This window comes from Streptomyces sp. C10-9-1 (assembly GCF_024497955.1).
In the GTDB taxonomy this organism is placed as follows: domain Bacteria; phylum Actinomycetota; class Actinomycetes; order Streptomycetales; family Streptomycetaceae; genus Streptomyces; species Streptomyces sanyensis.
Map to the genome: position 1 here is coordinate 57,672 of NZ_JANHKP010000011.1, position 57,671 is coordinate 115,342.

At 74.9% G+C, this 57,671-nt stretch carries 44 protein-coding genes and 3 pseudogenes (2 of these 47 cut by a window edge); 27 read left to right on the forward strand and 20 right to left on the reverse strand.

Annotation, left to right across the window (positions count from 1 at the left end; translation table 11 throughout):
• Positions 1–1,182, forward strand: the 3' portion of a protein-coding gene (locus tag NPS70_RS17235) for a class I adenylate-forming enzyme family protein (protein WP_256525168.1). The gene continues 510 nt to the left of window position 1, outside the view; the window shows 1,182 of its 1,692 coding nt (coding positions 511–1,692); the start codon falls outside the window, past its left edge; the stop codon is at positions 1,180–1,182.
• 767 nt (positions 1,183–1,949) lie between these two features.
• On the opposite strand, the gene NPS70_RS17240 is transcribed toward NPS70_RS17235, so the two are convergent.
• The 7 genes and pseudogenes from NPS70_RS17240 to NPS70_RS17270 form a co-directional block, all read right to left on the reverse strand.
• Positions 1,950–2,792 carry a metal ABC transporter substrate-binding protein gene (locus NPS70_RS17240; protein ID WP_256525169.1) on the reverse strand — a complete coding sequence of 281 codons (843 nt, stop codon included), beginning with the start codon at positions 2,790–2,792 and terminating at the stop codon, positions 1,950–1,952.
• Complete coding sequence (locus tag NPS70_RS17245; protein ID WP_256525170.1) at positions 2,750–3,619, reverse strand: metal ABC transporter permease; 870 nt, start codon at positions 3,617–3,619, stop codon at positions 2,750–2,752. Before NPS70_RS17245 ends, NPS70_RS17240 begins: the two co-directional genes overlap by 43 nt.
• Positions 3,616–4,251 carry a metal ABC transporter ATP-binding protein gene (locus NPS70_RS17250; protein WP_256525171.1) on the reverse strand — a complete coding sequence of 212 codons (636 nt, stop codon included), beginning with the start codon at positions 4,249–4,251 and terminating at the stop codon, positions 3,616–3,618. Before NPS70_RS17250 ends, NPS70_RS17245 begins: the two co-directional genes overlap by 4 nt.
• Before the next feature lie 203 nt (positions 4,252–4,454).
• Complete coding sequence (locus NPS70_RS17255; protein ID WP_256525172.1) at positions 4,455–4,901, reverse strand: PRC-barrel domain-containing protein; 447 nt, start codon at positions 4,899–4,901, stop codon at positions 4,455–4,457.
• 351 nt (positions 4,902–5,252) lie between these two features.
• Positions 5,253–5,483 (reverse strand): annotated as a pseudogene (locus tag NPS70_RS28905) (PRC-barrel domain-containing protein); the annotation flags it as partial.
• Entirely contained in the window at positions 5,480–5,623 is a 144-nt protein-coding gene (locus NPS70_RS17265; protein ID WP_256525174.1) for a hypothetical protein, read from the reverse strand. The pseudogene NPS70_RS28905 and the gene NPS70_RS17265, both read right to left, overlap by 4 nt.
• A 157-nt stretch (positions 5,624–5,780) precedes the next feature.
• Entirely contained in the window at positions 5,781–6,662 is an 882-nt protein-coding gene (locus NPS70_RS17270; RefSeq protein WP_256525175.1) for a universal stress protein, read from the reverse strand.
• Positions 6,663–6,856: 194 nt separating this feature from the next.
• Between NPS70_RS17270 and NPS70_RS17275 the strand changes: the two genes are divergently transcribed.
• Positions 6,857–8,179, forward strand: coding sequence for a PP2C family protein-serine/threonine phosphatase (locus NPS70_RS17275; RefSeq protein ID WP_256525176.1), 1,323 nt, complete (start codon positions 6,857–6,859; stop codon positions 8,177–8,179).
• 34 nt (positions 8,180–8,213) lie between these two features.
• Here NPS70_RS17275 and NPS70_RS17280 read toward each other — a convergent pair whose 3' ends face one another.
• Positions 8,214–9,785, reverse strand: a complete 1,572-nt coding sequence (locus NPS70_RS17280; protein ID WP_256525177.1) for an alkaline phosphatase — start codon at positions 9,783–9,785, stop codon at positions 8,214–8,216.
• The gene (locus NPS70_RS17285; protein ID WP_256525178.1) at positions 9,782–10,354 is read right to left on the reverse strand and encodes a phosphoesterase; all 573 of its coding nucleotides are present in this window, start codon (positions 10,352–10,354) and stop codon (positions 9,782–9,784) included. Before NPS70_RS17285 ends, NPS70_RS17280 begins: the two co-directional genes overlap by 4 nt.
• Positions 10,355–10,580: 226 nt before the next feature.
• On the opposite strand from NPS70_RS17285, the gene NPS70_RS17290 reads away from it, so the two are divergent.
• Positions 10,581–11,441 (forward strand): helix-turn-helix transcriptional regulator, encoded by an 861-nt coding sequence (locus NPS70_RS17290; RefSeq protein ID WP_256525179.1) that lies wholly within the window; start codon positions 10,581–10,583, stop codon positions 11,439–11,441.
• Positions 11,442–11,455: 14 nt separating this feature from the next.
• Here NPS70_RS17290 and NPS70_RS17295 read toward each other — a convergent pair whose 3' ends face one another.
• Positions 11,456–11,989: a peptidoglycan-binding protein gene (locus NPS70_RS17295; protein ID WP_256525180.1), complete on the reverse strand. Its 534-nt coding sequence runs from the start codon at positions 11,987–11,989 to the stop codon at positions 11,456–11,458.
• A 154-nt stretch (positions 11,990–12,143) separates the two neighbouring features.
• Between NPS70_RS17295 and NPS70_RS17300 the strand changes: the two genes are divergently transcribed.
• Positions 12,144–13,052, forward strand: coding sequence for an XRE family transcriptional regulator (locus NPS70_RS17300; protein ID WP_256525181.1), 909 nt, complete (start codon positions 12,144–12,146; stop codon positions 13,050–13,052).
• A 112-nt stretch (positions 13,053–13,164) separates the two neighbouring features.
• Here the strand turns inward: NPS70_RS17300 and NPS70_RS17305 are convergent, their stop codons facing one another.
• The 4 genes from NPS70_RS17305 to NPS70_RS17320 form a co-directional block, all read right to left on the reverse strand.
• On the reverse strand, positions 13,165–14,400 hold the full coding sequence (locus NPS70_RS17305) for a peptidoglycan-binding protein (RefSeq protein ID WP_256525182.1): 1,236 nt from the start codon (positions 14,398–14,400) through the stop codon (positions 13,165–13,167).
• Positions 14,401–14,831: 431 nt separating this feature from the next.
• Positions 14,832–15,782 (reverse strand): hypothetical protein, encoded by a 951-nt coding sequence (locus NPS70_RS17310; RefSeq protein ID WP_256525183.1) that lies wholly within the window; start codon positions 15,780–15,782, stop codon positions 14,832–14,834.
• Positions 15,770–16,141, reverse strand: a complete 372-nt coding sequence (locus tag NPS70_RS17315; protein WP_256525339.1) for a peptidase inhibitor family I36 protein — start codon at positions 16,139–16,141, stop codon at positions 15,770–15,772. The genes NPS70_RS17310 and NPS70_RS17315 overlap by 13 nt, the downstream gene beginning before the upstream one ends.
• A gap of 503 nt (positions 16,142–16,644) precedes the next feature.
• Positions 16,645–17,061 carry an arsenate reductase ArsC gene (locus NPS70_RS17320; protein ID WP_256525184.1) on the reverse strand — a complete coding sequence of 139 codons (417 nt, stop codon included), beginning with the start codon at positions 17,059–17,061 and terminating at the stop codon, positions 16,645–16,647.
• A gap of 91 nt (positions 17,062–17,152) precedes the next feature.
• On the opposite strand from NPS70_RS17320, the gene NPS70_RS17325 reads away from it, so the two are divergent.
• The 3 genes from NPS70_RS17325 to NPS70_RS17335 all read left to right on the forward strand — a co-directional run bounded on the left by NPS70_RS17325 (position 17,153) and on the right by NPS70_RS17335 (position 19,750).
• Positions 17,153–17,461, forward strand: a complete 309-nt coding sequence (locus NPS70_RS17325) for a helix-turn-helix transcriptional regulator (protein ID WP_256525185.1) — start codon at positions 17,153–17,155, stop codon at positions 17,459–17,461.
• Entirely contained in the window at positions 17,458–18,561 is a 1,104-nt protein-coding gene (arsB, locus tag NPS70_RS17330) for an ACR3 family arsenite efflux transporter (protein ID WP_308315022.1), read from the forward strand. Before NPS70_RS17325 ends, arsB begins: the two co-directional genes overlap by 4 nt.
• Positions 18,562–18,634: 73 nt before the next feature.
• Positions 18,635–19,750, forward strand: coding sequence for an ArsO family NAD(P)H-dependent flavin-containing monooxygenase (locus tag NPS70_RS17335; RefSeq protein WP_256525186.1), 1,116 nt, complete (start codon positions 18,635–18,637; stop codon positions 19,748–19,750).
• 80 nt (positions 19,751–19,830) lie between these two features.
• Here the strand turns inward: NPS70_RS17335 and NPS70_RS17340 are convergent, their stop codons facing one another.
• Complete coding sequence (locus NPS70_RS17340) at positions 19,831–20,535, reverse strand: nitroreductase family protein (RefSeq protein WP_256525187.1); 705 nt, start codon at positions 20,533–20,535, stop codon at positions 19,831–19,833.
• Between the two features lie 518 nt (positions 20,536–21,053).
• Between NPS70_RS17340 and NPS70_RS17345 the strand changes: the two genes are divergently transcribed.
• The 3 genes from NPS70_RS17345 (at position 21,054) to NPS70_RS17355 (ending at position 25,107) form a co-directional block, all read left to right on the forward strand.
• Positions 21,054–22,472: a family 2B encapsulin nanocompartment shell protein gene (locus tag NPS70_RS17345; RefSeq protein WP_256525189.1), complete on the forward strand. Its 1,419-nt coding sequence runs from the start codon at positions 21,054–21,056 to the stop codon at positions 22,470–22,472.
• A 367-nt stretch (positions 22,473–22,839) separates the two neighbouring features.
• Entirely contained in the window at positions 22,840–24,210 is a 1,371-nt protein-coding gene (locus tag NPS70_RS17350) for a family 2 encapsulin nanocompartment cargo protein terpene cyclase (protein WP_256525190.1), read from the forward strand.
• Between the two features lie 3 nt (positions 24,211–24,213).
• On the forward strand, positions 24,214–25,107 hold the full coding sequence (locus NPS70_RS17355; protein ID WP_305885999.1) for a geranyl diphosphate 2-C-methyltransferase: 894 nt from the start codon (positions 24,214–24,216) through the stop codon (positions 25,105–25,107).
• 203 nt (positions 25,108–25,310) lie between these two features.
• Here NPS70_RS17355 and NPS70_RS17360 read toward each other — a convergent pair whose 3' ends face one another.
• From NPS70_RS17360 to NPS70_RS17370, 3 genes are all read right to left on the reverse strand, one after another.
• Positions 25,311–27,044, reverse strand: a complete 1,734-nt coding sequence (locus NPS70_RS17360; protein WP_256525192.1) for a thiamine pyrophosphate-dependent enzyme — start codon at positions 27,042–27,044, stop codon at positions 25,311–25,313.
• Between the two features lie 282 nt (positions 27,045–27,326).
• Positions 27,327–29,540 carry a trypsin-like serine protease gene (locus NPS70_RS17365; RefSeq protein ID WP_256525193.1) on the reverse strand — a complete coding sequence of 738 codons (2,214 nt, stop codon included), beginning with the start codon at positions 29,538–29,540 and terminating at the stop codon, positions 27,327–27,329.
• 43 nt (positions 29,541–29,583) lie between these two features.
• Positions 29,584–30,126 carry a hypothetical protein gene (locus NPS70_RS17370; protein ID WP_256525194.1) on the reverse strand — a complete coding sequence of 181 codons (543 nt, stop codon included), beginning with the start codon at positions 30,124–30,126 and terminating at the stop codon, positions 29,584–29,586.
• Between the two features lie 646 nt (positions 30,127–30,772).
• Between NPS70_RS17370 and NPS70_RS17375 the strand changes: the two genes are divergently transcribed.
• The 6 genes from NPS70_RS17375 (at position 30,773) to NPS70_RS17400 (ending at position 43,471) form a co-directional block, all read left to right on the forward strand.
• Entirely contained in the window at positions 30,773–34,126 is a 3,354-nt protein-coding gene (locus tag NPS70_RS17375; RefSeq protein WP_256525195.1) for an ALF repeat-containing protein, read from the forward strand.
• 58 nt (positions 34,127–34,184) lie between these two features.
• On the forward strand, positions 34,185–36,170 hold the full coding sequence (locus tag NPS70_RS17380) for a DNA/RNA non-specific endonuclease (RefSeq protein ID WP_256525196.1): 1,986 nt from the start codon (positions 34,185–34,187) through the stop codon (positions 36,168–36,170).
• Positions 36,171–36,201: 31 nt separating this feature from the next.
• Complete coding sequence (locus NPS70_RS17385) at positions 36,202–37,239, forward strand: hypothetical protein (protein ID WP_256525197.1); 1,038 nt, start codon at positions 36,202–36,204, stop codon at positions 37,237–37,239.
• Positions 37,240–37,799: 560 nt separating this feature from the next.
• Positions 37,800–38,732, forward strand: coding sequence for a hypothetical protein (locus NPS70_RS17390; protein ID WP_256525198.1), 933 nt, complete (start codon positions 37,800–37,802; stop codon positions 38,730–38,732).
• A gap of 105 nt (positions 38,733–38,837) precedes the next feature.
• The gene (locus NPS70_RS17395; protein WP_256525199.1) at positions 38,838–39,290 is read left to right on the forward strand and encodes a peptidase inhibitor family I36 protein; all 453 of its coding nucleotides are present in this window, start codon (positions 38,838–38,840) and stop codon (positions 39,288–39,290) included.
• A 293-nt stretch (positions 39,291–39,583) separates the two neighbouring features.
• Positions 39,584–43,471: a helix-turn-helix domain-containing protein gene (locus tag NPS70_RS17400; RefSeq protein WP_256525200.1), complete on the forward strand. Its 3,888-nt coding sequence runs from the start codon at positions 39,584–39,586 to the stop codon at positions 43,469–43,471.
• 62 nt (positions 43,472–43,533) lie between these two features.
• Here the strand turns inward: NPS70_RS17400 and NPS70_RS17405 are convergent, their stop codons facing one another.
• Positions 43,534–43,857, reverse strand: a complete 324-nt coding sequence (locus NPS70_RS17405; RefSeq protein ID WP_256525201.1) for a hypothetical protein — start codon at positions 43,855–43,857, stop codon at positions 43,534–43,536.
• Positions 43,858–44,247: 390 nt separating this feature from the next.
• On the opposite strand from NPS70_RS17405, the gene NPS70_RS17410 reads away from it, so the two are divergent.
• The 7 genes and pseudogenes from NPS70_RS17410 (at position 44,248) to NPS70_RS17440 (ending at position 52,709) form a co-directional block, all read left to right on the forward strand.
• Positions 44,248–45,132 carry a hypothetical protein gene (locus NPS70_RS17410; protein WP_256525202.1) on the forward strand — a complete coding sequence of 295 codons (885 nt, stop codon included), beginning with the start codon at positions 44,248–44,250 and terminating at the stop codon, positions 45,130–45,132.
• Between the two features lie 25 nt (positions 45,133–45,157).
• Positions 45,158–46,978, forward strand: coding sequence for a PQQ-binding-like beta-propeller repeat protein (locus tag NPS70_RS17415; protein ID WP_256525203.1), 1,821 nt, complete (start codon positions 45,158–45,160; stop codon positions 46,976–46,978).
• A gap of 725 nt (positions 46,979–47,703) precedes the next feature.
• Positions 47,704–48,876: pseudogene (locus tag NPS70_RS17420) on the forward strand (alkaline phosphatase PhoX); the annotation flags it as partial.
• A 48-nt stretch (positions 48,877–48,924) separates the two neighbouring features.
• Positions 48,925–49,515: pseudogene (locus tag NPS70_RS28910) on the forward strand (proprotein convertase P-domain-containing protein); the annotation flags it as partial.
• A gap of 397 nt (positions 49,516–49,912) precedes the next feature.
• The gene (locus tag NPS70_RS17430; RefSeq protein ID WP_256525204.1) at positions 49,913–51,064 is read left to right on the forward strand and encodes a hypothetical protein; all 1,152 of its coding nucleotides are present in this window, start codon (positions 49,913–49,915) and stop codon (positions 51,062–51,064) included.
• A 284-nt stretch (positions 51,065–51,348) separates the two neighbouring features.
• Positions 51,349–51,519, forward strand: a complete 171-nt coding sequence (gene rpmF / locus NPS70_RS17435; protein ID WP_256525205.1) for a 50S ribosomal protein L32 — start codon at positions 51,349–51,351, stop codon at positions 51,517–51,519.
• Positions 51,516–52,709, forward strand: a complete 1,194-nt coding sequence (locus NPS70_RS17440) for a GTP-binding protein (RefSeq protein ID WP_256525206.1) — start codon at positions 51,516–51,518, stop codon at positions 52,707–52,709. The genes rpmF and NPS70_RS17440 overlap by 4 nt, the downstream gene beginning before the upstream one ends.
• 227 nt (positions 52,710–52,936) lie before the next feature.
• On the opposite strand, the gene NPS70_RS17445 is transcribed toward NPS70_RS17440, so the two are convergent.
• Positions 52,937–54,136: a hypothetical protein gene (locus NPS70_RS17445; RefSeq protein WP_256525207.1), complete on the reverse strand. Its 1,200-nt coding sequence runs from the start codon at positions 54,134–54,136 to the stop codon at positions 52,937–52,939.
• An 84-nt stretch (positions 54,137–54,220) separates the two neighbouring features.
• On the opposite strand from NPS70_RS17445, the gene NPS70_RS17450 reads away from it, so the two are divergent.
• The 4 genes from NPS70_RS17450 to NPS70_RS17465 form a co-directional block, all read left to right on the forward strand.
• Entirely contained in the window at positions 54,221–55,198 is a 978-nt protein-coding gene (locus NPS70_RS17450; protein WP_256525208.1) for an ABC transporter substrate-binding protein, read from the forward strand.
• Positions 55,199–55,290: 92 nt separating this feature from the next.
• On the forward strand, positions 55,291–56,325 hold the full coding sequence (locus NPS70_RS17455; protein ID WP_256525342.1) for an iron ABC transporter permease: 1,035 nt from the start codon (positions 55,291–55,293) through the stop codon (positions 56,323–56,325).
• Entirely contained in the window at positions 56,322–57,329 is a 1,008-nt protein-coding gene (locus NPS70_RS17460) for an iron ABC transporter permease (RefSeq protein ID WP_256525209.1), read from the forward strand. Before NPS70_RS17455 ends, NPS70_RS17460 begins: the two co-directional genes overlap by 4 nt.
• A gap of 18 nt (positions 57,330–57,347) precedes the next feature.
• Positions 57,348–57,671: the 5' portion of an ABC transporter ATP-binding protein gene (locus NPS70_RS17465; protein WP_256525210.1), read on the forward strand. The gene runs 498 nt beyond the window's last position; the window shows 324 of its 822 coding nt (coding positions 1–324); the start codon lies at positions 57,348–57,350; its stop codon lies beyond the right edge, outside the window.

Here is a 57,671-nt window from a genome sequence, read left to right on the forward strand (position 1 = left end):
GCCTGGTCCGCGCTGATGCGCGGCGACGCCCGGGACTTCGTCCCGGCCCGCCCCGACCCGGACGGCGCGGCCCGCATCCTCGTCTCCTCCGGCTCCGAGGCCGAGCCCAAGATGATCGCCTACTCGCACAACGCGCTCGCCGGCGGGCGCGGCAACTTCCTCGCCTCCCTCATACCCGACCGGACGCCGCCCCGCTGCCTCTTCCTGGTGCCGCTCGCCTCCGCCTTCGGCTCCAACGGCACCGCCGTCACCCTCGCCCGCCACGGCGGCACCCTGGTCCTGCTCGACGGCTTCACCCCCGGGGCGGCCCTCGCCGCGCTGCGGGAGCACCGGCCGACGCACGTCCTCGGCGTGCCCACCATGGTCCGCATGATGCTCGAGCACCTGGACGCCACGGGGGAGCAGGTCCCCGCGCCCACCGCCCTGGTCCTCGGCGGGGCGCCGCTCGACGAGACCACCGCCGCGGCGGCCTCGGCCGCCTTCGGCTGCCCCGTCGTCAACCTCTACGGCTCCGCCGACGGGGTCAACTGCCACACGGGCCTCGCCCACGCGGTCCCGCCGACCGACGGCACGGGAGTGGTGGCCGGCCGCCCCGACCCGCGCGTCACCGAGATCCGCATCGCAGACCCGGACACCCACCGGGCCCTCGCCGACGGCACCGTCGGCGAGATCATCTCCCGCGGCCCGATGTCCCCGCTGTGCTACGTCGGCGCCCCCGAGCTCGACGCCCGCTACCGCACCCCCGACGGCTGGGTCCGCACCGGGGACCTGGGCTACCTCGACACGGACGGGGTCCTGCACGTCGTCGGGCGGCTGAAGGACATCGTCATCCGCGGCGGCGCCAACATCAGCCCGGCCGAGGTGGAGCGCGGACTCGCCTCCCATCCGCAGGTCAGGGACGTCGTCTGCGTCGGCGTCCCCGACCCCCTGATGGGCGAGCGGCTCGCGGCCTGCGTGGTACCCCGGGGGGACCGCGCCCCCACCCTGGACGCGCTCGGCGACCACCTGGAGGCCGGCGGCATGGAGCGGCGCAAGCACCCCGAACGGCTCCTGGTCGTCGCGCGGATGCCGCTGACACCGGCCGGGAAGCCCGACCGGGCGGCGCTGCGGGAGCGCCTGACCGCGGACCCGGCCGCACAGGAAACCCCGGGGGACCGGCCTCCGCTGGCCCAGGCGGGCTGACGGACACCACCCCCGACCCTCGGACCCGGCCCGGCCCGGCACGTACGTGCCGGGCCGGGCCCCTGCCTCATGCGCCCCGAAACCGGCGCAGCAGCCCGGCGGACACGTCCCCGGCGAGGACGCGGCCGGGGCGCCCCCCCCGCACGGCCCGGCCGAGGGAGGCCACGGCCGGCACGCCCGCGCCCGGGAAGGGCTCCGGAGCCCCGCGCCCCGGGCGGGGGACCGCCCGCGCCGTGCTGCGCGGACGGGGCGCCGCGGCCGCCGGTCAGGGGGTGGAAGGCGGGGTGGAGCACGCTCTGGACGGCGCCGGGGAACAGCGCCGTCGCGGCGAAGCGGTGGCGGCGGAGCCCCCCGAGCCCCGTGCACACCGGTGCCGGCACGGCGAGGACGCCCGCCGGGCCGGCGGCGCCGGGCAGCCGACCGCCCGCGGCCGTACGGCCGACCGCTCCCGGCGGCAGGCACGCCGAGGAGCCCGGCGGACCCACCCGGGTCCGCCCCGTTCCCGGGTCCGTGCACGGCCGTAAACCGGCTCCGCCGCCCGGGGACGCCGCCCCGGGCTCCCGGGGGCGCCGGGGCGCCTCCCGGATCACGCACCGTCAGCCTGCCTGCCGCGCACGGCGTCCGGCGGGGGAGCGCGGCCCGGGGAGCGCGGCGCTACCGGCGGCCGGTGACACGGCTCACCGGGCGCGGGAACGGGCGGAGGCCGCGTACGGGACGCCGACCCGGAACGCCGCGCACGCGGCCGCCGCGTCCGCCCGGCGGGAGGGTCAGGACCCGCCCATGGCCTTCCTGATCCCGGCCGCCGCGTCGCGGTAGACCGCCAGCAGGTCGAGGTCCTCACCGGGGTAGTTGACGATCTCCACCTGCTCGGCACCGGAGTCGGGCAGCACGGTGCCGGTGGACATGTGGGCGTTGTCCAGGACCAGCGCGGGCTTCTTCGCCGACAGCTCCGCCAGCTGCGCCGGGGTCACCGGCTCCGGACCGTAGGTCCCGGCCGGGGCCACCCCGGCCAGCTTCGCCGCCCACACGGTGAAGAGCTGGCTGACCACCACCGGGCTCCCGCCGTCGGGCCACGCCGCCCGGACGTCCTTGTTGAGGGTCTCGTACTCGGTGTCGAACCTCGTCTTCCACCGCGTCGCCGCCTCCGCCGTGCCGAACAGCGCGGCCAGCTTGTCCACCTCGGCCTTGACCTTGTCCGGGTCGTTGTCGAGGTTCACCTCCACCAGCTTCGCCGAGGAGCCCGCCGCCTCCTTGATCTTCTCCGCGTACGGCTCGAACGGGGCGTAGAGCACGAAGTCGGCCTGGGCGACGGCGGTCAGGTCGGAGGGCTTGGGGTCGTAGTCGGGGGCGTGGTGCACCGACTGGGGGACGATGACCGTCACGTCCTCGGCACCCGCGGCCTTGGCGAACGCCCCCTCCCAGGTGGTCGTGACGACGACCGCGGGCTTCTCCCCGCCCTCGGACGCGGCCTCGGAGCCGGTTGCCCCCGCCGCGGGCGCCGAGGCGCCGGAGGGGGAGGTGGTGTCGCCGCCGCCGCAGCCGGTGACGAGGGCCAGGCCGACCGCGCTCAGTGCGAGGAGGGAAGGGATGCGGACGCCGGTGCGCGCCATGGGCTGGTTCTCCGTTCGGATACGAGATGCACGGCGAGGACGACCGCCCCCGCCATCAGGACCAGGACCGGGCCCGGGGGCCAGTCCAGCCACAGGGCCAGCAGGAACCCGCTCAGGTTCACCGCGACCCCGATACCGATCGCCCAGAGGGTGATCGACTTCAGTGAGCTGCCCAGGCGCCGTGCCGCCAGGGCGGGCAGCAGCGTGAGGGCGTCGACCAGCAGCGCCCCGGTCAGCTTGATCGCTCCCGCCACGGCCACCGCGACCAGCACCAGCAGGGCCGCCGTCAGCGCCCTCACCGGCACCCCGGAGCACTGGGCCAGCTCCCGGTCGTACAGCAGCAGTCCGATGTCGCGGCGCCGCCACCAGAACAGCGCCGGGACGACGGCGGCGAGGGCTCCGAGCACCACGAGGTCGGGGGAGCCCACCGACAGGATCGACCCCCACAGCAGGGCGAAGGCGCCGGAGGCGTTGACCCCGGAGACGGCCAGGAGCAGCAGCGCCGCGGCGATGGCCAGGCTCATCAGCAGCCCCATGGCGCCGGACAGGCCGTCCGGGGTGCGGGCCAGCGGCGCCACGCCCGCCCCGGCCAGGGCGCAGGCCACCAGCGCGCACAGCATGGGGTCGAGCCCGGTCAGCAGCCCGACGGCGATGCCCAGCAGGGCGACGTGCATCATCGCGAACCGGACCGGCATGATGTCCAGCCCCACGATGACCACCCCGATGACCGGCAGGCCGACCGCCGCCAGCAGCAGGGCGAGCCCGGCCCGCTGCACCGGCACCAGCTGGAGCAGCGCTCCGACATCGGCCGTCGCGAGGGCGTTCACCGGACCTCCCGCAGCCGTCCGGCGGCCATCTCCAGGACCCGGTCGCACCGTTCGGCGAGGGCCCGGTCGTGGGTGACCACGACCAGGGTCACCGGCAGGGAGGCCAGCACGTCCGCCGCCTCCGCCTGCCCCTCGAAGTCCAGGGCGGCGGTCGGCTCGTCCGCGAGCAGCACCTCGGCCCCGGCGGCCACGCAGCCGATCGCCCGGGCCAGGTACATCCGCTGGAGCTGCCCGCCGGAGAGCGTGTGCAGGGGCCGGTCGGCGAGGGTGCCGACGCCGAGGCGGGCCGCCGCCTCGGCGGCCTCGGCCGGGGCGTGGCTGCTGTCCAGCAGCTCGGCGCCGAGCAGCGGGAACCGTCCGGCGGCCGGTTTCTGCGGAATCCAGGCGCAGCTGCGGCGCCGCCAGGCCCACTCGGCGGCCGTGCGCGTGCCGCGGCCCCCGACGAGGATGGAGCCCCCCGCCTGGCGGTGCAGCCCGAGCACGGCGCGCAGCAGGGTGGTCTTGCCCGACCCGTTGGTCCCCGTCAGGGCCACGCGGTCGCCGGCGGCGACCTCCAGGTCCACCCCCGAGACGGCCTCCACCCGGCCGTGCCGGCACGTGACCCCGTGCATGCGCACGTCCAACCCGCCCATCCCACACCCTTCACCGCAGCACGACGCGGGGGCGGTTCACCCCCCGGACACCGCAGTAGTCGGGAGGAAGGGTCCCCTGGTTCCGGCGCCGGGGAACATCGCGCCCCACCGCGCGCCCCCGCCCGGCCTCGTGCGCCCGCCCGGCCTCGTGCGCCTGCCGTCCCTGCGACGGGAGGCCCGAGCCGGCCGACGCGGGCGGCTCCTCAGCGGGAGGTGTCGCCGACGACCACCGCGTAGCCGCCCACCCCGACCAGGTCGTCGCCGGAGAACTGCTCCTCCGCCGTCAGCAGCCGGCTCACCCGCCCCGTCTGCTCGTCGAACTCGACGTCGAGCACCGTGCCCCGGGCCTCGCCCGCCTCGGTGAGCACCGGCTTGCCGATCGGGTCGTGGTCGGGGTGGGTCTGCTGCCCGCTCTCGATCTCCTTCTCCCTGCGGAGGCGGGAGGCGTCCCTGACGGTCACCGCGTCCGGGCCGAACGACTCCACGTCCTTCCAGGCAAGCATGTGGCGGCCGCCCCGGCCGCGGGTCTTCAGCCGCAGCCCCGAGATGCGGGCGGGGGACGGTGCGAGGGTGCACGCCGTGACGGTCCCGAGCGTTGCCGCACTGGACAGTTCGACGACGTCCTCGCCCTGGGCCCGGGTGAACAGCATCGCTCAGTCCTCCTGCTTCTCCTGCGCGTCCTGCTCCAGGCGCCGGCGCAGCCCCTCGGCCGCGGTGCCGAAGCTCTCCAGGGTCCCGGCGCTGTGCTCGGCGGTCTCGTCGGGCACCAGCACCCGCTCACTGGAGACGGTGACGGGCCCGGCCACGGGCACCAGCACGCTGCCGTGCCCGGGGCTCTCCAACTCGTAGCCGGCGACGACGGGGGTCGCGCCCGTCTCGATGATCGCGTCCGTGATCGTCCCCAGCCGGGTGCCGCTGCGGGTCGTCATGGCGATGCCCAGCACGTTGCCGCCCCCGGGCTCCTCCACCGCGCTCTGCGCGGTGGAGTCGTCGTCCTCCAGGGCGTTCCCGGTGCGGACCATCACGGCGTCGGGGCCGAGCCGGTGGACGTTCCTCCAGAGCAGCTCCCGGTGCAGCGGGCCCGACAGCAGGCCGCGGCCGGTGAGGGTGAAGCCCCGGATCCGGCCCTTCGAGGCGTCGAAGAGGATGTCCTTGACCTGGGCCACGTCCTCGCCGCCCAGGGTGACCACCGGCTTCCTGATGATCTCGCTCGCCCGCAGGTACGTGGTCACGACCCGGACCTCCTCCCGCGGGGCCGCCGCCCCTGCGCGATCACCCCGCCGGACCGCCGCCGCGCCTGGAGGGCCACGAGCGCCGCGCCGGCCGCGGCGAGCACGGCGACCACGATGACGAGCCAGATCCACCAGTCCATCTCCGAGCCCCTTCGCCGAGGCGGCACCGCCGTACTCCTTCAAGCATCGACCCGGGACCGGCGGCTGTCGACCGCCGGGCGGCGTCCCCGGGCCGTACGGCAGAGCCGCGTCAGGCAGGTCCGACCGGGGCGGAGGCCGCCTGACGGGGCACGACGGCTAGCGCTCCGCGGGCACCACGGCGACGGTGCACTCCGCCGCGTGCAGCACCTCCCCGCTCACCGAACCGAGGAGCAGCCGCTTCAGCCCGGTCCGCCCGTGCGTCCCGACCACGAGCAGCCCGGCCCGGCGCGCGGCGTCGACCAGGATGCGGGCCGGGTGCCCGTGCACGGCGCGCACGCGCACCTCCAGGTCCGGGTACGCGGCCCGGAAGGGGGCCACCACCTCCTCCAGCGGACCCTGCTCCGCGCCGGCGGCCGTCTCGTGGTCGATGCGCAGCGGCCCGGCGGGGCCGGTGGCGAGCAGGCTCGGCGCCGTGGAGGCGTGGACCACGTCGAGCGCGGCCCCGCGGATCGCGGCCTCGTGGAGAGCGAAGTCCAGCACGGCCGGCCGGACGTCGTGCACGTCGACGCCCACCACCACGCGGTTGTCCCGTTCCGCTTCGCCGCCGGGCCTGGCCACCACCACCGGACAGGCGGCGTGCGTGGCCACCTGGAGGCTCACCGACCCCAGGGGCAGGCGTGCGAAGCCTCCGGTGCCGCGGTGCCCCAGCACGATCAGTGCGGCCTCCTCCGACCGGTCCACCAGCGCGGCCGTGGGGGACCCGGTCACCAGCTCCACCGCCACGCCCAGCTGCGGGAACTCCCGCATCACCGTGGCGGCGAACGGCGCCGTCACCCGCTCCGCCCGGTTCACGTACGTCTCGTCCGCGGCCCCCTCCCCGGAGGTGCCCGAGGGCAGCGGCCACTCGACCGCGTGCAGGATCCGCAGGCCGGTGCCCCGGCGCTCCGCCTCCTCGGCCGCGAGGCGGACGACCCTGTGCTGCCCCTCGGCGTCGACCACGCCGACCACCACCGTGCCCGCCACCCGGTCCTCCGCCACGGGGCACCTCCCTCGTCTCGTCGCCCGGACGGGGCTCACCGGTCACGCCCGGTGAGCCCCGTCCGCGTCCTCTCCTCATGACACGGGACCGGTTGCCCGTCGGCAACAGCTGACCCCCGCGACGCCCCGGCACGCACCGGCCCCGACCGGCCCGGTCCCGAGCGGGGACGGGCGAATCGTGCTAGTCAGGGGCTATGGCGACACAGGGGCCGGAATCGTTCGCACGACTCCGGGCGCGGGTGGACGGCGAGCTGGAGGAGATCTCCGTCAGGCTCCGGTCCCTCGCACGGGCCCAGGAGCACTTCCACGGCCTGCTGGGCGCCTTCCACGCGCTGACCGGCGAGCTGGAGCTGCCCGCCCTGCTACAGACGCTCCTGAGCACGGCCCGGGATCTGGTGGGGGCCCGCTACGGTGCCATCGGGGTGCTGGACGCCTCGGGGGACGCCCTGTCGGACTTCATCCCCGTCGGCCTGGACGAGGACGAGCGCCGGGCCCTCGCCCACGTCGAACTCCCCCGGGGCCGCGGACTGCTCGGCCACCTCATCCGCGACCCGGAGCCGCTGCGGGTGGACGCCATCTCCGAGCACCCCGAGTCCGTGGGGTTCCCGTCCGGCCATCCGGACATGACCCGCCTGCTGGGGGTGTCGATCCGTGGGCGCCACGGCGTCTACGGCAACCTCTACCTCGCCGACCGCACCGACGGGCTGCCCTTCGACGAGCACGACGAGGCCGTCCTGACCGCCCTCGCGAGCGCGGCGGCCGTCGCCATCGACAACGCTCGGCTCTTCCGGTCGGTGCGGGAGGGGGCCGAGCGGTTCCAGCGCCTGCTGGTGCCCCGCCTGCCGGACCTCAGCCCCTACGAGGCGCACGCCCTCTACCGCCCGGCAGGCACCCCGGGGCACCACGTGGGCGGGGACTGGTACGACGCGATGCGGCTCCCCGACGGGTCCTGCGCCATGATGATCGGCGACGTCGTGGGGCACGACCTCCACGCCGCCGCGGCCATGGCCCAGACCCGGAACATGCTGCGGGCCCTGCTGTACGAGCTGCGCGGCCCGCCCAGCTCCGCCCTGTGGCGCATGGACCGCATCCAGCAGGCGATCACCGACCTCCCGGTGGCCACCGCGTGCCTGGTGCGGATCCACCGCGCGGGCCGGGACCGCTACCGCATGCACTGGACCTCGGCCGGCCACCTGCCGCCCCTGGTGGTCGACCCGGGCGGCGCCGCCCGGGTGCTGAGCGGCGAGCCCGGTCTGCCGATCGGCGTCGACGCCGGCCACCCCCGCCCGGACCACGGCCTGGACCTCGCACCGGGCAGCACGGTCGTCCTCTACACCGACGGGCTCGTCGAGAGCAGGGGCGAGGCCCTGGACGCCGGGCTGACGGCGCTGGAGCGCGCCGCCGCCCCGCTCGCCCGTGCCCCGCTGGGCCGCTTCTGCGACGCCCTCGCGGACCTGCGCCCCGCGCCGGAGGGCGACGACACGGCCGTCCTCGCCCTCCGCGTCCCGCCCGGGTAGCCGCCGCCCCGGCGCACCGCGCCGGGGCGGCGGCTCAGTCGCGCCGGTACTGGGCCGGTGAGTTCCTCGTCGCCGGGTCCTCGTAGGAACCGGCCCGGCCCCGGTCCACGTGGAAGGTGGTCAGCGTGGTGACCGGTGAGGCGGGGTCGCGGCGGTCGGCGACGACCCGCATGTGGGCGCTGAAGCGCTCCGGGGTGACGTGGTAGACGTCGTAGCCGTACCGGTTCCCCTCGAAGTACGTCAGGTGCGGATTGGCCGCGCCCATGACGGGGCCGTTGCGTGCGTTCCAGTCGGCCGAGTAGGCACCCGAGGTCACCGAGTGGGCGGTGAACTCCGTCCCGATCACCGGCGACGAGACGTCGTCGAAGTCCGGCCGGATGTCGTCGACGAAGGCCGAGTGCCAGTCGCCGGTGACGACGACGAGGTCCTCCATGCCGGACCGGTGCACATGCCCGAGGACCTCCTTGCGCTCGGCGAGGAAGCCGTCCCACTGGTCGGTGAACATGTACGGGCCGCCGGGGCGCCCGCGCAGCTGGCTGAGCATGATGGAGTTGGCCCAGACGTGCCAGGAGTCCGGGGCCCGGTCGACGGTGCGCTTCAGCCACGCCTTCTGGGCGGCGCCGAGGATCGTCCCGTCGGGCAGGTTCTGCGCCGAGCGGTGCGAGCGCAGGTCGAGCACGGTCAGCTCCAGCAGGTCGCCCCAGCGGCGCACCCGGTGGATCTCCGGGTCCGGGAGGGCCAGGGCGGCTCCGCCGGCGTCGCGGTGCGGCATGTTCTCGTACCACGCCTGGTACGCGGCGGCCCGCCGCCGGACGAAGGGCGCGGCCCCGGCCGTTCCCGAGTAGTCGTTCACGACCTCGTGGTCGTCCCAGGTCAGGAACCACGGGTGGGCCGCGTGCGCCTCGCGCAGGGAGCGGTCGCCCTTGTAGAGCGCGTGGCGTCGCCGGTAGTCCGCGACCGTGAAGGCCGCGGGCCCCTCGTGGTCGCGTACGTGGTCGGCGGGGACGCCGCCCACCCGCCCGTGCTCGTAGACGTAGTCGCCGAGGTGGACGACGAAGTCGACGTCCTCGCGCGCGATGCCCCGGTGGGCGGCGTAGAAGCCGTCGTGGAACGCCTGGCAGTTGGCGGCCGCGAACCGGACGGAGGAGACGCGGCCGACCGGCGCGGTCCTGGTCCGGCCGACCCGGCTGCGCCTGCCCAGTGCGCGGAAGGCGTACCAGTAGCGGGTTCCCGGGTGCAGCCCGGAGACCGGGACGTGGACGCTGTGGCCGAGCGTCGCGGAGGCCGTGGTGGTGCCGTGGGCCACGGTCCGGCGCAGTTCCCGGTCGGCCGCCACCGTCCATTCGACCTCGACGACCTCGGGCAGCTCCTGCTCCGCCGCCAGCGGCTCGGGGGCGAGCCGGGTCCACAGCAGGACGCTTCCGGGCCCGGGGTCGCCGGAGGCCACCCCGAGGGTGAACGGTGCCGGGTCGTAGTCCGCCCCGAGCGCCTCGGCGGCCTCCCGGGCCCGGGCGGGCGACAGACCGGCGGCCAGGGGCCAGACCGCTCCCAGGGCACCGGCGGCACCGGCCGCCTTCAGCAGTCCGCGTCGGTCGAGCCGGGTCATGCGAGTCCTCCGGTGGCCAGGGTGAGCGAGAGGGCGTCGGCGTAGCCGTCGTTGGACGTTCCGCCCGCGCGGGTGAGGACCAGCAGCACCCGCGCGCTGCGGGCCCCCGGCGGCACGGCGGCGGTCGCCGTGCGCTCCACGAGCGCGGTCCGCGAGGAGCGTTCGGCGGCCGTCACGGGGCCGAGCACGGACAGCGCGACCGGCGTGCCGCGCGCGTCCCGGAACTCCACGGACAGGCGGGCGCCGTCCTCCTGGCCGGCGTATCCGCCGAGCCATCCGGCCAGCGTGTACCGCACCTGGCCGGCGTCGACGGCTCGCCGTCCGGTGCGGCCGCGTTCGGGCAGGGCGATGTCCTGGACCAGCACGGTGCGCAGGCTGCTGCCGCCGGAGAAGAAGCGGCTGCCGCGCGCGGCCGGGCCGGGGTCGGCGGGCCCGGGGTAGCCGCCCCCGAGCGCGTACGGGACGAGCGCGGGCGCCCCTTCCCGCACCTCCCAGCCGACCACCTCGGTGACGGGCTCGGCGGATCCTCCGGGACCGCTCTCGGCGTCGCCGTTGACCACGAGATTCACTCGGTGCTCCTCGATCGGGGGTGAGGGGGAACCATGCGCGCATCCGAGCAGCCGGGGGTGAACCCCGGGCGACGGCCACGGGAACCGGGAGCGCCGCCGCGCCCGGACGCCGGTGCCCGGTGCGCTCGCGCGGACGGCCGGGGAGACTGGGCGGAGCCCGGACGAACACCGCCGAGCGAGGGAGGAACAGGAAATCATGGCGCGTTGGCGTCCACTGCCTGCGGACATGCCGCCCGAACACCGGCGCCTGGTGCTGCGGTTGCGCGTACTGAAGGACCGGGCCGGGGCCAGCCTGACGGCGCTGGCGCACCGGACGTCCCGGAGCCCCTCCTCCTGGCAGCGCTACCTCAACGGTCTGGCGTTCCCCCAGTGGGACGCCGCCGAGGCGCTCGCCGAGCTGACCGGGGCCGACGAAGGGGACCGGGTGCGGCTCCGGGTGCTGTGGGAGGCGGCCGAGGCGGTCCGGGCGTCGCCGCCCGCGGCGGAGCGGGAGCCGGAGCCCGAGCCGGAGCCGGGGCCCGAGCCGGGGCCCGAGCCCGGGGTGCCGGAGGCCGTCGCCCCGCCTGCCGAGGACCCGCGGCCGCACCGCACGCGAGGCGGGCCCCGGGCGATTCCGCTGCGCCTGTGGGCCGGTGTGCTCGTGGCGCTGCTGCTCGCCGCGGCGCTGGCCTCCGCCTCGCCCGAGGGGGAGCGCGCGGGCGGGGCCTGGCCGGTGGACGTGCGTGCCGACACCAACTCCCCGTGCCGCGGGGACTCCTGTGCGGGGCTCGACGCCCGGCGCACCGGGTGCGTGGAGGACCGGCGCACCCTGGGACGCTACGAGTGGGAGGAGCACCGGGTGGAGCTCCTCCACAGCCCTGCGTGCGCCACCGTGTGGGGGGAGGTGGCACCGCCGGCCGGGGTCCGCGGGATCGCCCTGAGCGTGCCCGGAGCGGGGCAGCGGTGGGAGCGCGAGGGGAGCGGGCGCTCCCGGATGCTGCCCGCGCCCGAGAGGCTCGGTTCCGGCGTGCAGTTCTGCGCGGTGTTCGACGAGGTCCAGACGTGTGTGGACGCGGGAAACCGGGTGCGCTCCGGGCCTGTCGGGTAGGTCCGGGCCCGCGGTCACGACCCGGCTGTCTCCTCGCAGCTGCTGAGTGTGGGACGGTCCCTGCGGAGCGGCTTGTGCCTGCCCTCGTCCAGGACGCTGTAGCGGCCGTCCCGGTCGCGCCGGAACCGCACGGTGTGCTCCGCCCCCTCGTAGTGGATCGCACCGTCCCTGGCGAGGAGCTGCCGGCCGGCGCGGCCGAAGGTCTTCGGACCGACGATCCCGTCGGCGGCGAGCCTGCGGTTGCTCTGCCAGACACGGGTGGCCTCGACGGTCCTTCCGGCGTAGTGGCAGTCGACGTCGGAACGCCGCAGGTACCCGTCCGCCCACAGCACCGACTGCCACATCGCCGCCAGGTCGCTGCGGACCGGCAGGTTCTCCCCGAGCAGGCCCTCGTCCTCCCAGTCGTCACCGGGGTGCCCCTCCCCGGTGACGTACACCCGGCCGTCGGGGAGGTCCGCGGACGGGGGCGGCGGGGCGGAGGGGGAGCAGGCGGTGCCCAGCACCGCCACGCTCGCGACCAGGGTCAGGTGCCGTCGGGAAGCAGTCATGCATGCCGTTCTACCGGCCGTCCCGGGTACCGCGCAGGTGGCTGTTTTGCGCCAGAGCGTGGCCGCACGGCGTTCGTCCCCGGGGCGCTGCCCCGCCGCATGGGAGAGTGGGAGGCCAGGCCGAGGGACGCGACAGGCTCATGGGGGTTGGGAAATGACGGCGCGCAAGGCCATGCCCGGTGAACCGGAGCCCGACGTCCTGCGGTTCGTCGAGGAAGTGCGGCGGACGAAGGACGCGTTGGGGTGGAGCTTCGCCGCGCTCGGCCGGGCGACCGCGTACAGCAGGTCCTCCTGGGAGCGTTGCCTGAACGGCGGTCACCTGCCGCCGAGATCCGCGGTGGTGGCGCTGGCGCGGCACGCGGGGGACGGGTCCGCGCGCCTGCTGGCACTGTGGGAGCTGGCGGAGCAGGCGGCCAGCGGACGGGGCCGGACCACACCGGCCCCGGCGCCCGCCGCCCCCGCGCCCGCCGCCCCCGCGCCGGGCGCCCCCGCGCCGGTCGCGGAAGTCGGTGGGGCCGTCCCGGTACGCTCCGGAAACCGGCCCCGCCCGCTCGTGGCCGGCCTGGTGGGCGCGGTGGCGGTGGTCGCGGCCGCGCTGGTGCTGGCCCTCCGGACGCCGTGGGGGGTGGGGGACGGGCAGGGCGCGGGCGCCGCCGTCCGCGAGACCGAGGGCCCGCTCCAGGGGATGGTCGCCCACTGCCACGGCGCTGCCTGCGAGGGACTCGAAGCCGTCGAGCAGGGGTGCGGAGGGGACGCCTGGACGGCCGCGACCGGCCGGGTCGGTCAGGCCTATGTGGAGGTCCGCTACAGCAGCGTGTGCCGCGCGGCATGGGCCAGGATGACCTGGGCCGCACCCGGTGACGAGGTGACGGCCGTGTCCGGGGGACGCACCCATACGGCCACGGTGCCCGGGGACCGCACCCGCGCGGCGATCACGGCGATGCTCGGCGTGCCCACCCCCTCCGAGGTGCGGGCCTGCTGGCGGACGGCGGACGGCGAGGAGGGCTGCACCGGCGCCGGGGGCGACGAACCCCTGCCCGAACCCTCGCCCATCCCGGGGTGAGCGGCCTCCGCGGGCCCCGGAACCGGGGCCCGCGGCGCGCTCGCGGCGACCGGCCCCGCCGCCGGGACCGGTCGCCGCGGCCGGCCGGGTCACGTGCGGGGCACCCGCGCGCTCACGGCCGGACGTGCCCGTAGATCCCTGCGGTGGCGGGGTCGATGGTGCGGCGTGTCACCGCGTCCCGGACGTTGCCGCCGATCACGGTGAGCGTTCCGTCCGCGTGGACCTTCTCGACCAGGTCCACGTGGGTGCTGGTCGACACGGAGGACGGACCGCTGCCGTACAGGACGGCGTCCCCCGCGCGGACCCCGTCGTAGCCCCAGGAGGAATGGCCGTTGCCCAGGCCCCAGTTGAACCAGGCACCGGTGAACGCGTAGGTGGGGACGTCCACTCCGGCCTTCTGCCACACCCAGGTGCCGAACATGGCGCACCAGGCGTCGCACCAGCCGTAGGGGTTGCAGTTGGCGCCCCATTCGCGCACGCCGAGCTGGCTGCGTGCGGTGTCGACGATCCGCTCGCGGGTGGAGCCCGCCGCCGGGGGGAGCGGGTTGGCGCCCGAGCCCCCGTCGCCGCAGGACATGGTCCGGTCGATCCCCATGGCGCGCATGGTCGCCGGGCCCGCCGACCCGTCCGCGGCCAGCCCGTTGGCCCGCTGGTACCGCTCCACTGCGGATCTGGTGTCGGGGCCGTAGGCTCCGTCCGCCGCGGCGCCCGCCTTCTCCTGGACGCGGCGCACCTGCCGCGCCGTGTGCGAGTCGGTGACGGGCCCCGCGACGCCGTCGACGGCGATGCAGGCGTCGCGCTGGAAGGCGCGCAGGGCGTCCCGGGTCTGCGGGCCGCTGATGCCGTCCACACCGGACCAGGGCAGGTAGCCCATGCCCGCCAGGTTCCACTGGACCTGGAGCGCATGCGAGGACGGGTAGGGCAGCCCGCCACCCTCTCCTCCGCCTCCGCAGTCCCCTCGGCCGATGCCCATGGCGGCCATGGTCCTCGGCCCGGCGATCCCGTCCTCCAGCAGGCCCTGGGCGCGCTGGTAGGCAAGGACCGCCGACTGCGTCGCGCCCCCGTAGAGCCCGTCCGCCGCGGTTCCGGCGGCGCGCTGCACCGCGGTGACCTTCCCCGTCAGCGCGGATCCGGTCTGCGGCCCGGCGATGCCGTCCGCGGGCAGGCAGTTCTCCGTCTGAAAGGCCCGCACCGCCGCCGCGGTGACCGGGCCGGCGATGCCGTCCACCCCGTTCGCGGGCAGGTAGCCCAGACCGGCGAGGTTCATCTGCACGTGGCGCACCGTGGACGACGGCGCGGCCGCGGCCGGTGCCGAGGCGGTGACCAGACCGGTCAGCAGCATCAGCATGGCCAGCAGGGCCGAGCCCCCACGGGCTCGTCGCCGGGTCCGCCCCGGCGCGGCCCCCGCCGTGTGCCGTGCCGTCGTGTGCCGGGCGCCGTCCGGCGAGGAGGGGGCGGATCTGTGGGTGCCGCGCCCGGGGGCGCACCGCGCGCCCCGGGGCCGCATCGCGTTCGCTCGCACTGCGTGTGTTCCTTCCGACGAGATCCTTGGACCCGACGCAGCGTGCCACCGTCCCCCGGGCGCACGGCAGTTCCCCGGCACGGGGCGGGACGTCCCGGGACGCAGACCGGCCTGGCCTGCGGCGATCCTCCGCACCGCGGTGACGGGTGGGACGCGGGAACCTCCCCCGGACCCGGGATGGCCGACGGCACGGCCCTGCCCGTCCCGCCCCGCCGCCCCGCCCGCCGGCGCGAATTCCGCGCGCCCGGAGCGCGGCCCTACCCCGCCGTGCGGGTACCCGCGGTGGCGGCCACCGCCCGCCGCTTCATGCCCCGGAACCGCTCCAACCGGTCGGCCAGTCCCGGATCCCGCCGCAACTCTGCCTGCTCGGCCCGCCGCTGGGCCTGCTCGGCGGCGTCGTGCAGACGGACCTCCCGCTCGCACGCCCAGTCCCGGGACGCGGTCTCGATCTCGGTCCGTCCCAGCGCGGTCAGTTCCGAGGCCGTCTCCGCCCGTTCGGCACGACGTGCCAGCGCGGCCCTGGGCGCCTGCAGGTCGGGGTAGTCGTATCCCCGGCCGGCCATGCAGTCGGACCACTCGGCCACCGTCCTCCGGTAACCCGCGTCCCTCCGGACGGAGTCGACCACCCGGTTCGTGGCCGCCTCGGCATCCAGCAGGGCCTTCTCCCAGCCCCGGCCGTACACCTCGGCGCGCCCGCGTGCGGCACAGGAGTCCGGGTCGTACCGGACGGCGGGGGCGTCGGGAACGGTGATCTGCCGCATCGTCTCCGGGCGGCCGAGGAGGGCTCCGCGCCACCGGTCCGCCCGGTCCGCGCCCATCGACGCCAGCAGCCCGGCGTTGGCGTCGGGGGGCGGCCCGGCCCCGCCCGAGAGCATCTCGCCGACGATGCCGTACCCGTCGCTGCGCGCCGTGGCCCCGGTCAGCAGCCCGTAGGGGCTGGCCGAGGCCTCCCTCCGTGTGTCGGCGGCCGGCTGCGGCAGGTACTCCAACCGGCGTGTGCGCATGCACGCGACCACTGCCCGCTGGACCGCCTCGTGGAGGCGGGCCTGCTCGTCCGCCGTGAACCGAGCGGCTCCCGACCAGGGCCGGACCCCGGAGCCGTCCCGCTCGTGGTCGGCCGCGCCCGCGGCGCAGCCGACCACCAGCAGGGACAGGGCCAGGCAGGTGAGGACCGCCGGCCGGAGCCGCTCGGGCGTCAGACGCACCACTTGTTGGAGTGGATGCCGTACTTCAGCTGGCCGTAGTCGTTGAGGTCGTAGAGCCTCGCACCCCGGCTGATCGTCCAGTAGGAACCGGTGTAGTTGCGCTCGCTGAAGATGCGCACGTTGCAGCTGTTGCCGTTGTTCCACGCGGAGTCCGCGTACCGGAACTTGGCGTACTGGGTGGTGTTGGTGTTGTTGCCGGCCACCTTGCCCGGGCTTCCGCCGTTGCCGCTCGTGCCCAGGTAGGCGCACAGGTAGCCCTTCGGGCAGTCGGCCCAGGCCGCGTTCGCCGGTGCTGCCGTACCCAGCAGCACTCCGGCCGCCAGTGCGGTGCCTCCCAGGGTGGCCACTGCCTTGCCGATCATGCGGTTCACAGACACTCCTTCGCGGTTTCGCGAGCCTGCCCGACGGGCGGGCCGCGGACGGGTGCACCGGCGCGGCGCCCCGGCCGGTGACCGCACCGAGCGGTCGTCGCTCGCTGCCGGACGGCAACGCTGCCTGCCCGGTCCGCCTCCCACCAGACCCGTGGGACGTCCCGGGACGTCCCGGGGGAATGCCTCTGCCCGGGCCCGCGGTGACCGCGCCCGTGGCGGCACCTCCCGGGACGCCGGCGGTCGGCGGGGACACCGGCGGTCCGGGCGGTGGCGGCCGGCGCGGCCCGGACCGCGTCGGGCGGCTGCCCGGCGCCGGGCCCCGGCGGCCGCCACCGCCCGGCCCGGCGTCGGACACGGTGCTTCGGCCGCCTCACGGCGGTCCGGGCGGTGCCCCGTCGGCCGTGGTCAGCCCGCCCGCCGCGGGCGCGGGCGGTGCGAGGGGCGGTGGTCCCCGGCGGAGCCGGAGCCGAGGGCGGCGGCGTTCCGCGCACCGCTCAGGAGGCCGTGGCCTCCGGGGCGATCTCCTCGATCAGGTCCTCGACGAGCTTCCTGATCGCGTCGCGGATCGGGCGGACGGCCTCGACGCCCTGGCCCGCCGGGTCCTCCAGGGCCCAGTCGAGGTAGCGCTTGCCGGGGAAGACGGGGCAGGTGTCGCCGCAGCCCATGGTGATGCAGACGTCGGACGCCCTGACGGCGTCGACCGTGAGGATCTTGGGGGTCTCGGCGGTGATGTCGATGCCGACCTCGCGCATCGCCTCGACCGCGGCCGGGTTGACCTGGTCGGCCGGGGCGGAGCCGGCGGAGCGGACCTCGATGCCGTCCCCGGCCAGGTGTGACAGCCACGCGGCGGCCATCTGGGAGCGGCCTGCGTTGTGGACGCAGACGAAAAGGACGGACGGCTTCTGGGGCACGGCGGGTCTCTCTCCACTCGCGGAGGCATCAGGCGCACAGGAGGCCGGCACCTGGTGGTGTCATCCACCACTGATGTGACAGTATCAGTCCATGATGACGTCAGTCGACACTGAGTTGATGCGGGTGCTGGGCGACCCCCTGCGCCTGCGCATCGTGACCCTGCTCGCCCGCGAGACGCTGTGCACCACCCATCTGGTGGAGGAGACCGGGGCCCGGCAGACCAACCTCTCCAACCACCTGAGGGTCCTGCGCGAGGCGGGCGTGGTGGAGACCGAGCCCTGCGGGCGCTTCACGTACTACAAGCTCCGCCCGGACGTCATCGCCTCCCTTGCCGGCCAGTTCGCCGAGCTGGCCGCTTCCGCCCGTACCGCTGCCGAGAACAAGAGGGCCTGCCCGTGACCCCCACCCAAGCGCCCGCCCCGACCGGGGAGGCGTCGGTCGTCGCGAGGCTCTCGACGCTCGACCGCTTCCTCGCCGTCTGGATCCTCCTGGCCATGGGCCTGGGACTGGGTCTGGGCCGGCTCGTCCCCGGGCTGGACGGCGCGCTCGCCGAGGTCGAGGTCGGCGGCATCTCGCTGCCCATCGCCGTCGGCCTGCTCGTCATGATGTACCCGGTCCTGGCCAAGGTCCGCTACGACCGGCTCGACGCCGTGACGGGCGACCGGAAGCTCATGGTGTCGTCGCTGGTCACCAACTGGGTCCTCGGCCCGGCGGTCATGTTCGCGCTCGCCTGGGCCTTCCTTCCGGACCTGCCCGAGTACCGGACCGGCCTGATCATCGTCGGCCTGGCCCGCTGCATCGCCATGGTCATCATCTGGAACGACCTGGCCTGCGGCGACCGCGAGGCCGCCGCCGTCCTCGTCGCCCTCAACTCCGTCTTCCAGGTCATCGCCTTCGGCCTGCTGGGCTGGTTCTACCTCGACCTCCTCCCGGGCTGGCTGGGCCTGGGCGCGGGCGAGTCGCTCGACATCTCGATGTGGCAGATCGCGCTCAACGTGGTCATCTTCCTCGGCGTCCCGCTCCTGGCCGGCTTCCTGACCCGCCGTATCGGGGAGAGGAGGATGGGCCGCGAGTCGTACGAGGCGAGGTTCCTGCCGAGGATCGGGCCGTGGGCGCTGTACGGCCTGCTCTTCACGATCGTCATCCTCTTCGCCCTCCAGGGGAAGACGATCACCTCGCAGCCCCTGGACGTGGCCCGGATCGCGCTCCCGCTGCTCGTGTACTTCGCCGTGATGTGGTTCGGCACGTTCCTGCTGGGCAAGGCCATCGGCCTGGCCTACGACCGCACGGCCACGCTGGCCTTCACCGCGGCGGGCAACAACTTCGAACTCGCCATCGCGGTCGCCATCGCCACCTTCGGCGTCACCTCCGGCCAGGCGCTCTCCGGCGTCGTCGGCCCGCTGATCGAGGTCCCCGTCCTCGTGGCACTGGTGTACGTCTCGCTGGCCTGGCGGAGGAAGTTCTCCGCCTCGGCGACCACCACCCCCCAGGGGACGTAGGCCCTCGCACGGCACCGTCCGGCTGCCCCGGCCCTCCGGGCGGGGCAGCCGCAGAGGAAGGACCACCGGAGCAATGGGCAGGCACCTCGACGTGGCCGTCATCGGCGGCGGCCAGGCCGGACTCGCGGCGGGCTACCACCTGCGCCGCCTCGGTCTGGACTTCGTCGTCCTCGACGCCCAGGCCGCCCCCGGCGGGGCCTGGCAGCACACCTGGGAGTCCCTCCGCCTCTTCTCCCCGGCCGCCCACTCCTCCCTGCCGGGCCGGGCCATGCCGCCGCAGACCGGGGCGGCCTACCCCGGCGCCGCCCATGTCGTCGACTACCTGGCCGACTACGAGCAGCGCTACGGACTGCCGGTCGTCCGCCCCGTCCGGGTCGAGGCGGTCCACCGCGACGGCGACGTCCTGCGCCTGGAGACCACGGGCGGGACCTGGCGTGCCCGCACCGTCATCAGCGCCACCGGCACCTGGCGGCGCCCCTTCGTGCCCGCCGTCCCCGGACGGGCGCGGTTCCGGGGCACCCAGCTCCACACCGTCGACCACCGCCGCCCCGCGGACCTCGCCGGGCGGCGCGTGATCGTCGTCGGAGGCGGGAACTCCGGCGCCCAGATCGCCGCCGACCTCGCGTACGACACCGACCTCACCTGGGTCACCCGGCGCCCGCCCCGCTTCCTCGCCGACGAGATCGACGGCCGCGCCCTCTTCGACCACGCCACCGCCCGCCGCCGTGCCCTGGACGCGGGCCGCACCGACACGGGGGGCGTCGCCGCCCTCGGCGACATCGTCGCCGTACCGCCCGTCCGCGAGGCCCGCGACGCGGGACTCCTCACGGCCCGGCCGATGTTCGGGAGCCTCACCCCTACCGGTGTCGCATGGGCGGACGGCACCCGGGCCGAGGCGGACGCGATCGTCTGGTGCACCGGCTTCCGCCCCGCGCTCGCCCCCCTCGCCCCCCTCGGCCTGCGCGGACCCCGTGGCCGGATCCCCACCGCCGGTACGCAGGCGCTGGCCGAACCGCGGCTCCACCTCCTCGGCTACGGTGACTGGACCGGCCCCGCCTCGGCCACCCTCGTCGGCGTCGGCCGCCCCGCCCGCGAAGCCGCCCGGGCGATCGCGGAGCGGCTCGGCGTGCGCCGGCCGGCCGGGACCCGCCCGCGGCGGGCCGCCGCGGTGGTCCGGCCCGCGCGCTGAGCGGACACCGGCGCAGCGCGCGGCGGCCCGGCGGCCGTGCCCGGCCGCCCGGCGGTCGGCGCCGAGGTCGCGGCCTTCCGTCAGATCTCCACCATCACCTGGTCCAGCGCCTTCCGCCTCAGGTCCGGCACCTGGCAGTCCTCCGCCGGGTAGCCGACCGGGATCACCGCGAAGGCCTTCTCGTTCTCGGGCCGCCCCAGTGCCTGGGAGAGGAAGCGCATCGGGCTCGGCGTGTGGACCAGCGCGGCGAGGCCCGACAGGTGCAGGGCGGACAGCAGCATGCCGACCGCTATGCCCACGGACTCGTCCACGTAGTAGTGCTTCCGCTTCTCGCCGTCCTCGCCCAGCCAGTACCGCTGCTGGAAGACCACGATCAGCGCCGGGGCGTCCGTGAGGTGCGTCTTCACCGCGTCCGTCCCCAGGGGGCGCAGGGCGGCGAGCCACTCCTCGCCGAGTCTGCCGTCGTAGGAGATCCGCTCCTCGCGCTCGGCCTCCTCCCGGATGCGGCGGCGGATCCGCGGGTCACGGACCAGGGCGAAGGTCCAGGGCTGCTGGTGCGCGCCGGAGGGCGCCGTGGCCGCGCAGGCGATCGCGTCCCGCACGACCTGGTCCGGTACGGGGTCGGACGAGAACCGGCGTACGGTGCGCCGCTGCCGCATCCGGTCGCGCAGCTCCGCCGAGCGGGTCAGGGACTCCGCGGGCTCCATACGCTCCGGGCGGTAGGGGACCGGCCGGTAGGGGGCGCCGTGGACGGGCTCCCAGCGCTCTTCGATGGTGGCTGTCATGAGGGAGAGTCTGGTGTCACCGGCCCCGGGTTCCAAGGGTGCGGACGGACCGGAAGCGGCATCCGCGCCTCCGCGTGCCCGGCGGCTGCGGGAACCGGGCCCCGGGCCGCCGGCCCGGTCGGCGCCTTTCCGCGGCGCGCCCACCGCCGGGCCCGCGGACGCGCCGGTCCACCGGGGTCCGGGGCGGCGTCGGCCACCCTCCGATCCCGGCGGCCGTCCCGATACCGGGAACGGCCGTGCGCGGCCCGTGCCCTCCGCCCACCGGCGTGCCGTCCGCGCCACGGGGCACTTCCGGCGGAGCCAGAACACCTGACGGGCGACCGTGCGAACGACATCTCGAACATGATCATCATATTGGGGTAATGCCCTCGGATCCACTGGACGAGACCAGCTGACGGGTCGTTACTGTTCCCCCCGGATCCGGACGCGACGTCCGGCCGCTCCTCCCCTTCCGTCCTCCTCCTCGGCCCTCCGGCCGCCGCGCGCCGTCCGCTCACCCCGAAGGAGAGCTCGCCCCGATGACCGTCGACACCAGCCCGGAAGCCCAGCCCCACACCCAGGCGCCCCCGCAGCAGTCCCTCGGCACCGCAGCCGCCCGCAAGCTCGCCAGTACGACCAAGTCCGCGCCGCAGATGCAGGAGATCACCTCCCGCTGGCTGCTGCGCATGCTCCCCTGGGTGGAGACCAAGGGCGGCACGTACCGGGTCAACCGCAGGCTCAGCTACACCGTCGGCGACGGGCGCGTCGAGTTCGTCCAGGACGGCGCCCGGGTGCGCGTCATCCCCCGCGAGCTCGGCGAACTCGCCCTGCTGCGGGGCTTCGAGGACGATGCCGCCCTCGCCGCCCTCGCCGACCGCTGCGTACAGCGCGACTTCACCGCAGGCGAGGTGCTCGCCGAACGCGGTGCCCCCGCCGGGGAGATCCACCTGATCGCCCACGGCCGCGTCAGCCAGTCCTCCGAGGGCCCGTACGGCGACGGCATCAGGGTCGCGGTCCTCGCCGACGGCGACCGCTTCGGCGAGAACGCCCTCCTCGACGCCGACGCCACCTGGGACTACACCGCGCAGGCGGAGACCTCCGGCACCCTCCTCACCCTCTCCCGCGCGGACTTCGCCGCCGTCCGGGCCTCCTCGCCCGCCCTCCGGGCCCACGTCGAGAGCTTCAGCTCACTGCCGAACCAGCGACAGAACCGGCACGGCGAGGCCGAGATCGCCATGTCGGCCGGCCATGTCGGCGAGGCCGTGCTCCCGGGCGCCTTCGTGGACTACGAGGTCAACCCGCGCGAGTACGAGCTCTCCGTCGCACAGACCGTCCTGAGGATCCACACCCGGGTCGCCGACCTCTACAACGGTCCGATGAACCAGACGGAGGAGCAGCTCCGCCTCACCATCGAGGCGCTGCGCGAGCGCCAGGAGCACGAGCTGGTCAACAACCGCGAGTTCGGCCTGCTGCACAACGCCGACTTCAAGCAGCGGATCCAGACCCACTCCGGCCCGCCCACCCCGGACGACATGGACGAGCTGCTCTGCCGGCGCCGCGGCACCAGGCTCTTCCTCGCCCACCCCCGGACGATCGCCGCGATCGGGCGCGAGTTCAACGCCCGCGGTCTGTACCCGGACCACGTCGACCTCGGCGGCCAGCAGGTCCCGGCCTGGCGCGGTGTCCCGATCCTGCCCTGCAACAAGATCCCGATCACCAAGGAGCAGACCAGCTCCGTCATCGCCATGCGCACCGGCGAGGACAACCAGGGTGTCATCGGACTGCGCCAGACCGGCCTGCCCGAGGAGTACGAACCCGGGCTCTCCGTCCGCTTCATGGGCATCAGCGAGCAGGCGATCATGTCCTACCTGGTCACCACCTACTACTCGGCCGCCGTCCTCGTGCCCGACGCGCTCGGAGTGATGGAGAACGTGCAGATCGCCCGCAGGGGCGACTGAGGGCTGCCCCTCACTCCCGGGGCGGGGCCCACGGCGACAGCCGCGGCGCGTTCCCGCGTCGCCGCACGGCCCGTGGACACCCGGTGCCACGGCGGCCCGGCGCCCTGCGGCGCACCGCACCCGACGCCTCGACGCGCCCCTGCTCCGGGGAGGACGGGGCAGCCCCGGGACCCGGCCCTCGGGTCACGCCGTCCGCCGCCGCCCGGCGCGCGCGCCCTTCCCCCCGTCCGGCCCACCGCGGGCGGACGGCGGCACCTCGACGACTCCCCCCGGAGGCAGCGCCGGACGGTTCCGGCAGCCCGGGTCCACCGGACAGGTCGCGTTCGCCTCCGGCTCCGGCCACCCCCCACCGCACAAGGAGCCACGGATGCCCGATCCCGACCTCTCCCCTCCGCAGCCGAGCGTGCCCGCGGCGGCGGCCCGCCTCGGCTCCCGGCCCCCGGCCGGGAGCCCCGCCCCTCGTGGACGGGCGCCGGGCGCTGCCGTCCCCGCCGCGCCGCCCGCGGCCGCTCATGCCGCGCCGTTCGTCCTCCCGACAGGGGGCCAGCCGCTGGTGTCCGCGACGGCACCGGCGCCCGCGGCCGCGCCGCGGGCCGGGAGCGCCCCGGCACCGCTCGCCGCTCCGGCGGCCTCCGCGCTCGAACGGATCCTGCGCGGACCCGGCGGCCTCGGGACGGCCGCGCTCTCCCTCGCCCGGCGTGCGGGGGGACCGGGCTCCCCCGCTCCGCGTGCGGCAGACGCCGCGGAGGGGAAGACCGCCGGACGGCCGATCCCCGGCCTCTACTTCCACTCCGTCCCCGATCCCGACCCCGCCCGGGTGGCCGAGGTCAGCCGCCGGGTCAAGGACTGGGCCGTGGACGAGGTCGAGCTGTTCCCCGAGGAGTGGGAGGGCCAGTTCGACGGCTTCTCCGTCGGGCGCTACATGGTGGCCTGCCACCCCGACGCACCGACGGTCGACCACCTGATGCTCGCCACCCGGCTCATGATCGCGGAGAACGCGGTCGACGACTGCTACTGCGAGGACCACGGCGGCTCGCCCGTCGGTCTGGGCGGACGCCTGCTGCTCGCGCACACCGCCCTCGACCCTCTGCACACCACTGCCGAGTACGCCCCGGCGTGGGCGGAGTCACTGGCCTCGGACGCGCCCCGGCGGGCGTACCGCAGCGCCATGGACTACTTCGCGCGGTCCTCCACCCCCTCCCAGGCGGACCGCTACCGGCACGACATGGCCCGCCTGCACCTGGGCTACCTGGCCGAGGCGGCCTGGGCCGAGACCGGCCACACCCCGCAGGTGTGGGAGTACCTGGCGATGCGCCAGTTCAACAACTTCCGCCCCTGCCCCACCATCACCGATTCCGTCGGCGGCTACGAACTCCCGGCGGACCTGCACGCACGCCCCGACATGCAGCGGGTCATCGCGCTCGCCGGCAACGCGACCACCCTCGTCAACGACCTGTACTCCTACACCAAGGAACTCGCCGCCCCCGGTCGGCACCTCAACCTGCCGGTCGTGCTCGCCGAACAGGAGAAGCTCTCCGAGCGCGACGCCTACCTGAAGGCCGTCGAGGTCCACAACGACCTCATGCACGCCTTCGAATCCGCCGCGGCGGAGCTGGCCGCGGCCTGCCCCGTCCCCGCCGTGCTCCGCTTCCTCAAGGGCGTGGCCGCCTGGGTCGACGGCAACCACTACTGGCACCAGACCAACACCTACCGATACAGCCTGCCCGATTTCTGGTGAGAAATGGATTCCTCAGTGACTACCGAGCTGACCTCCGCCGACGCCCCTTCCGTGTTCATCCCGGGCCCGGCGACCCCCTACCAGGGAGACATCGCCCGCTACTGGAACAACGAGGCCCGGCCGGTGAACCTGCGCCTCGGCGACGTGGACGGGCTGTACCACCACCACTACGGCATCGGCGCCGTCGACCACGCCGCGCTCGGCGACCCCCAGGACGCCGGGTACGAGCAGCGGCTGATCGCCGAACTGCACCGGCTGGAGTCGGCGCAGGCCGAGGCGCTCCTCGACCACCTCGGCCCCGTCACCCCCGCCGACACCCTCGTCGACGCCGGCTGCGGCCGCGGCGGCACGAGCGTCATGGCCCACCAGCGCTTCGGCTGCCGGGTCGAGGGCGTCACCCTCTCCGCCACGCAGGCCGACTTCGGCAACCGCCGTGCGAAGGAGCTCGGCATCGGGGACCACGTCCGCGCCCGGGTCTGCAACATGCTCGACACCCCCTTCGGCAAGGGCAGCATCGCCGCGTCGTGGAACAACGAGTCCACCATGTACGTCGACCTGGACGACCTCTTCGCCGAGCACGCGCGCCTGCTCAGGCCCGGCGGACGGTACGTGACGGTGACCGGCTGCTGGAACCCGCGCTACGGCCAGCCCTCGAAGTGGGTCTCACAGATCAACGCCCACTTCGAGTGCAACATCCACTCCCGCCGGGAGTACCTGCGGGCCATGGCCGGCAACCGCCTCGTCCCGCAGGCCGTCATCGACCTGACCCCGGACACGCTGCCCTACTGGGAGCTGCGCGCCACGTCCTCGCTGGTCACGGGGATCGAGGAGGCGTTCATCGAGTCGTACCGGGACGGCTCCTTCCAGTACGTCCTGATCGCGGCCGACCGCGTCTGACCCCTCGGCCCCTGTGCCGCGTGCCCTGGGTCCGCCCGCGGCGGACCCGGGCCCCACGCCCGCGGGGGCCTTCCGCGGTGGCCGGCAGGAGGTGGGGCGTCCGCCGCCCCGCCTCGTCCGCCCACCCGCCCCCCGGCCGGGGAAGGTCCCGCCGGGGGAGCGGCGGCGCGTGGGCCGCGCCGCGCCCGGTGCCGCCGCGGGTCTCAGAGCAGACGCACGTTCCGCTCGACCGTTTCGATGATGTCGTCCAGCCTGCCCTGGAACACCTGTCTGGCGGCGCTCTGGGTGAACCCCTTGAGGACGGCCGGGGGGACGTGCGAGGGCAGGGACAGGGCGTTCGGGTCGACCACGATGTCGACGACGACCGGTCCGCCCCGGTGCGCGAGGGCGTCCCGCAGGCCCGCCTCGACCTCCCCGGGTTCCTCGATGCGGATCCCGCGGGCGCCGAAGGCTTCCGCGAAGCGGCGGAAGTCGGGAGTGGGGAAGTCGGTGCCGAACGGCAGCAACCCGGCTTCCTGCTGCTCGATGTTCACGAAGTCCAGCATGCCGTTGTTGAAGATCACGTGCACGACCTCCGCCTTGCGCCGGACCTCCGTCAGAAGGTCTCCCAGGGCCAGCATGGTGAAGCCGCCGTCGCCGCACAGGGCGATGGTCTGACGCCCCGGGAAGGCCGTCTGGGCGCCGAAGGCGTTGGGGGAGGCGTTGGCCATCGACCCCCACGCGAAGGAGCCGAAGAGTCTGCGGTCACGCCCGTAACGGATGTGCCGGGCGGCCCAGATGACGGGTGTGCCGGTGTCGGCGAAGAACAGGGCGTCGTCGGCGGCGAGTGCGTCCAGGGTGGCTGCGACGAACTCGGGGCGGATCGGCTTGATGCCCGGCCCCTTCGTGACGTAGTGCTGCATTCTGGCCAGAAAGCGCTCCGTCTCGCGGAGGCAGTGGCGCAGCAGTGCGTCGTCCGTCTTGGGCTGGACCCTGGGCAGGAGCGCCTGCAGGGTGGTCCTGACGTCCCCGACGACGCCGAGGGCCAACGGCACCCGGCGGCCCAGGACGTGGGGGTCGCGGTCCACCTGGACCACTTTCACTCCGTGCTGCGGCAGGAAGTTGCTGTACGGGCAGTCCGTGCCGAGCATCAGGAGGAGATCGGCCCGGTGGATCGCGTCGTAGCAGCCGCCGTAGCCGAGGAGCCCGGTCATGCCGACGGCGTTGGGGTTGTCGTGCTCTAGCCATTGTTTTCCCTTGAGGGAGTATCCGACCGGAGCCTTGAGGCGTTCCGCGAGCGCCCGCGTCTCCGCGTGGGCGTGTGCGCAACCGTCACCGCCGAAGACCGCGACGGACTCCGCCGCGTCGACCAGCGCCGCCATGGCCGAGAGGTCGCTCTCCGACGCCGGACCGGGGACGGTGGCGGGCAGGGCCACGCCCAGCTCCGCGTCCGGTGCGGCGGCGGCCGCGACGGAGCCGGGCACGGAGAGCACCGTGGGGCCCCGCTCGGCCACGGCCGTGGTGACGGCGGTGCTCACCACCGCGCGCAACTGCCCGGGGTCGACCAGGCGGGCCGTGTAGAGCGAGGCAGCCGCGAAGAAGGTGTACGGGTTGAGTTCCTCGTGGGCGGCCGTGTCCATCAGCGCGTTCTCGACGTCCCCCGCGACGGCGATGACCGGGGCGCGCTCCTTGCGGGCGTCCAGCAGACCGTTGATCAGATGGGTCGTGCCCGGCCCCGCCGTGCCGCACACCGCCACCGGCTGCCCCGTCAGGCAGGCCTCCGCCACCGCGGCGAACGCCCCGTACTCCTCGTGGCGCACATGGACGAACTCGATGGTCCCGTTGCGCCGCAGGGCGTCGATCATCGGGTTCAGCGCGTCACCGACGATCCCGTAGCACCGCCGTACCCCGGCCGCGGACAGCATGTCCCAGATGCCGTCCGCCACTGTCCTCGCCATCGCCGTACCCCTGTCCCGTAGCCGTCGGCCCTCCGCTCAGCATCGGGCACCCTGCCGGGACGTCCAGGGGTCCCACGCCACGGTTAGGCCGGACGGCAGCGTCGGAGTACGCCGCGGATCCCGCGACCGGTCCGCGAGGACGTGCCGGTGGACCGCCGTCCCGGACCGCGCCGCCACGGTCCGCGAACGGGCCGGCCGCGCGGCGCGGTGCGGGCGGCCCGTCGACGCGCCACCGGCCGTGGCGCACGGGGCGCCACGGCCGGTGGGGAGTACCGCGGAGGGCTACCTCGCCGCGTACCCGAAGGCGGTGCCGGAGCGCGGAAGGCCTCCCTGCCCCGGCTCGTAGGAGGTCGGGGCCTCGTTGGGCACACCGGGCGTCACGTTGGCCATCGGCAGGGCGTGGAGCGCGCCGTGCGGGCTCGGGCCGTAGGGCATGCCGACGTACAGGTGCGTGCCGGTGAAGTGGATGCTCGACCCCAGGCGCTGGTTGGCGCCCGGAGACCCGGGGATGCCGTCGCCGTCGCCGGCCTCGATCCACTTGTCGTTGGCGCCGGGGGAACCGAGCATCGAGAAGACGTGGACCGCGCCCGCCTTCGCCGTCGTCCCGAGTGCCTCGTCCGGGATGCCGACGGCGAGCTTCATGGTGGCCTCGGTGCTCACGGCCCGGGGCGCGGTGTTGACGGCCGTCAGGGTGGACCCGAAGTGGTCACCCGCCTCGGAGGTTCCGGAGACGTCGTCGTCGCTGGTGCCGGAGGAGAGGCCCTTGAGCTCCGTGTAGGCGCCGGAGGCCGTGACCCGGAAGAGGAAGACACGGCCGGTCCCGGCCTTGTCGACACCGTTCACGGACAGGCCCTCGCCCGGAGAACCGACCGCGAGGAGCGACTCCTCGGCGGCCGCCGCGCCCGCCGGGCGGTACGGGGCCAGGGCCAGGGCGGCACCGAAGCGGTCGCCGCGCTCGGCACCGCCGGAGACGGTGTCCAGGTCCTGGTCGAGGCCGAACAGCGGGGTGGGCCGCCTCTCGCTGTTCCGCTCGTGCGAGAAGACCGCGAGGTTGCCGGCCGCGTCGTCGCCGCGGATGTTCTCGTTGGGCGCGCCGATGGCCAGGTGGTTGGCGTCCGCTGCCAGCACGGCACCGAAGCCGTCCCCGGCCTCCACGGCTCCGGGTACGTCGAGCCTGTCCTGGTGGACGGAGACGTTGGTGCCCCCGCGCACGTAGAACGCCTGGCCCGCCTTGGCCGCGCTGCCCAGGCTCTCACCGGGGGTGCCGATCACGAGGAAGGGCTCGCCGGCCGCGGTGGTGCCCGCGACCACGGCCTGGCCCATCAGGTCGCCGGTCTCCGGGGTGGAGGCGCCGATGGAGCCGTTGCCGCTTGCCTGCTGGAAGTGGGTGTTCTTGGTGGGGCCGGTACCGAGGCCGCCGGGGGCACCGTGCAGGACGTCGGCCATGCCCGCGTCGACCACGCTGCCGATGTTCTCGCCGGGGATGCCGACGACCAGGTCGGTGCAGCCGTCCTCGTCGTAGTCGACCGTGTCGACGGCCCTGCCGAAGAAGTCGTTGGCCTCGGCACCGCCCGGGACCCAGTCGAGGTCCTGGTGGATCTCGGCGGTGCCCTTGCCCCCGCCGTACACGATGCGGACGAGGCCCGCCCTGGCGTCCCCGCCGACGGCGGCCTCCGGGTCGGCGATGGCGATGTCCTCCACACCGTCGCAGTCGAAGTCGGTGACCCGGTTGGCCCCCGCCTTCGACGCCACCCAGGCGGCGAGGTCGTCGACGCGGGAGACGACGCCGCCGGTGCGCGTCTCGGCGGCGTCGATGCCGAAGCAGCCGCCCTGGTAGGACCGGCTGCCGAGGGCCGCCAGCTGCATGGTTCCGTTCACCGTGCGCACCAGCGGGCCTCCGGCGTCGCCCATGCAGGCGGCCACGCCGTCCTTGCCGGTCACGGTCGCCGTCGTGGCCTCGGCGGCGTCCACCGAGAAGGCTCCGGTGTGCAGGTCCAGCGGCGCCCAGTCGCTTCGGGTGCGTCCGTAGCCGGCGAGTGTCAGCTCCTCGCCCGCGGTCGGCGCGGCCGTGGAGAGGGCGACGGGGGCCACCGCCGCGACCGGGCGGTTCAGCCGGGCCAGGACCACGTCGCGATCGGTACGCGGAACCAGTTCGACGACCTCGCGGACGGCACCGTCGGTCCCGGTGAGATCGGTGCGGCCGATGGTCGCCGTGGTCTTCAGGGCCGGCTTCCCGGCGGGTACCGCCAGGCTCTCGACCGGGTTCGCGGCGAAGCAACTGGCCGCCGTGAGCAGCCACTCGGCGTCGACCAGGACGCCCGAGCACCCGCGGTCGTGGTCGCCGACGGTGAGGTGGGCGGCGAAGGAGTAGGACGTCGTGGAGCCGGCGACGGCAGGGCCGGTGACGGCGCTTGCCGGAGCTGCGCTCCAGACGACCGGTCCGGCCAGCAGCGCGGTGGCGAGTGCGGCGAGGCGCACGGGTATGGCGGTTCGCATCAGTGCTTTCCTGTGGTTGGCGAGGAGGGGATCGGGCGGTGCCTCACTTGGTGGTCCGGATCTCCACGAGCAGGTGGTCGCGGCCTCCCTCGTCCGCGCTCTCGCCCACGGCCGTCCAGGAGTTCTTCTCGATGTCGAAGGACTTCTCCTCGTTCCCGACGGTCATGTCCACCTGGGTGGTGTAGTCGTTCCCCTTGACGATGTAGACCGCGGGGATCTCCAGGGTGAGCCAGCCGGACGAGCCGACCGTGCGGAAGCAGACGGGGTTCTCCTGACGCCGTGCCAGGACCCGGAGGAGGTCCGTGCCGGAGGCGCAGTCGGCCAGGGTGATGTGGCCGTCCCCCCGCTTGAGGACGATGCCCCGCTCGGCGAGAATCCGGTCCGCCTCCGGGTAGTCGAAGTCCTCGACGGCGTAGCCGGGTGCCTCCCCGGCCACCGTCGCCACCGGGTCCCCGTGCTCTCCGCCCTGTGTCCCGGCGGCGAGCAGGCCCCACGCCAGGGCCCCGGCGGCGGCGGCCGCGACCAGGGTGCGCGCGACGAACTTCCTGCGCCGCGGCTTGGCCGCGGCCTCGACGTGTTGCTGCATCGTGTTCCTTTGTCGATCCATCGGTGGCTGGTGCGGGTGTGCGGCGGTGCGTGGCCTCCGGGCGGCGGCGGCCCCCCGACGGCCGCCCCGGCCGACGGGCGGGGCCCGGGGGAGCCGGCTGCCCCGGGACGGGGCGCCGCCGCCGCGGAGTGCCGTGGGCCGTCCGCGCCGGTCCGGCGGGCACGCGTCGGGAAACGTTTCCGAAAAGCGCCGCCCGGTGGTCCCCGGAAATCGGCTGCCGTTGCGTGCATGGCATTTCGGCCCCTTCCGAACTCTGTCGCCGCCAGCAGACTTCCCCCTCCTGCTGACGGCGTTCGATCCATTCGGAAGATGTCGCCTTCCACGATCCTGACTTCGCCGACCCTCCTCATGTCATCGCTGCCAAGCGATCTTGTCCACCGGGCAAAAACGAGTAAAGCAGGACGTCAGGCCAAGATCCTGTGTGAGCTACGCCACCTGTCGCGGAGCTTGTGTGGCCACTTGCGAAGATTTCGTGAGGGCTGGAAGTGCTATCCGTGACCGCCTTCTGACGGGTCATCACATGCTTTTGGCCGAAATTGGTTTTCGGATCGCTGCACGATGAAATGTTTGTGTCTGATCCTGTGTCAGCCGCCCGTCACGACAAACGACGAGGACGAAACTGCCTATGCAGACGACGTACTGGAGCCGCAGACGGCTCCTCGGTGCGGTCGCCGCCGTGACCGCCGTGAGCTCCACCCCCCTGGCACTGGCCCCGCCGGCCCGCGCCGCCGCTGCCGGCACCGCCCCGCCCGACTCGCTCGACCTGCCGGACACCGACCGCGCCAAGGTGGTCAAGGCGTTCATGACGGGCGGCAGGGCCACCAGGGCCGCTGCCGCCTACGCCCTGTACGGCACGGATGCCGAGATCCGGACGTTCCTGACCGAGACGCTGCCGAAGGCCACGGTGGAGGACAACCGCGTCGCCGTCGCCAGGTCCCTGGTCCGGGCCGGCAAGGGCACCCGCAGGGAAGCCGTGGCCGCACTCGACAACGGGGACGACGCCGTCGCGGCGTTCCTGGCGCAGGGCCACCGGCCGGCCCTGGTCGAGGACCTGAGCGTGGCGACCTCCACCGTCCTCGCCGTCGGCGGCAAGGCCGTCCGCCGGGAGGCCTCCGCGGCGCTGGACGCCGGCACCCGGCAGGCACTGGAGGCGTTCCTGGCCGACGGCCAGTACGGTGCCCGCCTGGAGGACGCCAGAGTCCAGGTCTCCTCCATGCTGTTCGACTCCGGCCCCGAGGTGCGGAAGTACGCCGGACGCGCGCTGAGCGGCACGGCGGCCGACGTCGAGTGGTTCCTCGACACCGGCCAGCACATCGCACGGGCCCGGGACCAGGAGTCGGCGACCATCGCCGAACTCGTCGCGGTCGTCGAACGCGAGGGCAGGCGCGCCCAGGCCCAGACCGACCTGGCCGTCGAGGCCTCCGCGCGCGCCGAGACGGCCGCCGGGAAGGCCAGGACCGCGGCGGAGAAGGCCGTGGCCGAGGCTGCGGCCGCCGAGGGGGACGTCCGCAGGTCCGCCGCGGCGGCCCGCAAGGCCGCGAGCGCCGCGAAGGGCGCGGCGAACGCCGCCCGCAACGCCATCGCCGCCTCCAACGCCGCCGTGACCGCCTCCCGCCGTGCTTCCTGGGCCGCGGCGGCGGCCTCCCAGGCGGCCGCGACGGCCGGGAACGCGGCCTCGCGGGCCTACAACGCCGCCATCGCCGCCTCCAGGGACGCCGACAACACCGCCGCGGCCAGGGACGCGGCCATCGCCGCCCGCAACGGGGCCGCGAAGGCCCGGTCCGCGGCCAGGGCCGCCGACTACGCCGCGACCGCCACGTCCCAGGCCGCCAACGCCGGTCACGCGGCAGCGTCCGCCGCGCGCAACTCCGCCGCGGCCGCCAACGCCGCCGCGCAGGCGGCCGCGGCCTCGGGCGCCGCGGCCTCCGAAGCCGCCGAGGCCAAGCGCCAGGCCCAGGTCGCGACCACGGCCGCCAACCGCGCCACCAACGCGGCGTCCACCGCCCAGGCCCTGGCCGGCACCGCCGCCGCCGCGGCACGCACGGCACGCGACGCCGCCAACTCCGCCGCCGACCACGCGGAGAACGCGGCCGAGGCAGCCGAGGAGGCGGTGAAGCACGCGGGGAAGGCCGTCGACTACGCCAACCGGTCCACCGCGCACGCGGGCAGGGCCGTGACGGCGGCCGACAACGCCACCAAGGCCGTCGAGGACGCCGTCGCGGTGGAACAGGCCGCCAGGCAGGCGGAGCTGGCCCGCCTGGAGCAGGACAGGCTGCAGGGCATGGACGAGGCCCGGCTGCTGGCCCGCATCGAGGCCGAGGAGCAGGCCGAGTTCGAGGACAAGCGCAGGCAGCAGGAGCAGACCGGGCAGGCCGTCAAGGACCTGATCGCGGCGGCCGAGAAGGCGCTTTTCGAGACCGGCGACCTGGCGCTGGCCGGCACGCTGGGCCGCCGGGCCGCCACCGCCCTGCTGGAGGCCAAGGGCGCATGGACGCGGGAGGCCGCCCAGTTCGCGCTGGCCGGCAGCGACGACGACGTGTTCTCGTGGATCGACCTGGACCGGGCCCTCGCCCAGCACCAGGACGACCGGGAGACCGTCCTCTACGTCGCCCAGATATCCAGCCCCGCCATCGCCGAGGCGGCCCACGCCGCGCTGGCGAGCTCCTCCGCCGCCGCGGTGGGCGACTTCCTCACCTCCGGGGTGATCAGGGCCTCCCGGGACGACAACCGGGTGCAGATCGCCCGCATTCTCGGCCAGAAGCCCGGCAAGGCCGTCGTCCGCGCGGCCAACCAGGCGCTGGACGCGGACACCCCGGAGGCCCTACAGGACTTCTTCGACCGCGCCTACCCCGAGGCGATGCGGGAGGACGACGCCGTGGCCACCGCGACGGCGGTCGCCACCGGAGGCGAGTACGTCAAGGCGCACGCGGAGGTGGCCCTGGAGGGCCCCACCTGGATGCGGCGCAACTTCGTCCAGAAGACGCAGTACAAGGCGGCGCAGCTCGACCACGACTCCGCGACCCACGTCGCGGCGGTCCGGGGGGCGATCGCGGCCGCGGCCAAGATCGCGTACAAGGCCCAGGAGAACGCGGCGCGGGCCTCCGAGGCCGCCGCCGAGGCCCGCAAGGCCGCAAACGAGGCCCGGGAGTGGGCCGACAAGGCGGTCACCGCGGCGGACACGGCCGAGCGGTACGCGGGCCAGGCGAAGGAGAACGCCGCTGCCGCGGACCGCTCCGCGGCAGCCGCACGGGCTTCCGCCAACCAGGCCGCCTCGGCTTCCGCGACCGCACGGAGCGCCTCCCGTTCGGCGAACTACTCCGCGAACAAGGCCATCGACGCGGCCCGTTCGGCGCAGCAGTCCTCCTACAGCGCCCAGAACTCGGCCGCCCGCGCCCGCCGGGCCCAACTGGCGGCGGGAGCCGACGCGGCCACCGCGGCGGCGGCGGCCAGCGAGGCGCGCGGCACCGCGGCCCGCAAGCGCGAGGCCGAGGTCAGGGAGGCCGCCCGCGAGGCCGCCGAGAAGGCGCGCCGGGAGCGGGAGCAGGAGCGGAACCCGGCCGACAGCGAGCAGAACGACCAGGTGAACCCGCACGGCACCGGTGACGGGAAAGAGGACTGGTGGTCGGACGCCGGATGGTGGGCCGACGCCGCCAACGTCGTCAGCACCGCCTCGGGCCTGATCGCCGCCGGCCTCGGTCTCGCCTCCCTCGCCTTCCCCCCGCTCGCGGTGGGCGCGGCGTTCTTCGCCGGCGTCTCCGTCGTCGCGGGCGGGCTGGGCACCCTCTTCACCGGCATCGAGCACGGCTTCACCAGCGGCGAGTTCTTCGGATCCCTGGGGATGTCCGCCCTGAACCTGGCCACCCTCGGCAGGGGCAGCGTGCTGAAACCGGTGATCAGCAAGGCCAAGCCGGTGATCAGCAAGGTCGCCGAGGAAGGCAAGGAGCTCGTCTCCGACATCATCTACTCCCTCGCGGCCTGACCCACGACGGGCCGGCCGCACCGGCCGGCCCGTCACCCCTGAAAGGACACGTCCCCCGATGAGACCATCGGCTCGAATACCGCGCGTCCGGCGCGTGCTCCTCTCCCTGCTGGCCGTCACGGCGCTCGGCGCCACCACGACGGCCACGGCCCCGGCACAACAGCCCCCGGGGGCGCAGGAGCAGCCCGGGCACCAGGTGGGCCGGATCGACCCGGCCGCTCTGCCCGACCTCCCCGCCCCGACCACCACCCGGCCCGTCCGGGCGGCATCCGGGGAGCACTGCGAACCCACCCGCTCCGGCTCCCGCGAGCGCAGGGCCGGAGCGGTGGAGGCCTGCGTCAGCATCGGCCCCGCCGAGCCGCGGCCCACCGGGCGCCGGGCCCTCGCCGCCACGCCGTCGACGACGCCGGCCGCTGCCGCCGGCGACTCGGCGAGCTGCGCGGTCACGGCCCCCGGGGTGTGGAACTACAGCCGCTTCGGCTACTGCGTGCGGGGCCTGACCGTGCTGTACGTGCTCAGGGACGGCAACGGCAAGCAGCTCGGCACCGGCACGCTGGACGTCGCGACCAGCGCCATCCTGCCCGCCGACATCAAGAACCCGAAGTGGAACGAGTACGTCACGGTGACGATGACCGGCGCGACCGGTGCCGTCACGTCCCTGACCGCGAAGATGCGTTCCGCCTGCTCGGCCGGCTGCAAGGCCAGCAAGTCCGCCCCCTGGTACGGGGGTGAGCTGGTCACCGGCCAGTCCGTCAACGGCTTCGCGACCTACCAATCCTCCCCGGCCCCCGGTGCGAAGGCGGAGTTCACCACGTCGTACAAGCTGTACGTCACCTCCCCCGGCGCCCAGATCACGGACCCGAACGCCTCCTGGAGCAACCCCGAGCCGATCCGCTGCGACGACGACGTCAGGGACACGACCGGCACCACCGGCACGCCCGGCCGCGGCTGCGTCGTGCCCTCCGTGACGCCGGTCGTCAAGCTCAGCGCGGCGTCCGCCTCGGGCTCGGCGGCGGCGGGCTACCTGTGGGCCCAGGCGAACCTCGCCGACGGCTGGGGGCGCGACAAGCTGCTGACACGGGCGAAGACCGGTACCGCCGACCGCACGAGCCGCACGTGCGGAAGCGGAGGCTCGGAGCCGTTCCAGGCCCGGACGGACCTCGTCGCGAACGACAGCTGCGGCCAGTTCCCCTTCGCGTCCACGCACGAGGGCGGTACGGACGGTGCCCGGTGCGCCGAGATCGTCCCCAACTACAGCAGCGGAGGGTGGGACATCTACAAGCTGAACGGTGAGGACCTCGGCAGGCCCTGCGCACGCGTTCACGCCCCCCTCCCGCACGTCCAGGCCGCAGAGGCGCTGCTCTTCGAGGGCTTCGCGAACCAGCGCGTGGTGGAGGCCGAGCCGTTCGCGGTGCAGATCGCCGCTTCGGCCGCCCAGCCGCAGGCGGCCTGCCTGAAGAGCGCGCCGACCGGGGCGCTTCCCTCCGGCGACGGATGGATCAGCAACACCACCGAAGCCGTCGCGCACAGCAACAAGACCACCACGCCGCCCGGCCCGCCGGGCGAGCGGGCGACCACGGCCCAGGCCTGCATCGGGAAGACCCCCGGCTCCGGCAGCGATGCCGAGGGCGACATCACCGGCTGGCAGGACGCCCAGATCTTCCGCGACCACCACACGCCGAAGGTCGGGCTGGCACGGTGTCACCTGATCGCCAACATCCTCGGCGGGAAGGGCCTGGTGCGGGACGACGGGGTGAGAAACCTCGTCCCCTGCTGGCAGTCGGGCATGAACACCGGAACCCCCAGCATGCGCACCTACGAGTTCGCGGCGCAGACGGCGGTGGCGAACAAGGCGTTCGGTCCGAACGACGCCATCCTCTACCGGGTCACGCCCGACTACCGGGACGCCGCCAGCACCATTCCCCAGGGGGTCACCATGAGCGCCACGGTCCAGCGGGCCGACGGAACCTCTCAGCCGCTCTTCCCCGAGGTCTACGTCACGAACACCCAGCGCAACACCGGGAAGTACAATCTCGGAAACTGATCCCTGCCGATCCGCGCCACCGGGAGCCGGAGTGAGCCGAACCACCCCGCCGCGGCCGCTCGACGTCACCGCGCTCTTCCCCCGACTGGCCCCGCTGGCACGCGCGGCGACCCGGCTGCACCCTCGCGCCGGGTCCCCGTCGCGGTACGACAGTTCGGTCGGCGGGCCGCTGCTGTGGCCCGCCGGCGAACCCTGGCCCCACTGCGACGAACCGCACACGTGGGATCAGGTGGAAGCGGCTTTCCCCTTGGAGGAGGAGAGGGAGGAGCGGGGCATCCCGACGCGCGAGCCGGGCCGGCCGCAGCAGGCGTCCGACGCGGAGGAAGCCGGGGAGGGGGCGGCCGGCGACATGGCCGATGCCGACCTCCCCTGGCCCGGCGGCCCCATGCCCATGCTGCCGGTGGCCCAGTTGTCCGCACGCGACGTCCCGCTGCTCCGTCCCCCCGGAGGAGCCGAAGCCGATCTGCTCCAGGTGCTGTGGTGCCCTTTCGACCACCCTGACCACCCCAGGACGGCGCTGTTCTGGCGGTCCGCGTCCGAGGTCACCGACGTCCTCGACGCGCCACCCGAACCTCCGGGGATCGAGTACCCCGGCTACCTGCCTCAGCCGTGCCTGCTCGCACCCGAGGAGATCACCGAGTACCCCCACTTCCTGGAGCTGGACAAGGAAACGCGGGAGCAACTGGCCGACTGGAGCAGGTGGCGGGCGGCCGGCGCCGTGGTGGACGGCTCGTACGCCGAGGCGCCGCAGGAGTTCTACACGACCCGGCTGTCCGTTGCCCCCGGCTGGAAGGCGGGTGGCTGGTCCCGTTGGGGTCTCACCGACCCCATGCCCCGGGTCTGCTCCGTGTGCGGCACCGCGATGGACCCGCTGCTGACCATCGCCACGACCGAGTGGAACTCCGGCACCGAGAGCTGGGCACCCGAGGGGGACCAGGCCCGCGACCCGCTCCCGCCCGGCGTCCCCCCGGCGAACTACACCCGGGTCGTGCTCGCCGGCGGCTACAGCCTGCAACTCCACGTCTGCCCGGTCTCCGAGGACCACCCGCACCTCGAACTCGTCCAGTAGGGACCTCCGGCGGCCGCACGGCGGCTTCGGCGCGCCGTTCCGCGCCCCGCCGAGCGGGGCGACCACCGCGATCGGCCGGGCGACGGACGGTGGATGCGGCCCCGCAGCCCGCCGTGCGCGGCGCCCGGCGCCCCTCGGGCGGCCTCCCTTCCGGCCTCGGCCGGTGCGTCGGCCCCGTACCCGGCGCTTCCGGCCCGGCCCGCGGGGGCCGCCTCGCGCCCGGACGCACCGGCGGTGCCGTGGCCACGCCCGTGCGGGCTTCCGTGCCACCCTCCCGCCGACCGCACCGCGCGCGGCGCCCCCGCGGACGCCCGGGCGGCCACGCCACCGTCCGCCCGGCCCGCCGCACGGGCGTACCCGCCGCCTGCCGGCCGGCCCACCCCTCCGCCCGCACCCCTGCGCGCGTTGCCTCCCGTCCTGCGTGTCCCCAGGTCGGATGCGGTTTCCCGGCCGCGCGTCCGGAAGGCAACAGGAAACCCACCCATCCCGGAGGGCAACGGGGCAACGCTGGATGCATCAGCACACGGCACGACGGAGCCGCGAGCCCGGACGGGGGACCCATGAAGCGCACACTCACCTCTCTGTGCGTGCTCGCCGTGGCCGTGGCGGCCACCGCGAGCGGCTGCACCGACGGCACCGGTGCGCGCGGTCCCGGCCCCGCCGCAGCGGCCGACCGCCAGGTCCGGCAGCAGCTGACCTGGCGGCAGGAGCTGCGCATCGCGGACGCCCGGCAGCGTCTGACCAAGCAGTGCATGAACCGCCACGGCTTCGACTACTGGGAGGACCGCACCCTGACCCTGCGCGAGAGCCGACCGGTGCGCTACGTCCAGGACGACGTGGCGTGGGCCCGTGCCCACGGCTACGGCGGCCGGATCGCCGCCGAGCACGCCCGCGTCCGCGAGCGCAACCCCATCGGCACCTACCGGCAGAGCCTTTCCCCGGCCCGGCGCGCCGCCTTCGACACCGCGCTCGACGGCGGTGACGACGCGCGCATGCTCGCGGCCCCCCTTCCCGGGGGCGGCGAAGTCCGCAAGCGCCTCGGCGGCTGCACCGAGGAGGCCGAACGCACGCTCTACGGCGACCCGGAGGAATGGTTCCGCACCGGCAAGGTGGTCTCCGGCCTGCGCGCCCTGTACGGCGGGGAGCTGATGCAGGACCCCCGGCTCACCTCGGCGATCCGGGCATGGTCCCGGTGCATGACGCAGGCAGGACATCCCCACGAGGACCCCCCGGCGGCCCGGGAGGCCGTCAGGACCGACACCGTCCGGCTGGGCGCGGCCCGCGCGGACGAGGCGTTCACCGCCGAGCGGAGGACCGCCGTGGCGGACGCGCTCTGCGCCCGCCGGACGTCCCTGCGGGCCGTGGCCTCGGCCCGGGAGACGTACTACGAAGACCGCCTGCGCGACCGGTTCGGGCCGGACGTCGACACCCACCGCGACCTCGCTCGGCAGGCCTACGACCGGGCGGTGCGCATCGTCCCGGAGCGCGACTGACCGGCTCGCGCCCCGGGCGTGCATCGCCCACCGGTGGAAGCGGGGCCACCGCCCGGCGCACCACCACCCACCCATGCACCACCGAAACGAAACGAGGGAATCACCATGCGCATGGTCACCGCCGCGGCAGCGCTCGCCGGGCTCGCCGCCCTGGGCGTCACCGTCCCCGCCACCGCCGCGCAGGCCGCCGGGAGCGTTGCCGCCGGCCCCGTCTGCAACAGCAAGTGGGGTCCCCGCAACGGCCACATGTACGCCTGGCAGGACCTGGACTGCACGGGCACCCTGCTGATCAGCACGGCGGGCAACAGCAGCTGGTGGGGGGCCGGCAACGACAAGGCCACGTCCGTCATGAACCGCGGCTACGTCGGCAGCCTCGACCACGTCAAGTTCTACGAGCACATCAACCACGGCGGCGGCTACTCCTGTCTCGCACCGGGCGAGCTGTACGCCGACAACCTGACCGACAACCGGCTGAGCAACGGCGTCGGCGCGAACGACACCATCACCTCCCACAAGTGGGTGAACAGCGGGGACTGCGGCGGTCACTTCCTGACCTGAGCCCGTCGCCCGCCACCGGCGGCCGAGGCCGCCGGTGGCGGGCCGCGCCCGGCCGGGGCAACCCGCCGCCCCGAGCCGGGCCGCACCCCGCACCCGGGGCACCCCCTGCGCACGAACGGCGGTCGCGACCGCCCCCGAACCGACCCGGGAAGGAACGTCCGGAGCCGCCGTCGCGCGGTTCCGGACGTTCGTGGTTTTTCGCCACTCCGAGTGAATGGCTTGGCCGCCCCGGCAACCCCCGCAGTAGCCTGGAACTCCGCCGTCTCGCTGCCCGTACCGCCTTGGGGGACGTCATGGGGGACCCGCAGCCCGGAGATCCGGCAGACCACACCGACGACCGCGACGGGAGTCCGCCGCCCCCTCCCGGCCGGCTCTCCTTCCCCGCACAACTGAGGAGAACGCGGCAGGAACGCGGGCTCTCCCTCGCCGACCTGGCCCGGCGGACGCACTACAGCAAGGGCTACCTCAGCAAGATCGAGACCGGGGCGAAGCGCGCCACGCCCGATGTCGCCCGCCTGTGCGACCAGGTGCTGAACGCCCGGGGCGCCCTGCTGCGGCTGGTGGAACCGGCTCCGGGGGACGGCGAATCCGCCCGCGCGGCCGAGGACGCCGCACGGCAGCCCGACGACGCGTGCCCCTACCGCGGTCTGTCCCCGTTCACCTCGCAGGACGAGGAGTGGTTCTTCGGGCGGGAGCGCGCGACCGCCGCACTCGTCGAGCGCGTCTTCCAACGGGTCGGGTGCGGACCGCTGATGCTCGTCGCACCCTCCGGCGCGGGCAAGTCGTCGCTGCTCAACGCCGGTCTCGTCACCGCGCTCCGGCGCGGGGACCTCCCCATGCCCGGCGCCGACCGCTGGCCCGTGGTGACCCTCACCCCGACCTCGCGACCGCTGGACGAGCTGCTGGAGCGCACCGCGAAGGCCCTGGGCGGGGACCTGGGCATCACCGTGGCGGAGGTGCGGGAACGCCCCGACGCGCTGCTCGGCGCCGTACGCGCCGCGGCGGCCGACGCACCGCCCGCGCCTCCCGGGGAACGGCGGCCCCCGCCGCCCCGGCCCGTCCTGATCGTGGACCAGTTCGAGGAGCTGTTCACCGTCTGCACCGACGAGGAGGAGCGGCGCTCCCTCGTCCACGTGCTCTGCGCACTCGCGACCGCCCGGCCGACAGGATCCGCGGACGAACCCGCGGTGGTGGTCCTCGGCATGCGGGCCGACTTCACCGGCAACTGCCTGGACCATCCCGAGCTGACCACGGTCCTGACCGACGGACTCTTCGTCCTGTCCCCGATGTCCGTGGCCGAGTTGGAGGAGTCGATCACACGTCCGGCCGAACGCGCCGGGATCACCCTCGACCCGGGGCTCGTCCCCCTGGTGCTCCGCGACGCCGGCCTCCAGCCCGGCACGGCGGCTCCCGGGAGCGGTGCCGACACGCCCGCCGGGGTTCTGCCCCTCGTCTCCCACGCCCTGCTCGCCACCTGGCAGCGACGCGAGGAGTCCCGGTTGACCGTCGCCGGGTACGAGCAGGCCAGCGGCATCCGGGGCGCGATCGCACGCTCCGCCGAAAGCGTCTTCGCCCAACTGCACCCGGCCGAGCAGAAGACGATCCGCCGCATCCTGTCCCGGCTGGTCCACGTCGCCGACGGCACCGGGGCGACCCGCCGCCGGATGAGCCGGACCGCCCTGATGGAGCAGTTCGCCGACGCGGACGGAGCCGCCGCCGCGCTGGACGCCTTCGTCCGGGCCCGGCTCGTCACGCTGGACAGCGACACGGTCGAGATCACCCACGAGGCCCTGCTGCACGCCTGGCCCCGGCTGCGCGACTGGATCCACGCCGACCGCGCCGGTCTGCTTCTCCACCAGCAACTCGCCTACGCCACCGCCGAGTGGGAACGCGAGGACCGCGACCCGTCCGCCCTCTACCGGGGCACCCGCCTGGACACCGCCTGCGCCTGGGCCGACGAACTGGACGGCTGGAGCCGACTCGGCCCGGGCGAGGAGGAGTTCCTGCGAGCCGGTCAGGCCGAGGAGGACGGGCGCAGGGCGCAGGCCAGGCGACAGGTCCGGCTGCGCCAGGGCATGCTCGCCACGCTCGCCGTCCTGCTGGGCCTCGCCCTGACCGCCGGCGCCCTCGCCTACACCCAGCGCGAGAGCGCCCTCGCCCAGGAACGCATCGCCCGCTCCCAGGCGCTGGCCGTGCGGTCCGCGTCCCTCGCCGGGGGGCGGCCGGAGGCGTCGATGCTGCTCGCCGAGGAGGCCTACCGCGCGGGTGCCACCGCCGAGGCGCGCGGAGCCCTGCTCAGCACCCAGGCCCAGCCCTTCTCCGCCCGGCTCACGGGCCATCGCGGACCGGTGAACGCCGTGGCCTTCGCACCGGACGGGCAGTCGCTGGCGACGGCCAGTTCGGACGGCACGGTGGCCCTGCGCAGCGTGGACGGCGGCCACCGGACGCTCGCCACCCTCACCGTCCCCGGACGGGTGCGCTCGATCGCCTTCAGCCCCGACAGCCGTACCCTCGCCGTGACGTCGACGGACGGACCCGTGAGTCTCTGGGACGCCGCCGACGGGCGCCGGACGGCCCTGCTCTCCTCCCGGACGAAAGGGGCCCGGGCCGTGTCGTTCGACCCGCGCGGGCGTACGCTCGCCGTCGCGACGGCCGACGGGACGGTGCAGCTGTGGGACGTCGGTCGAGGCACCCGTCCCGCCGCCTCGCTCCCCGGGCACGAGGGGGCCGTCAACGCACTGGCGTACGCCCCCGACGGCCTGACCCTCGTCTCGGCCGGAGCCGACGGGACCCTGCGGCTCTGGGACACCGGCCGGGCCAGTCCGCTCGGTGTGCTGGAGGGGCATACCGACGCGGTGCTGGGTGCGGCGTTCTCCCCCGGCGGACGCGAGGTGGCCTCCGCCGGCGTGGACCGGACCGTACGGCTGTGGGACCCGCGGACCGGCCGGCAGACCGCGAAGTTCACCGGGAGCAGCGACGACATCAACGCCGTCGCGTACATGCCCGACGGCGCCACGGTCGTCGGCGCGGTCGGCGACGGAACGACCCGGCTGTGGGACGTGCGCAGCGGACGCCAGACCGCGACACTCGCCGGGCACACCGACTACGTCCTGGGCGTGGCCGTGACCTCCGACGGTTCCCTCCTGGCCACGGCGGGCTTCGACCAGTCCGTGGTCCTGTGGAGCCTGGGCGGTCCGGTGCTGACGGCCCGTCCGTTCACGGAGGTCTGGCAGGTCGAGTACAGCCCCGACGGGAAGCTGCTGGCCACCGCGGACACCGATCACACCGTGCGGCTCTGGGACGTGGCGGAGCGCACCGTGGTACGCAGGCTGGACGGCCACACCGAGGCGGTCTTCTCCGTGGCCTTCTCGCCCGACGGCCGGACCCTCGCCTCGGCGGGCTCCGACGGCACGGTCCGCCTGTGGGACGTGGCCGGGCACGACCATCTGACGACGCTGACGGGCCACACGGGGGAGGTCTTCTCCGTGGCCTTCTCGCCCGACGGCCGGACCCTCGCCTCGGCGGGCTCCGACCGCACGGTCCGCCTGTGGGACGTGGCCGCGCGCACCCACCTGACGACGCTGACCGGCCACAAGGACTACGTCAACGACGTGGCCTTCAGCCCCGACGGCCGCACCCTGGCGAGCGTGAGCGACGATCTGACCGTGCGGCTCTGGGACATGGCCGGGCGCCGCGGCCCGGCCACGCTCAGGGGGCATACCGGCGCGGTACGGGGCGTCGCCTTCAGCCCCGGTGGCCGCACCCTCGCCACCAGTGGCAACGACGGCACCGTACGCCTGTGGGACAGCCGTGCACACCGCTTCGAGGCGGCCCTGACCGGCCACACCGGCTCCGCGCGCGGCATCGCGTTCTCCCCCGACGGCCGCACCCTCGCCAGCAGCGGCAACGACCGCACGGTCCGCCTGTGGGACGTGCCCCGGCAGCGGCCGTGGGCCACGTTGACGGGCCACACCAACGCGGTGTGGGGCGTCGCCTTCGCGCCCGACGGCCGCACGGTCGCCAGCAGCAGCACCGACGGCACCGTGCAGTTGTGGAACCTGGACCTCGGCGCGCGGCTGACGGAGATCTGCCGACTGCGGTCCGGCATGGAGCAACGCCGACGCGAGGCGCTCCTGCCCGAGCTGACGGTCTCCCGGAAGGCGCCCTGCGCCCGGAGCTGAACGGTCCCCCCATCGGTCGGGGCACGGCAGGCCGGTGCCGCCGGGCCGGGATCGCCCCTTCCTCACGGACGGGGGCGGGGCACCACCGGTTCACCGTCCGGGTGCCGGCGCGTCGTGCGGTGGCGCCGTGCGCCGAGCGGGCTGATCTCGAAGACCAGCCGCCCCAGCGCAACGAGGGCGCCCTGCCCGAACACGAGGACCAGCCACGATCCGTCGCGCCAGTACCAGTCCTCGGTCCAGGGGCGTGTGACCGCCAGTGTCACGACGAGATGGGAGAGGGCGACGACGACGCCCGCCCGTCGGCGCCCCGGGCACACGAGCGGCAGGATCGCCCAGAGCGTGGAGACGGGAACCAGCCACGGGACGGCAAAGGCCAGGCCGGACACGGCACACCTCGTATCGGTGGAGAGTGCCGCCACTCTCGCACCGGCCGGCCCGTGGAACCAGCCCGGTGGGATCTCGCCCGGATCACGATGCGGCCTCGGCGCCCCTTTGGGGGACCGGTGCGCCCGGCCGCCCCGCACGGCGCCCGGCCCCGCGACCCGGCCGTCGGCCTCCGCAGGCAGGACGGCCGGGAGCGCGTGGCGGCCGCCCCGCGGCCCGCGACTGCCGTCCCCTCCGGCCCTCCTCGGCCTCACCGGACGGAGATCCCGTCGCGCGCGGAGCCCCTGGCGGGCGGTGCGTCGTCTGTGCCACCGTGGTGAGGGGTGCCGGCCTGTGGCGGCTCCTGCGGTGATCCTGCTCCGGAACCGTGCCCGGCACGTGAGGGGGGAGAGTTGAGGAACCGGACCACGCTGCGCGGGCTGCGGCACCGTACGCGGCGGCCGGCGCCCCCGGAGGTCCCCGAGCCGTGGTGGAAGAGGCACGCGAGGGTCCTCTGGCTCGGCGCGGGCATCCCCGTGATCGGCGCGGTGGCGACCGCGATCGCCCTCCAACTGCTGGGCCTGGGCGGGGAGACCGAGCCGAGCCCCGCATCGGCCCCCGGCGCCGCCTCCTCGGGCGGCACTCCGACGGCGCCGTTCGTCGTGACCGCGCGACAGGAGAACGACGCCGGATGCACCGCCCTTCCCCATCGGGTGTCCTCGCCACAGGACCGCGCTGACCTCGTCAGCGGCGGGGACGCGGACGCCGTCGTCCGGCGCAACCGGGGCGCGCGGGTCGGCGAACTGCGCGTGGGGCTCACGCTGGAGGGCGGCGCGAGCTCCCTGACCGTCACGTCCATCGGGATCAGGCCGACGTCGCCCCGCGCCGTCGGGCCGCTCGCCGGGACGCTGGTGTGCGAACCGGACGCCGGGGGAGAGGCGAAGATCCAGCTCTACGCGGACATGGACAGCCCGGACCCCGTCTTCCTCACGGGCCGGGGCTCCGCACGGGAGTACTTCCGGGAGAACGTCGTCACGCTCGGTCCCGGCGAACAGGTCAACCTGTCGGCGACCTTCTCGTCGGAGAAGGGCTCCCGGGAGTTCGAACTGCTCGTCCGTTACGTGCGGAACGGGAAGGAGGGGGCCGTGCCGGTTCCCGCGCCCCGAGGGGGACGCTACGCGGTGACCGGCTTCGCCACGCGGTACGGGGACGTGTACGAGGGGTCGGACGGTGGCGTCTACCGTCGGCTCGACGGTTCCCGCCCCTGCCGATGGGCGCCCCGATCACCGGGATGCTGACCGAACCCGACGCATGGTGGAGCCGATGGTTGCCAAGCCCGCGCGCCCCGTCCGGCGTGTCCTCTGCGGATCCCTGCTCGCCCTCGGCGTGGTGGGGCTGCTGCTCGGTGACGGCAGCAGGCCGGACCGGCCGCTCGGACGCCCCGACTCCCTGGCCGTGGAGTGGTCCTTCCGCACCTCCGGACGGGCTGCGGACGTCTCGGCTCTGCGGGCGGTGGTCGGGGAGGAGCTGATGGCGGTCCCGCAGGGCAGGACGGTGAGCGTCGTGGACACACGCGACGGTCGCCTGCTGTCCACCGCGAGCAGTTCCGCGGACCGCTTCCTGCCCGTCGGGTTCTCCGGTGGTGTGATGCTCGCCGTGGAGCAGCGGTTCGGGCAGGCCGCCGATTCCGCTCTGAGCGCGTACGACCCCGCGACCGGGCGACGGTTGTGGCACAGGAGCGCGAGCCCGGCCCCGGGCGGGGGAGGGGCGGACGCCTGGTCGGGGCAGGCGCCCCTGCTGCCGGACGCCGGACCTGTGATCGAGTTGGCCGACGGCCGGCTGGCGGGGGTTGCGCCGAGGACCGGTGCGATCCTCTGGAGCAGGGGGAAGCCTCCGCTCGCGCCGTGCGGGACGTCCGGCCCGGACGCTCACGGTTCGCCTCCTTCCCCCCTCACCGCGGCCGAGGCGTCGCACCACATCGCCGTCCTCACGGGCTGTCCGGGCCGGACCGCGGAACTGGAGGTGGTGAACGCGAAGGACGGCGGCAGCGTCTGGAGCAGGGAGCTGGGGCGTTCGCGCGCCACCGTCGAGCTGACCGCGGTCCCCGGTGCGATCGGTGTGAGCCTCGACGGCGACCTGCACCTCTTCACGGAGTCGGGCGAGCCCGTCCTGCGGCGGAAGGCGGACGGGGGATCCGGTCTACGGCCCGTGGGAGCGGCCCGGGGCATGGTGTACCTCTCGGAGGCGCGCGAGGCCGTGCAGCCGGACCCGGACGCCTCCCTGTCGTACACCCTGCACGCGGTGCGGGCGGACACCGGGAGAACCGTGTGGACCCGCTCCGGAGGGGCTCGTCCCTCCGGCGTCCTGACCGGTGGGGTCGTCGTGGGCGGCCTCGACGTGCCCGGTGCCTACGTCGGTGACCTTCGCTGGTCGCCGGGGGACGCACGGCTGCAGGGCCCGGGCGCGAGCGGCCTGACCGACCCCGCGGGCAGGCGGAGTTCCCCCGTGCCCTGGCCGGTGGCGGGGACGTTCGCGGGAACGAGCGGAGACCTGCTCATCGTCCGCAGCGAGGAGAAGGAGGGGAGCCGCTACACCGCGCTCCGGCCGGGCCGCCGCGCCGCGGACGCGGCGGGGCCCGTCCCGCTGGCCGGGGTGGAGCGGCGGGACTGGCCCGACGCCTGCGGGCTGGTCGGCGCCGACCTGCTCGCCTCGCTGCGTCGAGACCACGTCAAGCTGCCGGTGCCGTCGAGCCGTACCGTGCTGGGCACGGGGCTGCCGGGCCCGAGCGTCTGCCGGTTCGCCGCCAAATCCGGATCCGACGACGACGTCTTCTCCGTCACCGTGCGATGGGTGGCGCCGGACGCGGAGGCTGCCGAGACCTATGCGACGAGCGTGATTCCCTGGGGTTGCGCTCCGCCGTTGGGGGGTTGCGTGACGGCCGGGATCGCGAGGCCCCGGCCCGGTGTGCATCTCTACACCTACAGAACGGGCCTGAGGCAACTCCCCGTCGCCCAGGCGACCGTGGTGTCGGGCCGCCACGTCCTCGGTGTCAGCGCAGGCGGCAACGAGCCGCGGTCCCGGGCGCTGGTGCGGCGCGTGGCGATGCATCTCGCCGAGCGACCCGCCTCCGGCCCGAATCCGTGAGACGGGTCCCTGCCGGAGGGGATCCTGCCGGTTCATCCGGTGCGCACGGCCGGGCGGCACCGCCGTGTCGGGCCCGTCCGGCCCGGCGGCTCCCACGAGTTCGGCTGACTGTCCGTCATCATGCGACCTCGCAGGGGGTGTGCCCCGACACGGCTCCGGCGACTTGGTCCAGACCTCTTGTCAAAATCCTATGGCTATAAGAATCTTTCGGTGGCGGTACGCCGCCGGCGAGGCACCGGCCCCACCCGTGCGTCGTCGTGTCCCCGCACCTCACCGGCGGGCCCCCACCCCCACAGGCGCACCGGTGACGCGAGGAGGCCCCCGCGACGGCGGGGCCCCGTCCCACCCGGCGCCGGTGCGCCGGTCTCCGAAAGGCCGCGGTCCTCCGCGGCCGGGTCTCCGGTGCGCAGGGCGCACCGGGGCGCCGCTCCCCGGCACCAGGTCCCTCCGTACGACCGGACGCCCCGAACCGACGCGCCGCGTGCACGCCCCGCGCCGGCACCCGCCCCGGCCACCGGCCGGAGCGGCGCACCACGCTTTCCCCTCCGACCGCGGAACCATGATCCGGACGGTCGCGCACCGCCGCACCGATGCCGCAAGGGCCTCCGCGTCCCGCCGCGGCAGCCCGCCCGTCCGCCACGCGGCGCACCGCTCCGCCGCCCGGCCACCCGGCCGGGCGCCGCCCCACGACCGAGGAGCCAGCAGTGGTACAGGAACGTCCAGGAATCGACCGCCGAGCCATCCTGCGCGCCGCCGTCGCCGGCGGTGGCGGCCTCGCCTTCGCCGGGACCCTGTGGCAGGGCGCCGCGCTGGCCGCACCGGCCCAGAACGGCCCCGGTCCGTACGGTGCCCTCCGGGTCGCCGACGCCAACGGCATCCGGCTGCCGGAGGGATTCACCAGCCGTGTGGTGGCGCGCTCGGGCCGGACCGTCCCCGGCACCGGCTTCGTCTGGCACGGGGCCCCGGACGGCGGTGCCTGCTTCCCCGACGGGCAGGGGTGGATCTACGTCTCCAACGCCGAGCTCTCCGGCGGCAGCGGGGGTGTCGGCGCGCTGCGCTTCGACGCGAACGGTCAGGTCACCGACGCCTACTCGATCCTGACCGGCACCAGCCGCAACTGCGCGGGCGGCCCCACGCCGTGGCACACCTGGCTCTCCTGCGAGGAGGTCGCCTACGGCTACGTCTTCGAGACCGACCCGTACGGCGTCGCCCCACCCGCCCGCCGGGACGCGATGGGCCGCTTCACCCACGAAGCCGCCGCCTGCGACCCCGACCGGCAGGTCGTCTACCTCACCGAGGACGAGCGCGACGGCTGCTTCTACCGCTTCGTCCCCCGCGTCTGGGGCAACCTCTCCCAGGGCGGCACCCTTCAGGTCCTGGTCGCCGGGGGCGGCACCAGCGGCTCCGGCACCTGGCAGACCGTACCGGACCCCACCCCCTCCCCGGGCCGGACCCCCACACGGAACCAGGTCAGCGGCGCCAAGCGCTTCGTCGGCGGAGAAGGCGCCTACTACGCCGACGGCCACTGCTGGTTCACCACGAAGGGCGACAACCGGGTCTGGCGCTTCAACGCCGCGGACGACACCTACGAACTCGCCTACGACGACGACCTGGTGAGCAACGGCCCGGCCCCCCTCACCAACGTGGACAACATCACCGGCTCCGCACTCTCCGGGGACCTCTTCATCGCCGAGGACGGCGCGGACATGGAGATCAACCTCATCACCCCGGACGAGGTCGTCGCCCCCTTCCTGCGCATCGAGGGGCAGGGCTCCTCCGAGATCACCGGCCCCTGGTTCAGTCCGGCCGGCGACCGCCTCTACTTCTCCTCGCAGCGCGGCACCAGCGGCTCCTCCTCCGGCGGCATCACCTACGAGGTCACCGGGCCCTTCCGGACCCGCGGCGGCGGACCCGGGGACACCACGCCGCCTACCGCCCCGTCCGCCCTCACCGCCGGCGGCATCACCGAGACCACCGTCACCCTGGGGTGGACCGCCTCGACCGACGACACCGGCGTCCACCGCTACGCGGTGGACGTGGACGGCACCGTGGTGAACCCGGCCGTCACCGGCACCGGCCACACCTGCACCGGCCTGTCGGCCGGGACCGCCTACGTCCTCGGGGTCACCGCCTACGACGCCGCGGGCAACGCCTCACCCCGCGCCACCGTCGCCGTCACCACCGCAGGCGACCCGCCCGGCGGGGGAGAGTTCAGCAACCACACCGACGTCCCGATCCGGGACCGCTCCACCGCCACCTCGACCATCGAGGTCGGCGGCGTCGGCGAGGCGGGGAGCTTCGAGGTGGACCTCGTGATCCTGCACACCTGGGCCGGCGACCTGACGGTCGACGTGATCGCCCCCGGCGGCCGGGAGTGGCGTCTGTGGAACCGCTCCGGCGGCAGCGCCGACGACATCCGCCGGACCTTCACCCTGAACGGGGCGGGCGTCGACGCCAACGGCGCCTGGACCATCCGCATCCACGACCACGCCGACCGGGACCAGGGGCACCTGGACTCCTGGACCCTGCGCTTCTGACCTCAGGGGCCGTCCCTTCCGGGCGGCGCGATCCCCGGCGCCGCCGGAGGGGACGGCCCCGCGCACCTCCCGGGCGGCAGCCGGAGCAGGCGGCGGACCGCTCGGCGGCCGCACCTCCGCCCCCCGCCCCCCGCCCGCCGCGCCGCCGGCCTCGCCCCGCCGGGCCCCGGACCGGCCGGGCGTCCCGGCCCCGCGACCGCCGCGGCCGGGCCGTACGGCGGAGGAGGACGCCGCTCGCGACGGGCCGGACGCCGCCGAACCGGCCCGGGGCCTCACGCATCATTCCGGGTCGGCGCCGTCCCGGGCGCGCCCGGCCGAGTCCGTGCGGCTCGGTGGACTCCGCCGTCCGGGCCGTGGATCATACTGGTCGCGCCCCGACCACCCACCGAACGGTTCCATGGCCAAGAAGAGCACTCCACCGGCTGCCGCCCCCGCCACCGTCTGGCTCGGGCGGGGGCACCACCTCGGTCCCGAGCCCGAGCTGGACGTCCGACGCAACCTGATCGCGCTCAAGGCGGCCGGGGTGGTCGACGACTTCCTGGAACTCGACCCCGTGGAGGCGGCCCGTTCCACCGATCTGTTCCCCCGGGACGCGTCCGCGGACCCGGGGCCGTCAGCCCGCCGCGTCTTCGAGGCGCGCTGGCGCGTGGCCGACGGTGTCACGGTCCGGGCGCAGCTGACCACCTGCGAACCCGAGTCCCGCGCGGCGCGGACCGGGGGCGCCGTCTGGGTGCTCGCGGCCGAGGCGGAGCGGGCCTGGGAAGCGGGCTGGCCGTCGCCCGCCACCGTCTTCTGGCCCGACAGCGACCGGGTCCCCTGGGACCACGACACGGTGCCGGGCCTACGGCTGCGAACGACGAACCACCTGCCTCAGGACGAGTCCGAGCTGCGCCGCCGACTGCGCGACTGCACCCGGCAGAGCTGGTTCGTCCACGTCGTGGTGCACGAGGCCATGACGCCCGGCACGCCCGGGCGGCAGCCGGTCACGGACTTCCTGCCCCCGGGGCTGCGGCACCGCGTGGTCGAGCACCGCGCCAGGCCGGAGCAGGCGCTCATCGTCGACTTCGTGACGAAGCGGGAGCTGGGCGTGCGAGTACCCCGCGGCGGCGCCGTCGTCCTGCCTCCCCAGCCGCCGGACCCGGAGCACGACGCGGAGGCGTTCACGGTCCGCAACGTCTTCCTCGACGGCACCGAGCCCGCCGAGCTGGTGGCCAGGATCGTGGAGTTCGCCTCGCGGCCGCGCCCGCTGCCGGACGGCGCGGAGCAGGCCCTGACCCGGCTGCGCCGGGGCTGGCACCTGCTCACCGCGGACGAGGAGCTGGTCCACGCCCGCGCCATGGTCACCCGGTACGCCAAGGCGCTCGAAGCCATGACGGCGTCCTGCGACCTGTACCGGGAGGCGGCCGAGTCGGCGCTCGCCGCGGTCGCCGAGGCCACCGGAGGCGACGGCGCGCCACGGACCCGCACCCCGGCGGCGGCGAAGCCGGACGCCTCGCCGCTGAGGACCCTCGCGCAGCGGTTCGGCCACCTGCGGGGCCCGAGCCGCTGAGGACGGGGGCGGGGCGCCCGTCCGCGGGTCCGGCGGAAGGCCGCCACCCGCGGCCCCGGCCGGTACCGCCGCCCGGAGTCCTGCCTGCGGTTCACCGGCTCCGCGAGGCCGCCGGGCCGGGCCGCACGGACCGCCACCCGGGAAGCAGGGGGCGCCGACGCAACCGGCCCCGGCTCCCGCATGCATGGCGCCGGTGCCGGGCGCGTCCCCGTCGAGGCGTTTTGGTAATGACAATCATTGTCGGATACGGTGGTGGTCGTTCCCTTGCCCCTCGGAGGTAGATCATGGCCGTTCCCAAGCGGAAGATGTCCCGCAGCAACACCCGTCACCGGCGCGCGCGGTGGAAGGCGGCGACGACGGCGCTCGTGCCGGTGACGGTGGACGGTTCCGTGTACCTCGTACCCCAGCGGCTGCGGAAGGCTTACGAGCGCGGCCTGCTGCGTCCCGGGGGATGAGCGTGGGCGGCGCCGTCGACCGGCGGCTGCCGGTCACCGTCCTGTCGGGCTTCCTCGGTGCGGGCAAGACCACCCTGCTCAACCATGTCCTGAGCAACCGTGAGGGCCTGCGGGCCGCCGTCATCGTCAACGACATGAGCGAGATCAACATCGACGCGGCGCTGGTGCGCGGTGGCGATGCGGCGCTGTCGCGGACGGAGGAGAGCCTGGTCGAGATGACCAACGGGTGCATCTGCTGCACTCTGCGCGACGACCTGCTCGCCGAGGTCGGCCGGCTCGCCCGTGAGGGCCGCTTCGACCACCTGCTCATCGAGTCCAGCGGAATCTCCGAGCCGATGCCGGTCGCCGCCACCTTCGCCTTCCCGCGCGACGACGGCACGACCCTGGGTGATCTGGCCCGGCTGGACACGATGGTCACCGTCGTCGACGCCGCGAACTTCCTCCCCGAGCTCGCGGCCGGCGACGGTCTCGCCGACCGCGGACTCGACCAGTACCGGGGGGACGAGCGGACGGTCAGTGACCTGCTGGTGGACCAGATCGAGTTCGCCGACGTGATCGTCCTCAACAAGCTCGACCTGGTGGAGCCCGAGGACGCCGCGCGTCTGCGTGCCGCCCTGGCCCGGTTGAATCCGGCGGCCCGTCTGCTGACCGCCGTCCGGGGCCGGGTGGCGCCCGGAGACGTCCTGGGCACCGGCCTCTTCGACCCGGAACGCGCGCAGCAGGCGCCGGGCTGGGTCATGGAACTCAACGGCGACCACGTGCCCGAGACCGAGGAGTACGGCATCTCCGGCATCGTGTTCCGCTCCGAGCTGCCGTTCCACCCGGGGCGGCTGTTCACCTTCGTGACCGAGGGGCTCGACAGCGGTGCGTACGGCGTGATCCTGCGTTCCAAGGGCTTCTTCCGGCTGGCCGGCCGGCCGCATGTCACCGGCCTCTGGTCGCAGGCCGGTTCCGTCGCCCGCTTCGAGCCGTCCGGTGCCCGTGACGGCGACGGTCCGGCCCAGGAACTGGTGTTCATCGGCACCGGACTGCGCGCCGATGCCCTCAGGGCGGCGCTCACGGCCTGCCTCATGGCCGAGGGTGACGTCGCGCCCGCCGTCGACCCGTTCCCCCGCTGGGACACCGGCGCGGCCGAGGAGGCCCGGGCGCACGGGCAGGAGCACGCGCACCCCGCGCCTGCGCCGTCCTGACGGACTCCGGGTCGAGCGGTGGTCGCAGCCACGGCACCGCTCGACCCGGCCTGCACGGGCGGAGGCGCGCGATGCCGCGGGCGGAACGGAGCGCGGACGCGGGCGGGTCCACGGACTCGCGGCCCACCCCCGGACCCGCCGGGTGCGCGGGTCCGCAGCCGGCCGCTGACGAGGGCGATCGCCGCCGACCGGCGCGTCCGCCCCGCGCACGGACGCGCCGTGCCGCCTCAGCGGCCCACCGGATCGCCGTCGGCGCCGTCGTTCCGGCAGATCAGCATGACGTGGCCGCCGTGGTGCAGCGGCGTGTCCACCCGCAGGCGCTTCTCCTCCTCGCCGGTCCCGGCGTCGATCAGGTGCACTTCGCCGTGTCCGCCGCGGGTGACGGCGACCAGGTGGGAGCCGGGAGAGGCCGCCACCGCACGGCGTTCCACGCCCTCCCAGGGGGTGCCGCCGCGCCGGGGGGCGCCGTCCATGGCGGGCAGCGGGATGCGCCGGAGGGTGCCGTCGTCGTCCATGAGGACCAGCTCGTCCCCGTCGGGGTGGATGCGGGTGAAGGCCGTGTGGCCCCGGGAGAGCGCCAGCCGGAAGACCAGACCGGGACCGAGCTCGGTGAGGAGCGTGCGGCCCGTCTCCAGGTCGTGGCGCCATGCCTGGTTGGTCCAGTCCGGCCACCGCAGCGGGTCCGGATCGCCCCCGCGCACGGTGGTCCACAGGGCCCGCCGGCGCGTGTCGAGACGGAGGTACCAGCCGCGGGCGGGCGACTCCCAGGCAATCACCCTCCCGGCCACGAGGCCGTCGCCGTCGCGGTGGGCCGACAGCACTCCCTCGCCCGTGGCGGCGAACACCTGCCCGGAGCGGGGGTCGTGTGCGTCACCGTGCCCGTCGTCCGGCAGGGGCAGGAGCGCCCGAGGGGCGGCCGTCGGGCAGCCGGGCGGGGCCGTGAGGAGGTCCGCGAACCGGTGGACCGCAAGTGAGCCCGGGGCCCTGTGCCGCAGGACGACGAGCGGGTCGCCGCCGCCGAGTACGGTCACGCCCGGTTCGCCGACGCGGGTGCGTACCCGTGAGGACTCGCCCGTGGCCAGGTCGACCACCGTCAGGAGGTCCGACCAGGGTTGCTCGTTCTCGCCCAGGCCGGTCGTGACGGCCACTCGGCGGCCGGACGGGTCGCAGGCCAGGTGCTCGGCGGGCACGGCCACCGGCACGGCGCGTTCGACGAGCCGCTCGCCGAAGGGGGCGAGCACCAGCAGTTCCCCCCGGCGGTCGTCGACACAGGCCACCCGCCCTCCCGGCAGCGCCAGGAACCCCGCGTGCTCGGAGATGTGGCGCCCCGTCAGACGTCCGGTGACCGCGCCGTCCGGCACGCTCGCCACGTGCACGGATCCGTCCACGTGGTCGGAGACGAGGAGCGCTGAGGCAGTCGTGGTCATGAGTCCTCCAGGGGGATTTAGTGAAAATGATTATCATGTATGTTCGGGGCGTTCCAGTTTCCGAGGAAGAAACGGAGGGCGCCGATGCTGTGCGCACCGTCGACGTTCGTTCGCAGTTGGCTCGCCGCGGTGGTGGCGGGTTCGGTCCTGGCCGGCTGCGGCTCGCCCGCGGAGGAGCCGGGGGCCGACCGGGCGCGGCCGAACCCGAGGGCCGAGGTCGCAGTCGAACCCATCGAGGAGGCGACGCGGTTGACCGACGTCAACGGCGTCAGGGTCTCCCTGGAGAAGCGGCCGGAGCGGATCGTCTGCCTGTTCGCGCTCTGCGACGACATCCTGACCGAACTCGGCATCGTGCCGACGGCGACCAACAGCGCACTGCTGGCCCACCCCGGCTTCCTCGGGGCGGAGCGTGCGGAGGAGGTCGCCGTCGTGCCCGGCGGATTCATCGCCCCGGAGGTGGAGGCGATCCTCTCCCACGACCCGGACCTCGTGATCGGGCTGGGGGACACCCACGGCAAGCTGGCCCCCGCGCTGAAGGGCGCCACCACGTTCTGGGCCATGCAGCCCGAGACGTGGGAGGACAGCGTCGGCTACCTGCGCGACACCGCGGCCCTCACCGGCCGCACCGCCGAGGGGGAGAAGGCCGAAAGGGCCTTCCGCTCCAAGCTCGCGGACGCGGAGAAGTCCCCGAGCGGCAAGACCGCCCTCATCATCTACGGCAGCGACGAGAACTTCGGGGTCGCGACTCCGGAAGCCGACGTGGCCGCCAGCCTGATGCCCGGGATAGCCGGGTACCCGTGGAAGTCCCGCGGCGTGGAGGGCGCGTACAGCCTTGAGGAGATCCTCGCGCAGGGGGTCGACGTCCTGTTCGTCGAGACCATGAGCTTCGGCGGCGGGGACGGGAAGCTGTCGGAGAAGCTGGCGGGGAACCCCCTGTGGAGCACGATCCCGGCCGTCAGGAACGGCGCCGTCCACGAGGTGGACCCGGACGTGTGGGCCAAGGGGCGCGGTACCCGTTCGATGGGCATCGTCCTCGACGAGGCCACGGCCGCGCTGCGGTGAGGGCGCCGTCCCCGCGACCCGAAGCGGCGGACAGGGTCCGGCGGTCGCCGCCGCGGGCCCGGAGGCAGCCCCTCCTGGTGATCGGGGCGCTGATGGCCGCCTCGGTCTGCGCGCTGTGCCTCGGTACTCCCTACGTCCCACCGCACCGGATCGCCGCTGCGGTGCTGGACGGGGACGCCACGCTCGCCGGGATCGTCGTCACCGAACTCCGCGTCCCCCGGCTGGTGCTGGCGCTGCTCGCGGGATCCTGCCTGGGTGCCGCAGGGCTCGTGCTCCAGGAGGCGCTCCGCAATCCGCTGGCGGTGCCGGAGATGCTGGGCGTCTCCTCCGGGGCGGCGCTGGGCGTGGCGGCCCCCCTGGTCCTGGCCCTGTCGCTGCCCGCCGCGGTCGAGCCCCTGCTGGCCCTCTGCGGGGCCGGGCTGGGAGGGGGGCTGACGCTGCTCGCCGCCGGGCTCGGGCGCAGTCCGTCCGCGGTCCTGCTGACGGGGGCCGCGGTCGCCGCCGCGCTACAGGCCGCGCTGCTCGTCCTGATGGTCATGGCGGACCAGCTCGACCTCCAGCTGATCTACCGCTACCTGCTGGGCTCCCTCTCCGCCCGGACGTGGGACGACGTCGAGGGGCTGTGGCCGTGGCTGCTCGCCGTGGTCCCGGCCCTGGTGCTCTGTGCGCCGGTGCTCTCGGTCATGCGGCTGGGCGACGAGGACGCCGAGGCGCTGGGCGTGCGCGTCCGGCGGGCCCGGCTGGCCGCGCTCGCCATCGCCGTCCTGCTGATCGCGCCGGTCACGGCCGTGTGCGGTCCCGTCGCGTGGGTGGGCTTCCTCGCCCCGCACCTGGCCCGCTGGTTCGACCCCGGTGGGGGAGCCGTGCGCCGGCTGCCGTGGGCCGCCGCCTGGGGTGCCGTCGTCGTGGCGGTCGCCGACGTCCCCGCCCGGCTGGCGCTGGCTCCCGTGGAGACCCCGGCCGGCGTCTGGACCGCTCTGCTGGGGGTTCCGGCCGGTGTCGCCCTGATGCGGTCGGGTCGTGGCGGCGGAGGCGGATCCGGCGGTCCGGTGCGTCGTGACGAGCCCGGGGCGCCCGGCGTCCTGCCGTGTCCCGCGAAGGCGACCGGAACGGAGGACGCACGGTGAACCGGCGTTTCGCCGCCCTCCTCGTCGCGGTCGTCGTGTGCGCGGGAGTGGAACTGACGGCCGGACGGGGCATGTCGCCGCATGCGGTGTGGGACGTGCTGGGTGGCGGTGGTGGCATGACGGAACGGCACATCCTCTGGCAGCTGCGGCTGCCCAGAACGCTGGTGGCGCTGGGCGCCGGGGCGTCCCTGGCCGTGGCCGGGCTGGTCCTGCAGTCCGCCCTGCGCAATCCGCTGGCCGGGCCCGAGGTGACGGGGGTGACCCCCGGAGCGGTCCTCGGGGCTGTCACCGCGACAGCCCTGGGCCTCGCGGGGTGGGAGTCGCCGATGGCCGTGGTCCTCGCCGCGTGCGCGGGCGGGTGCTCCGGGGCGCTGCTGCTGTGGCTGCTCGCCGGCCGCACCGGCGGCGATCCGGCCCAGACCGCCGTTCACGGAGTCCTCGTGTCGGCGGTGCTCGGCGGACTCACCGCCATGGTGCTGCTCGTGGAGCCCGGCGAGCTCGGCAGCGTCGTGCAGTGGCTGGTCGGCACCACCGAGGGGAGGGTCTGGGAGCACTGGCACCTCCTCTGGCCATGGGCGCTTGCCTGGGGGGCGGCGGCGTGGCTCCTCGCGGCCCCGCTGACGCTGCTGCGCTGCGGTGACGAGATCGCCGAAGCCGCAGGGCTCGCCGCCCGGCCGGCCCGCACCCTCGCCCTGCTGTGCGCGGTCGCGCTGACGGCGGGGGCGGTGGCCGCCGTCGGGGCGCTCGGCTTCGTGGGGCTGCTCGTCCCGCACCTGGCCACGGCTCTCTTCGGGGCGGACCTGCGGGCCGCTCTGCCCGGGGCCGCGCTGCTGGGAGCGGTCGTCGTCTGCGGGGCGGACGCGGCGGCCCAGCTGTCCTCCCGGCTGCTGCCGCGGGTGCTGGACACCGACCGGATCACGCTGCCGGTCGGCGCTCTCACCGCCTGTCTCGGCGCCGTCCTGCTGCTGGCCGTCGTGCGCCGAGCGCCGGGCCGAACCTTCTGAATCGACGGAGGACAGAGCATGACCGACTCCATGGGGATAGAGGTCCAGGGGGTTCGCTTCGGCTACCCCGCACGGCCCGTGCTGAGGGGTGTCGACCTGAGCGTCGGGCCGGGCGAGCTGACCGCACTCGTCGGTCTGAACGGGTGCGGCAAGTCGACCCTGCTGCGCCTGGCCGCCGGGCTGCTGCGGCCCGACCGGGGGCGGGTGCTGCTCGGCGGCGACGACCTCGCCGGGCTCTCCCGGCGCGCCACGGCGGCCAGGGTGGCGCTGCTGCACCAGGCGGCGACCCCGGTACCGGGTATGACGGTCCGGCACCTGGTGCGGCAGGGGCGGTACGCGGCC

Coding starts and splice junctions, on each gene's coding strand:
- NPS70_RS17240 (WP_256525169.1), bottom strand. CDS start 2,792: ATGGCGCGCACCGGCGTCCGCATCCCTTCCCTCCTCGCACTGAGCGCG.
- NPS70_RS17250 (WP_256525171.1), bottom strand. CDS start 4,251: ATGGGCGGGTTGGACGTGCGCATGCACGGGGTCACGTGCCGGCACGGC.
- NPS70_RS17255 (WP_256525172.1), bottom strand. CDS start 4,901: ATGCTGTTCACCCGGGCCCAGGGCGAGGACGTCGTCGAACTGTCCAGT.
- NPS70_RS17265 (WP_256525174.1), bottom strand. CDS start 5,623: ATGGACTGGTGGATCTGGCTCGTCATCGTGGTCGCCGTGCTCGCCGCG.
- NPS70_RS17275 (WP_256525176.1), top strand. CDS start 6,857: ATGGCGACACAGGGGCCGGAATCGTTCGCACGACTCCGGGCGCGGGTG.
- NPS70_RS17280 (WP_256525177.1), bottom strand. CDS start 9,785: ATGACCCGGCTCGACCGACGCGGACTGCTGAAGGCGGCCGGTGCCGCC.
- NPS70_RS17290 (WP_256525179.1), top strand. CDS start 10,581: ATGCCGCCCGAACACCGGCGCCTGGTGCTGCGGTTGCGCGTACTGAAG.
- NPS70_RS17295 (WP_256525180.1), bottom strand. CDS start 11,989: ATGACTGCTTCCCGACGGCACCTGACCCTGGTCGCGAGCGTGGCGGTG.
- NPS70_RS17300 (WP_256525181.1), top strand. CDS start 12,144: ATGACGGCGCGCAAGGCCATGCCCGGTGAACCGGAGCCCGACGTCCTG.
- NPS70_RS17305 (WP_256525182.1), bottom strand. CDS start 14,400: ATGCTGATGCTGCTGACCGGTCTGGTCACCGCCTCGGCACCGGCCGCG.
- NPS70_RS17315 (WP_256525339.1), bottom strand. CDS start 16,141: ATGATCGGCAAGGCAGTGGCCACCCTGGGAGGCACCGCACTGGCGGCC.
- NPS70_RS17325 (WP_256525185.1), top strand. CDS start 17,153: ATGATGACGTCAGTCGACACTGAGTTGATGCGGGTGCTGGGCGACCCC.
- NPS70_RS17335 (WP_256525186.1), top strand. CDS start 18,635: ATGGGCAGGCACCTCGACGTGGCCGTCATCGGCGGCGGCCAGGCCGGA.
- NPS70_RS17340 (WP_256525187.1), bottom strand. CDS start 20,535: ATGACAGCCACCATCGAAGAGCGCTGGGAGCCCGTCCACGGCGCCCCC.
- NPS70_RS17345 (WP_256525189.1), top strand. CDS start 21,054: ATGACCGTCGACACCAGCCCGGAAGCCCAGCCCCACACCCAGGCGCCC.
- NPS70_RS17350 (WP_256525190.1), top strand. CDS start 22,840: ATGCCCGATCCCGACCTCTCCCCTCCGCAGCCGAGCGTGCCCGCGGCG.
- NPS70_RS17355 (WP_305885999.1), top strand. CDS start 24,214: ATGGATTCCTCAGTGACTACCGAGCTGACCTCCGCCGACGCCCCTTCC.
- NPS70_RS17360 (WP_256525192.1), bottom strand. CDS start 27,044: ATGGCGAGGACAGTGGCGGACGGCATCTGGGACATGCTGTCCGCGGCC.
- NPS70_RS17365 (WP_256525193.1), bottom strand. CDS start 29,540: ATGCGAACCGCCATACCCGTGCGCCTCGCCGCACTCGCCACCGCGCTG.
- NPS70_RS17370 (WP_256525194.1), bottom strand. CDS start 30,126: ATGCAGCAACACGTCGAGGCCGCGGCCAAGCCGCGGCGCAGGAAGTTC.
- NPS70_RS17375 (WP_256525195.1), top strand. CDS start 30,773: ATGCAGACGACGTACTGGAGCCGCAGACGGCTCCTCGGTGCGGTCGCC.
- NPS70_RS17380 (WP_256525196.1), top strand. CDS start 34,185: ATGAGACCATCGGCTCGAATACCGCGCGTCCGGCGCGTGCTCCTCTCC.
- NPS70_RS17390 (WP_256525198.1), top strand. CDS start 37,800: ATGAAGCGCACACTCACCTCTCTGTGCGTGCTCGCCGTGGCCGTGGCG.
- NPS70_RS17395 (WP_256525199.1), top strand. CDS start 38,838: ATGCGCATGGTCACCGCCGCGGCAGCGCTCGCCGGGCTCGCCGCCCTG.
- NPS70_RS17400 (WP_256525200.1), top strand. CDS start 39,584: ATGGGGGACCCGCAGCCCGGAGATCCGGCAGACCACACCGACGACCGC.
- NPS70_RS17415 (WP_256525203.1), top strand. CDS start 45,158: ATGGTTGCCAAGCCCGCGCGCCCCGTCCGGCGTGTCCTCTGCGGATCC.
- NPS70_RS17430 (WP_256525204.1), top strand. CDS start 49,913: ATGGCCAAGAAGAGCACTCCACCGGCTGCCGCCCCCGCCACCGTCTGG.
- rpmF (WP_256525205.1), top strand. CDS start 51,349: ATGGCCGTTCCCAAGCGGAAGATGTCCCGCAGCAACACCCGTCACCGG.
- NPS70_RS17440 (WP_256525206.1), top strand. CDS start 51,516: ATGAGCGTGGGCGGCGCCGTCGACCGGCGGCTGCCGGTCACCGTCCTG.
- NPS70_RS17445 (WP_256525207.1), bottom strand. CDS start 54,136: ATGACCACGACTGCCTCAGCGCTCCTCGTCTCCGACCACGTGGACGGA.
- NPS70_RS17450 (WP_256525208.1), top strand. CDS start 54,221: ATGCTGTGCGCACCGTCGACGTTCGTTCGCAGTTGGCTCGCCGCGGTG.
- NPS70_RS17455 (WP_256525342.1), top strand. CDS start 55,291: ATGGCCGCCTCGGTCTGCGCGCTGTGCCTCGGTACTCCCTACGTCCCA.